The organism is Thermococcus sp., from assembly GCF_026991495.1.
Classification (GTDB): Archaea; Methanobacteriota_B; Thermococci; order Thermococcales; family Thermococcaceae; genus Thermococcus.
The window spans coordinates 1-54263 of sequence record NZ_JALXBJ010000035.1 but is presented as its reverse complement, the minus strand read 5'-3'; the positions used below and the strand labels follow the sequence as shown (position 1 = coordinate 54263).

Sequence of the window (54263 nt, the reverse complement as noted above, 5' to 3'; positions counted from 1 at the left end):
CGAGGAGGTTGGTGACCGGGGAGAGGGAGACGACGTCTATCCTCGAACTTGAGGGAGCGGCTCCAGTCAGGGGACCGGTCATCATTACGAGGGCATTTTCGGGGTCGAAGGCGTCTGCCTCGGCTGGTATGAGGTCGTAGGCTATCTTTGTCGCTATCCCCCTCCCGCCGAGAAAGTCCGCGGCGTACTTCTCCGTGGGTTCTGTTCTAACGACCCGGGAGGTCAGGTCTATAAAGAGTATTTTCCCGGCGTAGCCGAACATTTTAATCGGCCTCCCCGTAGAGAACCCTAACTCCCCTCTTCCTCGCCTCGGGAACTTTCTCATCCTGCACGACTTCTATAACGTTCATCGGGCAGTACTTGGCGCACTGGGGGTCGCCGCCGCAGAGGTCGCACCTTATCATCTTGTTGTTGATGTAGTCGTAGAGAACGCCCCCAACCGGGCAGACGAGTGTGCACATCTTGCACCTTATGCACTTCTCGTCGTCCACCATCCTCACGCCGTTCTGCATGTGGATTGCTTCCATCGGGCAGACGAGCTCACAGGGGGCGTCCTCGCACTGGAGGCACATTACCGGGAACTTCTCGCCCTTGTAGCCTAAGACGTGGATTCTTGAGAGGTCTGGGTTTATTACCCCTTCATGGCTCAGGGAGCAGACCATTTCGCAGGTGTGGCAGCCTATACATCCCTCCTCGTGGACTATCAGGTAGGGCATTACGACTCACCTAATTTTATGAAAATTTTTCCATATAAAAGGTTTTCACAAACCAAAGGTTGTGGACAGAAATGGGAACTCATTAAAGCTCAAACTCCTCCCTGAGGGGCCTGATCACGCTCTCCGTTAAAATTATTCCCCCAATTAAGAGCAAACCTGCCAAAAGAAAGGTCTCCCTGAGGCCGAGCCACCTTATAAAGACCGCACCTAAGATGGGCGCGTAGAGGCCCCTTATCCCGCAGGTCGTCAGGTGGAGGGCCGATAAGTCCTCAGTCCTGTAATCGGGAACGCCCATCGAGAAGGCCTGCCAGCCTATTGAAACGGCGGAACCGCCGAGGCCGCAGAGAACCCCCGCGAGGTAGATATAGAGGGCTGAACTGCTGAGGTAGTAGGTGAGTGCCATAAGGAAGAGCGCCGTAAAGCCCGCCTGAAAGACCCTGACCACGTGTGATGGTCTCTTTATGAGTCTGCTCCACAGCTCTGAGAAGAGCACGTAGGAGAGGCTGTTGATTGCTATAGCGATGCCTATGACCCCGTTGGAGAGGCCCAAGGCCCTAACCTCAAGGATTGGAATTGCTGGGAGCATCATCAGCATGCCGGTTCCAGCTACCATGAACATCGCGACCATCCTGAGGATTAGCTTGTCCCTGTAGGGTGGCTCGACCTTTTCCTCGGCGTCGCTCTTAACGTCCGGGAAGGGAAGTCGAGAGAGCGCCGCGAGGAGGAGAAGAAGTGAGGCGGCGAAGAAAGCTATTCTATGGCCCCACGAGTCCATCACGTAGCCCGCTATCCCAGCGGCAACGGTGTAGGCTATCGTGTAGGCCACCTCAGCGTGCCCGAGGGCCTCAAGGTAGCCGTAGACCCTCTCGACTATCAAAGGGTAGAGGACTTCCCTGACGCCGTAGGCGATGTAGTAGAGGAAGACGAAGATCAGGAAGGGAACCGCGCTTTCGGTGAAGGCGCTCATGAGAAGAAACAGCGAGGCGAGGATTAAAGAGCCCATAACGAGCTTCTTTGCCCCGGTCTTTCGCGAACCTTTCGCCCAGATGGGTGAGAAGAGGTTCGAGACGTAGGCTGAACTACCGAGAAGGCCCAGCATGAAGGCTGAAGCGCCCATCCTTGTCATAATCACGCCGAAGAAGGCCTCGGCAAGCCCTTCAGCGGCCCCTATGCTCCCCTGACTCAGGAACTCGAACTTCAGGAGCTCCTTAGCTTTCATGCCACTCCCTCAGGAGGAGCGTCCCTGCGAACCTTCCGCGCCAGCTCAGCTCGACCTTTATCCCGAAGGGACTCTTCCATGCGCTCTCGACCTCAAGCTCCTCTAATGGTGTCTCGAACCTCAGCTTTCCAACCCTTTCCCCATCCACGAGGATGAGTACCTTCCCTCCCCTCCTGACGAGTTCTGCCCTTGAGAGGATTTCCCTGACCCTTTCCTGTAGGGCCTCACTGCTAATCCCGGCCCCGTTTTCACCACACCAGACCCGGCGCATCTCGACCACGGTGGCCTTTGGTAGGAAGGGTTAATCAGCTTTTCCATGAAATGGAGAATTAAAAAGCGGAGGGAAAGCTCAGAGCTTCCTCCCGACCTCGTAGCCTTCCCTGACGGCGCTCGCTATGTTCCTCACGGACTTGGCGTCCCCGATTATGTGGTACTCAACGCCGTCTATGACGAAGGGAACATACGGTCTCATGCCGAAGGCCCCAACGATGACGTCGCACTTTATCATCTCCTTCTCCCCGGTCTCGGTGTTCTCGACGATGGCGTAGCCGTCTCCGGCACTGACGAAGCTCCTGCCGGTCAAAATCGGAATCCCCTTCTCCTCAAGCTCCCTCAGGAGGTAGCCGCGGGTTATCCTCTCGACGTTTGGAAGCACCGCGGGACTGCGCTTGATTATCTTCACGCGGTTGTTGAACTGGGCTAAGTAGAGGGCCGTCTCCACTCCCACGAGCCCCCCACCGCCGATGAGGACTTCTTTGCCCTCGACCTTCACCTCTCCCCGGAGGATTCTGTCGAAGGGGATTATTAGACCCCTCTCGCCGGAGCAGGGGAGTATCGGGTTCGCGCCGGTGGCTATTATCACGGCCTCCGGGTTGAGCTTCATGACGCCCTCCTTGGCAGCCTTCCCCTCGTGGAGGTGGACGTTGGGCATCTCCGAGAGGACGTTCCGGTAGTATTCGATGAGCCAGCCTATCTTCTCCTTTCCCGGCGGCACCTTCGCGAGGACGAGCTGGCCGCCGAAGACCTCGTAGAAGAGGTGAACCTCGTGCCCCCTGAGCGCCGCCACCCTCGTTGCTTCTAGTCCTCCTGGGCCTGCACCGATTATCGCCAAAACGCGCTTCCTCGGAGCATTTGGTATATCTTCCTCGTTCCCGACGTTGGCGTTGGCACCGCACCTTATCGGCCCCTTCTCGTCGTGGACTGCCTTGATGCACTCGCTGCAGCCTATGCAGCGCCTTATGAGGTGCTCCTTCCCCTCGGCGACCTTCTTCACCCAGTCCGGGTCCGCTATGAGCGTCCTTCCGAGGACAACGAGATCAGCTTGAGTCTCAAGAACCCTCTCCGCAACTTTTGGCTCCCTTATCATTCCCACCGCCGCCACCGGAACCGGTAGGGGCCTTATCTTTTCCGCTAAATAGGCGCGCCATGCCTGGGGATAGTGCATCGGCTCAAGGCGCTTCTCCTTTGGGCCTAATCCAATATCGGCCTGTATCATGTCGTAGCCCGCTTTGGCAAGCTCCAGGGCTATCTCGCGCCCCATTCTCAGGTTTATTCCACCCTCAAGGAAATCGTCCACCGCGAGCCTTATCGTAACCGGGAAGTCCCGGCCGCATTCCTCCGCTATGCGCTTCCTCACCTCAACCGCGAACCTCGTCGGCTTACCCCACTCGTCGTCGCGGTGGTTGGTCAGAGGCGACAGAAACTGGTTCACGAGGAGACCGTGAGCGCCCTGAATCTCAACCATGTCGAATCCCGCTTCCATAGCCAATCTCGCGGAATAGACAAACTTCTCCACAAGCTCCTCCACCTTCTCGGGTGAGAGGTAGTCGACGCCTATCTTCTTCCACCCTTCGTGGGCGAGCTCGATGGAGAGCTTAACCCCCTCGTGCTTGTGCACCTCAAAAGCTAACCACTCCCAGTCCTTGAGGACGGCCTTTGAGTCTATCCTCGGTTGGAAGGGCATGTGCTTTCCTTCCGGGAAGTCTATGGAAGTGTTCTCGACGATTATCAGGCCGACGCCGCCCCTCGCGCGCCTCTCGTAGTGTTTGACGAACTTCTCCGTCAGTCTGCCGTTCTCCAGGGCGAAGTTCGTCGATATCGGCGGGAATACCGCCCTGTTCATGAGCTGGACCTTTCCGATGTTTATAGGCTCGAACAACTTCGGGTAATCTTCCTTCATTAGGCTCACCTAAAGTCCCCTTCCCCCCGGGTATATAAGCTTTATTTCAATTGAGACGCCTTTTATGCGAAATACATCCCGCGTATTTGTGCGGGCTCGAAGGACTTCCGGTCTCAGGGCCACCTCAACCTTTTTAACTCCTGAAAAGATCTTCATTCCGGTGTGAGGGATGGAGAAGGCCATAGAGGCGGTCAACCTAACAAAGTACTATGGCTCATTCTTGGCCGTTGATGGCGTGAGCTTCTCCGTTAAGTCCGGTGAGGTCTTTGGCTTCCTCGGGCCCAACGGGGCGGGAAAGACCACGACGATAAGGATGGTTACGGGGCTTTTGAGGCCGAACTCAGGCGAGGTAAGGGTTCTCGGTTGCAATATGCTCGACGAGCGCGAGAAGATAAGGGCGAGGGAAAAGACGGGCATAGTCCCCGAGATGGCCAATCCTTACGTCGATTTAACCGCGATGCAGAACCTCAGGCTTATGGGCGAGCTTTACGGCATGTCTAAGGCTGAGATAGAGAAGCGCTCGCTTGAACTCCTCAGGGAGTTTGGCCTCTACGAGAAGCGGAACGTTAAGGTTAGGGGCTTCTCGAAGGGCATGAGGCAGCGTTTAATAATCGCGATGGCGATGGTAGCGGATCCAGAGCTCTACTTCTTAGACGAGCCGACGAGCGGCCTCGATGTCATAAGCGCCCGCCTCATAAAGGACGTTATCAGGGAGGAGAAGAGGGCCGGGAAGACGATCTTCCTCACAACCCACAACATGGACGACGCGAACGAGCTGTGCGAGAGGATTGGCATAATCAGGAGGGGCAAGCTGATAGCCATAGACACGCCCGAGAAGCTGAAGCAGCTCGTTAAAGGACGCGTTTCGGTTGAAGTAAGCTTCGAGCCGATGAAGTTTGACCCTTCTGTCCTCTCCTCGGCGTTGAAAGTTGAACCCATGGGCGACAAGGTGAAAATCTACACCAAGGATCCCGATAAAACCGTTAAGGAACTCGTCCGCTACGCAGAGAGGGAGAAGCTGAGAATAGTCAGCTTAAGAACGCTCTCGCCCTCGCTGGAAGATGTATTCATGGAGCTAGTGGGTGGTAGAAATGATTGACCAGCTGAAGCGCTCCTTCGCGGTAGCAAAGAAGGACATGCTCATCTTCTACCTCAAGGGGCCTGTGGTTATAATGGGCCTTCTCTTTCCCTTTTTCCTCTTCTTGGCTTTCCTCATCGGCAGGAACCTACCGGATGAGCAGCTTTTCGTCGGCCTAACCGCAATGACGGCCTTCTTCACCTCGACAGCCGTCGGCCCCACTATAATCCCCTGGGAGTGCCGCGGAAGAACCTTCGAGAGGCTCATAACCGCTCCAGTATCGCTCACAACCGTTCTCCTCGGCGACTTTCAGGCTTCGCTCTACTTTGGACTGGCGATAACCTTCGCGATAGCGGTTCCCGCGGTGCTCTACTTCTCGCTCGGCTTAGGGTGGGTGATCTTCATTACGGCTACGCTCCTCGCGGTCGGAACCTTCTCAGCTATGACGGTGCTTCTCTCATCATACCCGCCAACCGACGTCCCGGCGGATGTGATGATGCTCACCTCCCTGGCAAAGTTCTCGCTCCTCTTCATAAGCGGAATCTTCGTTCCCCTTGAGAAACTGCCCTCTTATGGAAGGCTCGTCTCCTACATCTCGCCTTTAACCTACTACGTCGACGCGCTCAGGCACTCGCTCGGGAGGGGCTACCTTCCACTGTGGATTGACCTCGGGATGCTGGTTCTCTTCGGAATAGCTTTCTTCTTCGCCGGCGTGGCCGTCCACAAAAGAGTGCTGGAAAAGAGGTTCACTTAGGCCTGACTATCTCGACTTCCCCCTTTATCTTCTCCTTCCCGACGGTGTTGAAGACTGTGCCGTACTTCTCGGCTAATTCCTTGACGCGGAGTATCTTCTTTTCGGGCTCGTCCGTCACAACCCTAACGCGGTAGGTTATCTCCTGGAGCTGGGGCTCCCTGAGGTTTCTCCAGCCCTTAACTTCGACGTTCATCTCCTCGACGTTGAGGCGCATCTTCTTTATGAGCCTTCCCCAGTTGACGGTCAAACAGCCCCCTATGGCGGAGAGGAGGTATTCAGTCGGGTTCGGGCCGGCGTTGCGGCCATCGGTGTTCGTGTCTATTTTGAAGGTGAACTCCCTAACCCTCGCGGTGCTCCCGACGTTGCCGTCCCATTTCAGTTCGGCTACGTACTCAAGCCTCTCCATGGAACCACCGGCTTCACTAACCCCATCGTGAATATTAATCTTCCGACTTCATTGCCCTCGCCAAGAGGACGAAGGACTTCAGAAAGACCACCGTCCACATAGCTAAGAGGGGCCAGAGGAGAAGGAATCCTAAGTGGCTGAGGATCCTCAGGCTGAACACCGCCCCTATGTCTCTCGTCGCGTTGGTGAAGGCACCGAGGGGGAAGATGAAGGCCCACCATGATTCGCTGTAAGGCAGGTGGAGATTCCTTAGATAGTGCAGTGTCATCGCGGTCGCCATGATCAACCACCAGAAGCCGAGGCCCCAGAGGAAGAAGGCGAAGACGAAAAGGGGCTCCTTCGACGGCAGGTTAACCGCCTCTAAGAGTGCGAAGAGGGCACTTACCCCAGCCCCGATGGGGCCCAAGTTCATCCATATCAGGGGCGCCATCTGGGGTGGCATGAGCTCATGCCTGATGAAGCGAAGCGTTACGACGGCGTAGAGTGCTAAGTAGAGGAAGAAGCCGGCACCCCACCCCATGTAGTTCACCACGGTCACCAGCTCCCTCGTGTACCCACTTGTGGAGTTCATAAAGGGGGCGCCGAAGGGGAGGATTATGAGGGCTACCGGGGGAATGTACCAGGCGGGTGAGAGGTGCCTCAAATTGACCTCCGCTGCTATGTAGACCTCGTAGGACATCCAGAACGCGAAGAGAATTGTTAGGGCCGCGCCCCAGAGCCAGAAGTACCACGCTAACTTCTCATCCCCGAGGATGAGGAGAAGCTGGGCCGAGAGCACCACCGTGGCCGCTCCTATCGTCCCGTAAAAATGCCCCTTTGATGGGTGCCTTAGGTCATTCAACGCTTCATCCCTGTTGAGAAGCCATCTGAGGAGCCACGGGATGAGGAGGAGGATGTACAGGGCCAGGTTGAGGTAGGTAAGCCCCCTCCCAACTCCCCCCAGCGGAGACCAGTAGGAGGAGTACTTGTACGTCGCTATGGCAACGGCTCCCGTCCCCATGACGCTTGAGAATAGGGCGGGGTTGAATTCCTTCAGGCCCCTCATGTCTCCCCCCACTTGAGCATGATTAGGATAGTTTAAAAATTTTCGCCTTCCTTTACTCATGTTGAGTTGCTCTAAAAGGCTTTGAAAGGCGTTCGAGAAGATGGTGGACCGGGCGGGATTTGAACCCGCGGCCTCCGCCTTGCGAGGGCGGCGCTCGTACCAGGCTGAGCTACCGGCCCATCCGGTAGTAGTGAAGGGGAGAGAGGTTTAAAAAGTTTTGGTATGGGAGTGTTCATCGTTGGACAGATTTGAGTTTATTTTCCGGTGGAAACAGTGAGATTTTAACGGAAAAATGGCAATTAACTGATGCCCGAGAGTGCTCTCAGCAGCCATTTCCAGAGCGGAACCGCATCTATACTCTTTCCTCCGGCTTCAATTTTGCCCGAGTAGCCCCATGTTATCAGCGTCCCGCTTCTCAGGTGGAAGAGCTCCATAGCCCTGAACAGCCCTTTAACTTCTCTCTCAGCTATTTCGTCCCTTCCGGAGGCGTAGGTAACCTGAATAAGCCCTATCCTCTCCCCCTCCTTTACAACGAAATCTATCTCGCTTTTGCCGTCCCTGTAGTGATAAATTTCAACGCTTGGCTTCCTGTAGTGCCTGAGCCTGAGGAGCTCAAGGAAAACGGCGTTTTCCATCAGCCTGTCGATGTTTTCGAAGGTTTTTGGAACGATTGTGTCCACCATGCCGGTATCAACGGCGTATACCTTTCTATCTCCCCTCAGGACTTCCTTTGGTTTGAACGAGAACTTCGGGAGCTCGAAGACGAGGTATGCGGACTCAAGGTACTCAACGTAGTTCTTGACGGTCTCAACGTTCCCAATTCCGATGACGTTCTTAATCTTGCTGTATGTGATCCGCCCCGCAAAATTCGAGAAGAGGTAGAAGGCAACCTCCTTGAGCTCGCGGACGTTCCTGATGCCGTAGCGGACTACAACGTCTCTGTTGATGATGTCGTTGTAGAGGTTCACCAGATACTCCCTGCCAAAGCGCAGGGCCTCGGGAAAGCCCCCGCGCCTGATGTACTCAAGCAGGGCCCTCTTTATCCTCGCCTCGTCCTTGGTAGTGGTCACCTCTGGCTTTGTCCTCTTATACGCTAAGAACTCCCGGAAGGAGAAGGGGAGGAGAGCATAGCTTAGGTATCTGCCGGTTAAATACGTCGAGAACTCACGCGAGAGCAGGCGGGCGTTGCTCCCCGTCACCACCGTCGGATAACTTTCCCTAAGGGCCGAGACAATCCTTTCCCAGCCCTCAACTTCCTGGACTTCATCAAGAACGATGTAGTCGAACTCCCCAAAAAGCTCGTATCCGGCTTGGAGCAACTTTTTGTAGTCGGTGATTGAAAAGCCAGCCATCGCAGGATCCTCAAAGTTCACGTAGAAGGCCTTACCGGGGAGGGTTGCCGAGAGAACGGACTTACCGGAACGCCTTGGTCCCGTTATTATGTGGGCGGTCGGCTTAAAGTTCCTAACTATTCTCTCCCTCAGTTCCCTCTCCACTATCCGTTCCCTTTCGAGTTTCTCGCTCAGAACCTCATGCTGATCCGCCAACACCCTCTTGAGTTCCTCAACGTTCATGCTCTAAACTGGGAGGAAGTTCTTAATAAAGTTTACCAGCATACTGGTAAATTTTCCCAGGAAAATTCACCACCATACTGGAAAAGTTTCCGAGAGGAAAATGGAAAGGAAAGCTCAGCCCTTCAGGATCTCGACTATCTGCTCCGCCACCTGAACGCCGGCCCTCATCTGGGCCTCGACGGTGGAAGCTCCGATATGCGGCGTCAGAACAACGTTGTCGAGCTTCGTGAGCGGGTGGTTCTTTGGCAGGGGTTCTTCCTCGTAGACGTCCAGCCCGGCTCCAGCGATCCAGCCCTCTTGCAGAGCCTTGACGAGGGCGTTGGTATCTACAACAGCTCCCCTCGCCGCGTTGATGAGTATCGCCGTTTTCTTCATCAGCTTAAGCCTCTCCTCGTTTATCATGTGGTAGGTTGCCTCGACGAGTGGGACATGCAGGGTAACGACGTCGCTCTCCCTAAGAAGGGTCTCGAGGTCGACGAACTTTCCGCCAACCTCCTTTGCGCGCTCCTCGTTTGGATACGGGTCGTAGAGAAGAACCTTCATCCCGAGGGCCTTAGCGATCTTTGCTATCTGGTAGCCTATCCTGCCAAAGCCGACGATGCCAAGAGTTTTTCCTTCGAGCTCGATTCCCACGCACTGCTTTTTGGCCCAGATGCCTTCCCTCATCTTCCTGTCGGCGAAGGCTATCTTTCTGGCGACGTTGAAGATCAGGGCTGTGGCGAGCTCAGCGACGCTCCTGTTCGATGCGGCCGGGCTGTTGACGACTTTAATACCCCTCTCCTTCGCGGCGTCGAGGTCTATGTTGTCGAGTCCAACTCCCGCTCTCGCTATGACCTTCAGCTTCGGTGCGCTCTCGATGACCCTTCTTGTCACTTTCGGCTTGCTCCTCACTATTATCGCGTCCACATCTTTTACGAGCTCTACCAGCGTCTCCTCGTCCGGGTACTCCTCGTAAACCACCTCAAAGCCGGCTTTCTTCAAAACCTCTATCGCCCTCTCATGGAGTGGCGCGGCAACGAGAACCTTCATCTTCATCCCCTCCTCTTAACTGACATCAGGAGAACCTGATCAGAGGCATCTTCCGCGCGGTCGGCTATGTCGCCGATCTTGGTGAGGATCTGATTCCAGATCAACTTCGCGTATGTGGTGACATCTTCGCTGTCGAAAACAGCCTTTTTGAGCCTGTACTCAACCTCGTCGGCCCGTTCCTCCGCGTCTTCCGTCTCCTTGGCGAGCTTCATCGCCATGTCAACGTCGGTGTTCAGGGCCTCCACAGACTTCCTCAGCTTTTTGTAGGTTTCCATCGTGGAGTCCACGAGGGTGAGCACGTCCTTCCCCATGTCAGCCGGGATCTTGGGCTTTGCAAGGATTATCGTGTGGGCGGCGCTCTCGGCGGCGTCTGCGACCTGGTCTATGAGTTCGCTCAGCCTCGCGTAGTCTCCCCTGTTCGCGGGCAGGAAGGCACCCTCGTAGAGCATCATCTCTATGCTCCTTCTCAGTCCGTCCGCCTTTGTTTCGAGGTCTCCGACGAGCTCCTCGTACTTCTTGGCCTCCTCCAAGTTCCCGTCTATGTACGTCGCCACGAGCTCCCTGAAGGCCTTTATCGTCTCCTCAACGACCTTCAGGTGCTCCTCAATCGCATCGAAGACATCGCTCTCCTTTCCCCCAAAGAGTGCCATCTTCATCCCCCGCTCAGGTATTGCCCGAACCCCTATTTAGCTTTTCCTTCGCCTTTACGAGAACCCAGAGGAGCTCGTTCCTCGGGGCCTCCAAACCGACCGAGGAAGCGTATTCAACTATCTTGCCGTTTATGTAGTCAACCTCACTCTTTTTCCCGCGCATTATGTCCTGGAGAGTTGAGTTGTAGTTCTCCCAGGTTCTCTCTATGGTATCCCAGAGGAGCTCAAGGGGATGAACCTCAAACTCCACTCCAAGTTGCTGGGCAACGATACAGCCCTCCCGAGCGACCTCAACAGCTATGCCCTCCAGCTCCGGGATTTCGCGGAGGAGGCCGTTTTTAACTTCTAAAACTGTTCCAAGACCGTTTATGACGGAGTTGACTATGACCTTTGCCCACTTCCATCCGAGGGAGTTCTCGGTAAGCTTTGTCTCCAGTCCGGCGTTTCTGAAGGCATCGGCAACTTTTTCAACGAACTTGTGCTTCCCCTTCGGATACTTCCCTATCACCGTTATCCCCTTCCCAGTCCACCTGACCTTCCCCCACTCGGTGAGCATGGCCCCGTTCGTCGTTATCCCGCCGATAACCTTGTCGGTAATCTTAAGCGCAAGCTCCTCGTTCCCAAGGCCGTTCTGTAAACTGAGTATCCAAGTGTTCTCGCCTATGCAGTGCCTGGCGCATTCCAGAGCCCTCTTAGTCGAGTAGGACTTGACTGTGAGGAGGAGCAAATCGGGCGGTTCCTCAGGGGCGTAGACCTCAGCCTTGGGGTAGACCGTGAACTCCTCAACGCCGGTTATCGTAAGTCCTTTCTCCCTTACGGCCTTTACGTGCTCTTCTCTGCCGATCAGAGTCACGTCGTGACCCGCTCTGGCGAGAAGAGCACCGAAGATGGAACCTATCGAGCCGGCCCCGAGCACGTAGACCTTCACGCTATCACCTCAGCAACTTCCTAAGGTGGTGGAGGGAGTAGAGCATCAGCAGGGCCGATGCGGTGAAGAATACGTCGGGGTTCATACCGTTCAAATTGGCCGCCGGAATGGCTAAGAGAACCGCTGAACCCGCTAAGATCCCACCGCTTGAGATGCCCCTGTTGCCGGAGAGCGTGGAGAGGGCCGCGATGACCCCCGCGATTTTGAACCCTGTTTTGGCCAACATCAGGGACGCATAGGTCAGGGTTCCAGCCACTGCGGCGTTTAAGAGCCTCTCCCACATCTTCACCGGCTGCTTCTCCATCCTGAAGGGCACCGCTGAGACCGCCGCTCCAATCCCCGCGATCGCGAGGTAGCCGCCGCTCGAGAGCCACTCAAACAGCAAACCGCTTGCCACCGCTGCCGCCCCGTAGGGAAGCGCCCTCTCTTTAAGCGCCGCCAGAGCGAGCAGGCAGTAGAGCAGTACAGGGGGTAGGCTGTCGCTCGGAAGTCCTGCCGTCAGGTAGACCGTTAGCAGCAGTGCAACGGCGAGCGGAATCAGCTCTAATCTCCTGCCCATCTCCCACCGGAAACCCTTTAACACTTCCCCTTAAATCCTTTCACGTCACCGATGCCGGGAGCGGGCTCAAGGGGGATGGTGATGTTAGGCGTCGAGAGGTTTCAGGTTGGGAGGAGGGTTCTCTGGATAGGTGTCATCTCCGCGGGCAGGGTTCAGGGGATCGCCTTTGCCTTCGACAGAAGAACCCTCTTAGGGAGGATCAAGCGGGTTGCGGCTTTCCTCGGGAGGAGGGGAGTGAAGGTTTCCCTCGATGTGGAGCCCAGTGAGTACCCTGAGATGGTCTACCGCGTCTTAATCGGAGGGCTTGACAACCGTGAGCTCCTCGGGGAGCTTTCCTTTGAAGGTCTTACGCCCTTCGAAAGGAGGGTTTACGAATGGCTCACGAAAAACGTTAAAAGAGGTTCCGTCATAACATATGGTGCGCTTGCAAGGGCCCTCGGAACCTCCCCGCGGGCCGTGGGCGGTGCGATGAGGAGGAATCCCTACCCGATAGTGGTGCCCTGCCACAGGGTTGTCTCGAAGGGGGGCATCGGCTACTACAGCTCGGGAGTCGATGAAAAGGCCTTCCTGCTCGAAATCGAGGGGGTGGAGTTATGAACAAACTAAAGGCGTACATCATCGGTCTGATCATTGTTCTGCTCGCCATAGCGGCCGGCATAGTGTGGTACGGTGGCTGGAGGCTCCTTCTCCAGGTCGTCCTCGGGATAGGTTTCATAACCCTGACGCTCGGCCTTCTGTTCTTCACGGCTCTAACTCTCTACGCCGAGAGCTGGAAGTACGGGGCCATGCTCTCAGTCCTGAGCGCAGTAAGCGCCTACGGCACGTACCTCGTGATAATCTGGCGGCACCTCTGGGTTGTCTGGGCGATCGTGGCGTTTTTCGTCCTCTTCCTTGCCTTTGGGGTCTGGTACGTCAGCGAGCCAGACCTCGGTCTCGTTGACCGCTTCCGCTCTGCCCAGACGCTGGAGCGGATGGGCAAGTACAGACAGGCTGCTAAAAAGTACGAGAAGGCCGGGAACTACATGAAGGCCGCTGAGATGTACGAGAAGCTCGGCTGGATGGAGAGCGCCGCATGGGCCTACGAAAAGGCCGAGAAGTACGAGAAAGCTGCTGAAATCTACGAGCAACTGTACGAGAAGGAGAAGGACACCTACTACCTCAAGGAGGCCCACGAGTACTGGAAGAAAGCCGGAAACATGGAGAAGGCAGCTAAAGCCCTTGAGCGCTACGCCGAGGAGGAGCCCTGGTTCTGGGAGGACGTTGCAAAGCTCTATGAAGAGTTGGGAAACGAGGAGAAAGCTAAAGAAGCCTGGGAGAAAGCGTTAGAGTACTACAAAAAGGAAGCCGAGGAGGAGGGCGTGTTTTACGAGGACGTCGGCAACATCGCTCGTAAGCTCGGCATGGAAGAGCTCGCGAGGGAAGCTTACGGGAAGTTCCTCGAATACTGCCTGAAGGAAGCTCAAGAAGACCCGATGTGGTGGAAGCACGTTGCTGAGGCCTACGAGTACCTCGGCGAGAAGGAGAAGGCAGAAGAGGCGAGGAAGAAGTACGAGGAGTACAGACAGAGGATCATGAAGTCTAACGAGGAGACCTCGAACTTCCCCGAGGAGAAAGGGGAGTGAGCTAATTTATTTCACTTGTGGCTCTTTAAAAAGGAGCTCTTCGGTTTCTTCTTCAACTATCCTGTCCATCTCCTCGGCGGTTAGGTTCTCGCCCTTGAAGATGCCCCAGTACTTTTCTATCTTCTTCCTTACTGGAACGAGAACTATCTCTCCGTTTCTCTCCTCGATGTAGAATTCCCTGGAGCGAAGCTTCTTTCTGATGCTGGCGGGGAGGTAGAGCCTGCCGTTATCGTCGAGTCTTGCAACTTCAACCGTCATGGCAGTTTATTGGAAAATATATTTTTTGGTACTTTGATTCCTCAATATAAACCCCCTCTTTCCTCCTCTTCTTTAAGCTCTTCCTCCAGCTCCCGCTCCTTTCTTTCGGCCTCCCTTCCTATGTAACTTGAGATGCCCCACAGGAGCAGCGCCAGGGCTATGAGGGCTCCCAGCCCTTCAAGAAAGCGCCAAGTGGTTGGAGTACTGACTCCCCCGGGTGCCGGTACCGGGATCGGCATTTTCCACCCCATGGGAAATCTGGTGCTCTCCTTAAAAGGTTTTAAACATCGAGGAAATTAACTATACGGAGGTGGTGTCTTGCCCGCCGGTGAGGAGGAGAAGCCCAAGCTCAACATCGCCAAGCTCTCGAAGATGCCTCTGAGGCTTGTGATGGACGAGAAGTTCCTCAAGCTCTCCCCGGACGACAGGATAGAAGACCTGATAAAGGGAATTGAGCACAGAACCTGTGCGGTCGTTGCTGACGAGGCCGGAAGGTTGCTCGGCTTCATATCCGTGGACGAGATAATAAACCTCATCGTTCCGCCAACGGATTACGTCCTCGTCGGGATAGACGCCCTCAAGGAAGCGCACTTCGACTGGAACAGGCCTGTGAGGGAGATAATGAACCCGAAGCCGATAACCCTCTCCCCCAACGATCCCCTCGGCTACGCCTTAGGGATGATGCTCGAAACTGGCGTGAGGCAGTTCCCGGTCGTGGAGGGGAAGAAGGTCGTTGGAACCTTCTCCGCCCAAAGCGTCATAAGGCTCCTGAGGGTCTTCGCGCGGTGATGGCAGTGGAGCCCGAGCTGATCCTTTACATAGCCGCCATGCTTACGGTTGCGGAGGTCTTCGGCTGGGTGTTCGCGAGGATAAACCAGCCGGTCGTCTTAGGTCAGATAGTAGGTGGTATCCTCCTCGGCCTGGCGATGCCGCCCACGGAAGAAGTTAAGGACATCTCCATGATAGGGGTTCTCCTCCTCCTCTTCATGGCCGGCCTTGAGAGCAGCGTTGAGGAGCTCAGGGAAGCGGGTAAGGCGGGCGTGTCCGTGGCCGGGGTGGGAGTTCTCGTCGCTTTTCTGATGGGCTTCGGCATCGCCTACCCCTTCAAGGGCTTCCAGGAGGCGCTCCTCTACGGCGCCCTGACGACGCCAACCAGCGTCAGCCTAACTGTCAGGGTGCTGATGGAGCTCGACGCTCTCAAAACCGTTGAGGGGAACACCATACTGACGGCGGCCATAGTCGACGATATCCTCGGCATAATCGTGCTCACTATAGTCATCTCCTCCCTCGGCTCTGGAGGGGTTAGTATCCTCAGCGTATCCCTCATCCTGCTCCTCGTGGGGGTTTTCCTCGCGGTCATGGTCTACGCGGTTCCCCCCCTCATGGACTACTTCCTCAGGCGGGTCGTGAGGCTCGGCTTCGCTGACTCCACGGTAACGCTTTCGATGGCGGCCCTCTTTGCCTTCGCCTACCTCGCGGAGCACATGAACCTCGCCTCCATCCTCGGCTCCTACCTCTTCGGCCTTGCCCTCAGCGAGACGGAGTTCAGGAAGCCCATATTTGACCACACGAGGGTTATAGCCCATTCCCTCTTCGTGCCGCTCTTCTTCGTGGACGTGGGGATGAACATCCCCCTCAGGGGCCTCTCCTCAGCGGGCGTCTTCGCGCTGCTCTTCAGTTTGGTGGCTATCCTCAGCAAGGTGATAGGCTGCTCCCTCGGTGCCCTCTTGGGCGGTCTCGGGAGGGGGGCATCACTCAGGATAGGCGTCGGGATGATACCGAGGATGGGAGTTGAGTTGGCAATGCTCGCGATAGCCCTCAAAGAGGGCATAGTGGGCCCAGACGCCTACCTGGTCGTGGTGACGATGATATTCCTGAGCACGCTCGTCACGCCCACCCTCCTGAAAGCTGCCTTCAGAAGCGGACGGTCTCAACATTTTTAAAACCTGAGGAGAACCACCTCCGGTGGCAGGCGATGATGGGGATGAACCCGAGGCAGATGAAGAAGCTCATGCGTCAGATGGGCATAAAGATGGAGGAGCTTGAGGGCGTGAGCGAGGTGGTAATCAGGCTCCCTGACAGGGAAGTGATAATTCGGGATCCTACCGTAACAATAATGACAGTCCAGGGGGAGAAGACCTATCAGATCGTTCCGGGCTCGGAGGAAGTTAAGCCCATCCTGAGGATCTCGGAGGAGGATGTGGAGCTCGTCATGGAGCAGGCAGGGGTCGATAGGGAAACTGCGAAAAAAGCCCTGGAGGAGTCAGGAGGCGACCTCGCAGAGGCCATACTGAAGCTCACGGAGGGCTGAAACTACAGCCCCCCGTGCTCCTCCTCGAAGGCGTTTATGGCCTTGACGAGGGGTATGAGATGCATCAGAGCCGGTCCCCCGGCCATTAAGACCGCGACGAGGCCCGCCTCCACGAGCTCCGGGGGCTTTGCGCCCGCCTCAAGGGCCTTCCTCGTGTGGAGGTAGATGCACCATTCACAGCCCGCCGCTATCCCAAGGGCGAGTGCAATGAGCTCCTTCTCCCTCGTCGTGAGCGCTTTGTTGTCGAGGGTCTCGCGCAGGAACCTTGAGAAGGCCGCTATCTCCTTTGGGTGCTCCTTCCCGAGCTTTTCGAGGAGCTCCTCTATCTCCCTAAGCTTGACCTCAACTCCTTCCGAATCCACACGCATCACCGTCTAATGATGAGATGGCGGGTTTAAAGGCCTTTTTTGAACCAAAGTATGGCAACCATAGGTTCAGGCGGTTGATTTCATCTGGATTATCCCTGATATCGCGTCTATGAGGGCCGCGATTATGTTGTCGTGCTTTCCGCCTTCCACCCCGTAGATTCCTTTAAGGACTTCCTCAAGGCCCTTTAATGTCTCGACGTCCATCTCAAGCAGTCTCTCCGCCTCCCTCGCGAGGTACCTCAGGGTTACGCCCCTCGTTGAGGGCTCCTCCAAGAGGTCTTTCACCACGAGCATTATCGCCTTTGAGAACTCCGGTGTCGGCATGCGCTTCCAGAGGGAGCTTATAAGCTCAAGGGCCCCCTCCGCGTCCCTCTTCTTCTTCGACTTAAGGAGCACGTCCAAGAGGGACGTGAAGAACTGGGATGTCCCCGGGTAGAGTGTGTATATATCCGCCATGGTCTCAGCTGCTGTTTTCTGCATCCAGGGATTGTTGCTCTTCAGGAACTCCCCTAAGGCCGGGAGAACACTGTAGGCATCGGAGGGGGTCAGGTGGGTCGTGAGCCTCGACACCACCCAGAGGGCGTCCGCCCTCCTCATCGGATCCTCTGAGCTGAGCATGTCGAGGATCTTTGAAAGAACCACCTGGTCTATCTTGGCGAGCTCTACTACAACTTCCGTCTTCCCTGCATCGAGAAGTCTTTCAACGTCCTCTGGCCCGTATTCGCTTATTTCAAGCTTTTTCTTCAGTTCTTCCTTTGTAATGACTTCCTCCCCTGTTTCCTCTACCTTTTCCAGCTTCTCCCTGATGAGGTTTGCCATAGCGGCGAGCTTAACGTCCCCGGAGACGCTCTGGCTCTTTTTGAGTACTTTAATGCGGCTCCTCTTCGTCAGGAGGTGGGCCTTCGAGAGCAGCCTGTCAATGGACATAAGCGCCCTTTCCCTGATGTACGGGTCCGGGTGTTCTATCAAATCGGCCATCTTGTCGGCGATCTCGTTGAAAAGGGCCCTGTCCTCGGTTTGATAAGCCATCTCCGTTAGAGTCGCTATCGCGGCACTCTGGACTTCCCTGTCCTTTGAGGAGCGGACAATGTTGAAGAGCCACCCTATGATCCTCCTCGCGATCTTAACCGCAACGGAGCCAAGCTTTCCAAGTCCCTCCGCCGCATATTCGCTCAGTATCGGCATGCCCCTCTTAACGACGTCCATCAGGGCCTGCGTTACCATCTCGTACTCATCGTCGCTCAGCTCGCCTCGCGCGAGGAGCTCGTTCAGAACCTCTATGGCCTTCAGCGCGACCTTTTCCTCATCCCCGGTCAGCTCTATAACCCTTTTCAGGACTTGGCCAACCCTCTCCGGCGGCAGGTTGCCGGCCTTTATTAGGTCTTTTATGACCTGAAGTGCGTTGGCCCTGACCTGGGGGTCCTTGTCCTCCAAGAGCTCCACAACGACATGGAACGCATCGTCATACAATGCTGCGAGCTTTGTGACTTCCTTTACCTTCCATTTCAGAAGGTCTTCCCTGATACCCTCCTTCTCCACGACTATCTCCCCGACGCCCATGGCTCTCCCCGGGATCTTTATTCCGCGTTCCCCGATTTAAACGTTGGGTTTGTAAACCTCTTCCAGTGTCCTCCCATCGAACACCGGGCCGTCTCGGCAGACCAGGTACCTTCCGAGGGCGCAACTCCCGCAGATGCCTATCCCGCACTTCATATAGCGCTCCATGGAAGCCTGAACGTTTCTGTACCTCATTATCTTGAGAACCTCGATTATCATCCCCTCGGGGCCGCACGTGTAGACCTGGTCAAAGTCGGCCGCCGTCTCCCTGAGGACGTCGGTGGGGTAGCCCATCCTTCCGGCGGAGCCGTCCTCCGTCGTGAGTATCACCTCTCCGACGTAGTCCCCGATGTCCCACAGGGCCAGCTCTTCCCTCCTCCTCGCCCCGTATATAAGCGTTACCTCCTCGAACTTCCTCCCCCAGAGTCTGGCGAGCGCACGGAGTGGAGGTATCCCGATGCCGCCGGCCACGAGGGCCACCCTCTTCCCTTTAGCCCTAAAGCCTTTCCCATAGGGCCCCCTAATCCATACCCTGTCGCCCTCCCCGAGCTCAAAAAGCCTCGACGTGAAGGGCCCCCTCCTCTTCACCATAAGCGCGTCCTCCCCAGCTAAGCTGAAGGGCTTCTCACCGACCCCGGGAATCCAGAGCATCAGGAACTGGCCCGGCGTGAAATCGAGCCTCTCCGCTAGTCTGAAGACCCGGACGTTGTCCGCGACGTCAAAGGTCTCCCTTATGTCCACCGCCCTCAACATCGAGCCTCACCCCCACGGCTTTCGATACGATCTCATCGTCCTCCATAACGACCTCCCCCCGGATGACCGTCCTACTTACCTTTCCCCTGAGCCTCCTGCCTTCCCATGGGCTCCAGCGGGCCTTTGAGTAGAAGTCCTCGGGCTTCACAACCCACTCCCTCCCAATGTCCACGACCGTGAAGTCCGCCCACGCCCCTGGTCTCAGACCCACCCCAGCTATCCCGAAGAACCTCACGGGGTTTGAGTGCATCTTCTCAACTATGTCTCCAAGTTCCATCAGGCCCCTGTTGACGGCGTCCAGGAGCAGTGCCACCTCGGTCTCAAGCCCCGGTATGCCGGCGGCCCCAGCGGCCTTGTCTTCGATCGTGTGCGGGGCGTGGTCGCTCGCTATTATAGGTATCCTCGGTAGGTTTTTCCATAGGACCCTTCTATCAGCCTCTGGCCGAAGGGGAGGGTAGACCTTGAGCATGGGGTTTCTCCTGTAGTCTTTCTTCGTAAGGAGGAGGTGGTGGGGTGTGACCTCGAAGCTCAGCCGTGGTAATCTTGAGTTCACGAGCTCCCTCAGCGCCTCCCCGGTTGAGATGTGGCAGATGTTAATTGGCTTTTTCAGCCTCCGGGCGGCGTTTAAAGCCCTCCTAACGGCCTTGACCTCGGCCTCGGGCGGCCTCGTTGGGTCGGCCTTTAAGATGTCGGCGTCCTCGGCGTGCACGCTTACCGCTCCAGGGGAGCAGGAGTAGTCCTCCTCAAAGTTCTCCGAGTACAGACCGCCCGTTGATGGTGCCATGAAGATTTTGTAAAAATCCGCTCCAGCTTTCATGGCCTCGCTGCAGTTGCCTGCTACTAAAAACCCGAGGGCGTAGTTCGAGTAGGCCCTTCCGGTGAAGGAGCGGAGCCTCTTCCTGAATGTTTTCCCATCGTCTACCGGCGGCCTGGTGTTGGGCATGTCGAAAACTGCCGTTAAGCCGCCGTGAACTGCCGCCATAGTGCCGCTTTCCACGGTCTCTTTTTTCCGCTCTTCGAAGTCCCTGAGGTGGACGTGGGTATCTATGAGGCCCGGCAGAAGGATTTCCTTCCTTCTGAGCCTGACGGTTCTCTCCCCTTTAAGCGAACCCGTCGATATGGCGCTTATTTTCTTTTCATCAACGGCAATGCCCCCCTTGATGAGCTTTCCAAAGTAGAAAAACCGCCCTTCAATCACGAGCTCGTGCATGGGTGCCCGCCCGGTGTTGACATCGATTCATTTTAAGACTTTTGCTTGGCGTTTTAAATAGTAAGCCTTAAATATGGCTCGTGTGTATAGATTCATGCCATTATACGGTGTATGTGGCAACGTTGCCAAAACCTGAAGGAGGCAGTAAGGTATGAATCGGAAAGCCCTAAGCCTGTTCGTCATGGGCTTGATGTTGTTTAGTGTATTTTTTGTTGCAAAGCCAGCCAGTGCTGCAGAAGTGCCTGGGAACACCCTTAAGATCGTTCAGCTCGCCGCCCAGGGCAGCCTCTTCATGGGTGTCTTCAATCCGTCACCAAGTGGGATGACGGACGTTTATACCCTCCGCGTTTGGTACTTCCTCAATGATCCAGCGGTGACAATGGGACCCGACGCCCAGTACCACAACTACCGCTGCCAGCTCGTTGGCATAAAGTACAACGTCCAGGTTCCTGACGATGCCATAATCTGGAACGGAACCCAGAAGAAGTGGATAGCCCCCGATGCGGGCAAGACCGCCAAGAGCGCCGTCACCTGGAAGTGCGGCCTTGGAACCTGGGTCGACGGCCAGCCGATAACCCTCGCCGACTACCTCTTCGACTACGCCATGACCTGGGAGTGGAGCTACCAGGACGGCAAGAACGACAAGTACTACAGCACTACCTACGCCAACAACTACCAGGGCACCCTCCAGCTCGTCATGGGCCTCAAGGTGGACAAGGTCACAAACGACTACATTGAGTACACCATCTACCAGGACTTCGTCGTCCCCTACGACATGTGGAGCACCGCCATCGGCAACTTAATGGAGAAGCCGTCCTTCCCGTGGGAGCTCTACAACGTTATGAGCGAGATGGTCGCAAAAGGCGTTAACGGTAAGGCCTTCTCCTGGAGTACCACCCCGCAGAACGGCTACCAGCTTAACATGATCGACCCGGAGCAGGCCCAGTACTTCAAGGCGGAGGCCCAGGCGCTTATGAACAACCCGATTCCGGTCTGGCTCAGCAGCAACCTCGGAGAATGGCTCCAGAAGTGGGGCGTAAGTGAGTCCCAGGCTGGAATAACCACCGACCTCGCCAAGGCCGGCTACCAGGGCATTATCAACTGGGTTGACAAATACAAGAACGTCCTCATCGGCGACGGCCCGTACTACGTCGCCAGCTACGACCCGAAGGCAATGAAGGTCATAATGAAGCTCGCCAACAACAAGAGGATAGGCTTCGCCACCGACAAGATCAACGGCAAGCCCCTTCCGTGGAACCCGTACTGGAAGGAGATCGACCTCTACGGCACCCTCAACAAGGACACCGCGATCCTCGCGGTTGCCAAGGGCGAGTACGACTTCTACTGGTACGCTACACCATACAGCGACATAGCGAAGGTTCTGCAGCAGTACGGCAGTAGTCTCAACCCGCTCAAGACCATTGCCGTCTGGTGGTCAGTTGACCTCAACCTCGTCGGCGACCCGACAACGGGTCTCGTCAACTCCTCAGGAGCCATCAAGTTCAACCCGATGGCCCTCAGGGGCGTGAGGTACGCCATGAACTGGCTCATCAACAGGCAGTACATCGTCAGCCAGATCCTCCAGGGTGGAGGCGCCCCGATGTTCGGGCCAGAGGTCAGCGGGCAGATCGACGCGTACACGAGGATAATGACGGTTGCAAACGCCCTCGGCTTCACACCGCAGGGTGACGAGCAGTACGCTATCAAGCTCATAGACAACGCCATGAACAGCGCCGCCCAGGCCCTCGCGGCCAAGGGCCACACCCTGAAGAAGGTGAACGGCGTCTGGAACTACGACGGTAAGCCCGTTACCATCAACCTCATCGCCCGTGTGGAGGACAGGAGGCTTGATGAAGGGCAGTACCTGGCCAGAGTTCTCCAGAAGGCCGGCTTCCAGGTCAACCTCCTCCAGAGGCAGAGGAGCCAGGCCAACAAAATCGTTTACGGTGATGATCCACACACACTCCAGTGGCACGTCTACACTGAGGGCTGGGTTGTCAGCGGAGTCCAGACCGTCGCGAGCATGGCGTGGGACTTCTGGTTCTTCGACTACTACGTCGACCCGAACTGGGCCACCAACTACCACAACCCGATGACCGTCAACGACCTCGTCCAGACCATCTCTAACGGCGACCTCAACAAGTTTATAAGCACCCTCAAACTCAAGTACTACAACACCCCGGACAAGCTTGCGAAGCTCCTCAAGTGGACTGGCTATGACCTCGCAATGGTTCTCGCCTACAACAGCTGGAAGGGACCAGGCAACACCACCGTCAGCATAGAGAACCTCAATCAGTTCTGGGACCTCTACAAGCTCGCCTACGGAACCCACATACTCAACTCACCACGTGTCTACACCGCCGAGACCTGGAACTTCTTCCTGACCAACAAGAAGATAACAGTAGGCATGCCCGACCCGATCAGCGGCCTTGGAAGCTTCCTCGCGGCCAGGTCTGTCTACCCAAGCGGCACCAGCACGGGCAGCTCAAGCTCCTCAAGCTCTTCGAGTAGCAGTACCTCTTCCTCGTCGAGCAGTACCACCTCATCCTCAAGCAGTTCGAGCTCTTCAAGCAGTAGCACTACTTCAACTTCCTCGTCTAGCAGTACTACGTCAACTTCTTCAACTTCGAGTTCTTCGAGCACGGTTTCGAGCAGTACTCCTTCGAGCAGTTCGAGCAGTAGTTCAACCCCATCAACCACTCCCTCGAGCAGTAGCAGTAAGAAGAAGAAGGGCATTTGCGGGCCGGCCGCAATAATAGGCCTCGCAGCACTCCCACTCCTCCTCAGAAGGAAGAAGTGAATCCTTTTCCCTTTTGTCTTTTCTCTTATGTACCTCTTAGCCCGGATGTATTCATTTGTACGCATGTGCTCCTTTGGGAAAACTATTTAAACTTTAACTTTCACGTAAAACTTGACCCTTGACGAGCATAGCTGGCAACGTCTGGAGGGGTTAAAATGGCAATGGGCTTCGGAAAATACGTGGCTTACAGGATTGTAAATGCTGTAATTATTTTGTTCCTCGCAGTGTTGCTGATGTCGGCCCTCTTCACCAAACTGGCCACGATTCAGTACACTGCGCAGGTTGATTCGGATGTTCAAATGTGGGTTCAAAGCTATTTCAAGGCCCACCACAGGGCCCCGACCCAGGAGCAGATCCTGAGCTACAAGGCGCAGCTGATGCACCAATATGGACTCGACAAATCCTACTGGGGAAGAACCTGGATGTACACGGTGGACACGCTACTCTTCAGATGGGGCAATTCCATCCCGCCGGTTTTTGGAACCCATAGCGTGGTTAAACAGATAGAGGGTGCGCTCGCGCGAACCATACTGCTATTCACAACTGCACAGGTGATCATAATCCTCATAGGCCTTGCCCTCGGGGTTAAAAGCGCCCAGATACCGGGGAGTCTCTTAGACAGAACGATCTCCATACTGGCAATGCTCACAACAAGCCTTCCGATGTGGTGGCTGGGAATGCTCATGATACTGCTCTTCGTAGTCTACCTCGGCTGGCTGCCAATAACCCTGTACTCGCAGGTGGCGGTTTCGGGATGGGTCAACATACTCAAGAAAATGAGCCTCCCAGTGCTGACCATAGTCACGGTCTCCTTCGGGGGCTGGTCTTGGATCATCAGGAACATAATGATAGGCACGATGCAGGAGGACTTCATAATGGTCGCCAGGGCAAAGGGTGTCCCCGAGAGGAAGGTCATCTACGGGCACGCACTCAAGGCGGCGGCTCCTCCAATAGTCACAATGATCATCTTCGCAATGTTGGGCTCAATGAACGGTGCAATAATCACGGAGATAGTTTTCAACTGGCCGGGGATGGGGCGTCTGTACTGGGAAGCACTTGGGCTTAACGCAGTGAGGACTATGATGGCGCTCAACTACATGTTCGCCTTCCTGTTCGTGTTCTCAATGGTGCTGGCAGACATACTCTACGGCTACCTTGACCCGCGCGTCAGGGTCGGTGCCGCAGCGAGGTCGTGAGGTGGTTTGAATGAGGTGGGTTGACTTCAAGGACAGCGTCAAGAGGTTCTGGAGCGAGTACAAGCACCAGACGTCGGGTATGGTGGGGCTGGCTTTGCTGATTATCCTCGTTGTCCTGGCCTTCGCGGCCCCAGTCCTCACGAGCCCAAACATCCCCAAGGAATGGCAACCTGGAGGGCATGCGTGGATTACCAACCCGAAGAACGCCCCCCCCTCATGGGAGAACTACTTCAGCAGCGTTAAGAAGGCTCCTCAAAAGGTCTTCAAGCTCGGGGATATGCAGGTGAAGCACCAGGTAAACGGCAGCCAGAATGTCTACACCATCACCTTCAATTATGATATGAGGTACAACGTTCCACCAAAAGACATAGCTATCATGGGTATCTCATCCAACGCATCCACCCCGAAGGACAACCCCAAGGTCTCCATCATGGTTCAGAGGCCGAAGGAGAAGGGGGTTAAGTACGAGAACATACTGCTTCTCCAGGACTCACCCTTTCCCAACGGCGGTTCAATACAGCTCAGCTACACCCCACAGGTCAAGACCCTGCTGTTCTACTGGCTCTACGAGAACGGCGTCTTCCACCTCCTGATGCCGCTGCAGCCCCAGCTACCACTCAACATAAGGCTACTGCAGCTCAACCAGCAGCTCCAGATGAACAACACCCTCTACGGCTACTTCCAGAGCGCTGATCCGATGAAGATACTCTTCGGCCAGATAACCGATGGCAAGGGTCACCTGCTTCCCCTTAGAAGGATCATTTACAACACGACAGGGCTAATGGGGAATTACAAGTTTACATTGCTCATAAGCGCTCCGAAGGGTGTGAGTGTTAATCTCAACAACCTTGAGGTTGTAATGGTCGGAAGAACGTATGGGCTCCTCGGGACAGATCAGTACGGAAGGCCTATAGCCATTGGACTCCTGTGGGGCATTAGAATAGCCATGGCCATAGGCCTTTCAGTTGCCATAAGCACTGTCTTAATAGGTATCCTCTACGGTGTTACGAGCGCCTACGTAGGCGGCTGGGTGGATGAGTTTCTCCAGAGGTTCAATGAGTTCATGATGACTCTCCCAGTGCTTCCGATGCTCATCCTGCTCTCGCTCTACTTCGGCGGCAAGATCTCCCTTGCCCAGCTCGTTGGGATCCTCGTCCTCTTCGGCTGGATGGGGACGGCCAAAGTAGCCAGAAGTATGGCACTGCAGATCAAGGAGCAGACCTACATTGAAGCCGCCAGATCCCTCGGTGCTGGGACAGGTAGGATAGTCTTCAAGCACATCGTCCCGCAGCTCCTCCCGTACGCCTTCGCCAACATAGCCCTCAGCGTTCCCGGGGCAATACTCAGCGAAGCTGGACTGAGCTTCCTCGGCCTCACCAACCCGAACATGATAAGCTGGGGCAGGATGCTGAACGATGCCCATGCGAACGGTGCAACAATAAACGGCTACTGGTGGCAGGTTATCCCGCCCGGACTCGCAATAGCCACAGTCGGACTCATATTCGTCCTGATAGGTGTGTCCCTCGACACAGTCCTGAACCCGAGGCTCAAGCGTGCGTGAGGTGGTTTGAATGGCCAAGACAGTACTCGAGGTTAAGAACCTCAAGATGTATTACTTCACCAGCAAGGGCGTCGTCAAGGCAGTGGACGACGTCTCCTTCGACCTCAAGAAGGGAGAGGTCATGGGGCTTGCCGGCGAGAGCGGCTGCGGTAAGTCCTCCCTCGGCTTTACCCTTTTGGGCATGCCAACTCCCCCCGGCAAGATAGTGGACGGTAGCATCAAGGTGGACGGGAGGGAGATAGTCGGCCTCCCCGAGGACGTTCTCAGGAAGGAGGTAAGGTGGGAAAAGATCTCCATGATCTTTCAGGGTGCGATGAACGCCCTCAACCCTGTCTTCACAGTCGGCTACCAGATGACGGAGCCCCTCATCTACCACAAGGGCATGAAGCAGGAAGAAGCCCTCGACAGGGCGCAGAAGTACCTCGAGCTCGTGGGCCTCGACCCGGAGGTGGTCTACCGCTACCCGCATGAGCTCAGCGGGGGTATGAAGCAGCGCGTCATCATAGCAATGGCCCTCCTCATGGAGCCGAGCGTCGTCATAGCGGACGAGCCCACGACCGCCTTGGACGTTGTCGTCCAGGCCCAGATAATCAACCTCATGAAGCGTCTTAAGAAGGAGCTCGGCCTCTCAATGATATTCATCACCCATGACCTCAGCATACTCGCGGAGATAAGCGACAAGGTGGCCATAATGTACGCCGGAAAGATCGTCGAGATCGGCGACAGCGAGAAGATCTACTACGAGCCGGCACACCCGTACACTCAGAAGCTCCTCGCGGCAATACCGAGACTGCACGAGGACGTTGAGAAGCTTGAGTTCATCCCGGGACAGCCGCCTAACCTCATCAACCCGCCAAAGGGGTGCCGCTTCCATCCAAGGTGCCCCTATGCCATGGACGTCTGCAGGGAGCAGGAGCCCGAGCTTAAGGAGATTGATAAGGATCACTACGCCGCATGCTGGCTGCTGTGAGGTGTGAACGATGGCGGAGCCGATACTCAAGGTTGAAAACCTCAAGAAGTACTTCCCGCTCAAGAGGGGCCTCTTAGCGAGCCTCCGCGGCGAGCCGGAGCGCTTTGTTCACGCCGTTGATGGGGTCAACTTCGAGATATACAAGCAGCAGGTCTTCGCCCTCGTCGGCGAGAGCGGCTGTGGAAAGTCAACCACGGGCAGGCTCATAGTAAAGCTCCTTGAGCCCACGGACGGTAAGATATACCTCGAAGGACAGGACGTTACGGAGGTCAGGACAAAGGAGGAGGTGCTCGCCTACAGGAGAAAGGTTCAGATGATCTTCCAGGATCCCTTTGCTTCCCTCAACCCGCGCTTCAGAATATTCGACGTCCTCGAAGAGCCGCTCCTCATCCACGGCATCGGTGAGACCAGGGCGGAGCGCGAGGAGCTCATCTACAAGGCCCTCGAAATGGTCAAGGTCACCCCACCCGAGGACTACGTCAGCAGGTTCCCGCACATGCTCTCCGGCGGTCAGAGGCAGCGCGTTGCGATAGCGAGGGCCCTCATCCTGAACCCGACCTTCATAGTTGCCGACGAGCCTGTTTCGATGCTCGACGTCTCGATCCGTGCCGAGATCCTCGAACTCATGAAGGACCTCAAGGACAGGATGGGCGTTACCTACCTCTACATCACCCACGACCTCTCAACGGCCAGGTACTTCGCGGACTGGATAGCCGTGATGTACCTTGGAAGGATAGTGGAGATGGGCCCGGCCAAGAGGATCATCGACAACCCGCTCCATCCCTACACGAGGGCGCTCTTGGCGGCCGTTCCGGAGCCGAAGCCAGAGAGGAGGAACGTCATCAAGGAGCTTCCGATCAGGGGTGAGGTTCCGAGCGCCGTTGAGATCCCGCCCGGCTGCCGCTTCCACCCGAGGTGCATCTACGCCCAGAAGGGGCTCTGCGACGTTGAGCAGCCAAAGCTCGTTGAGTACGAGCACAACCACTGGGCCGAGTGCCACCTCGTCGGAAAATTCTGAGCGGTGGCCCCCAATGGTTTCTTTTTCCACCGTTTTTCGGTCGAGGGTTTTCCTCCTCGGCTTCTCCTTCATCCTGCTGGCCCTCCTGATGTCCGCCGTTGCCGTGTTTCACTTCACCCCGCTTGAGTACTCAAAGACCGGAACCATGAGGAGCGGCCAGTACCTGCTCGGCAACTCGACGCTCGAAGGGGCCACGGTAACCAACAGGACGCTCAAACTGAGCTCAAAAAACGCCAGCGTAGAAGTAGTCGTGAACGGACACTACACCGCCTACAACATAACGGGCAACCTTACCCTCCATCCCAATGGAAGGCCCTACGTTGACGTGCTGAGCGGATGCGTTACCTACACCTACAGGGTTAGCGCCCTTGACTACCCCTACTCCTCACTGGCTATCCCGGCTTTCGTTCTCGCGATAGTCGGCACCATATTAGCTTGGCTTGGACTTGAAAAAGCCCTGAGGGGGTGATACTTTGAGGACCCTCAACTATGGGGAAGCCTTAGAGAAGATAACGGGTTTTATCTCGCGGAAGGTTGAAGAGGCCGGCGCGGAAGGCGTTGTCGTGGGGATAAGCGGTGGAATAGACAGCGCGACGACGGCTTACTTAGCGGTGAGGGCGCTCGGGAAGGGCCGCGTCCTCGGCCTCATAATGCCTTACTACGCGAACGGAGACGTTGAAGATGCCAAGCTCGTCTGCGAGAGCCTTGGGATAGAGTGCAGGCTGATAAGCATAAAACCCATCGTCAACGCATTCGTGGAGAGCCTCGGCTTCCAGCTTGATAAAAAGGCTTTGGGCAACGTAATGGTCAGGACGAGGATGGTCCTCCTCTACGCCCACGCCAACCAGATGAACCGATTGGTTTTGGGAACGAGCAACAGGAGCGAACTGCTCACGGGCTACTTCACGAAGTGGGGCGATGGTGCGAGCGATTACGCGCCGCTTATAAACCTGTACAAAACCGAGGTCTGGGAGATGGCGAAGCTACTCGGCGTTCCGGGGAGGATAATTGAGAAGAAGCCCACTGCTGGCCTCTGGGAGGGGCAGACTGATGAGGACGAGCTCGGAATAAGCTACCGCCTGCTTGATGAGATCCTCTGGCGCCTCGTTGACCTCAAGATGCCAAGGGATAAGATCGCGGAAGAACTCGGCATAGGCGCTGAAACCGTCGAGCACGTCGAGAGGCTCGTAAAGGAAAGCGAGCACAAGAGAAGGCTTCCCCTCGGCCCCTCCTTCTGAGGTGAACCCATGAAACGCGGCTACCTTTTGGTTTTTCTCGCTGCGAGCATGTGGGGAACCCTTGGAATATTCGCCACCTACATCTACCGCTACGGCGTTGACTCCTTCACGATGGTCTTCTGGAGGGTTCTCTTCGCCCTCATGATCCTCGGCTCTTATATAGCCCTGTTCCTCCGCGAGAATCCCTTCACAAGGAGGAGGATCTCCTTCTACGCTGTCTACGGCCTCATTGGGGTCTTCGCCTTCTACACGCTCTACTTCTACACGGTCAAGATATCCTCGGTGGGCTTCGCCGTTCTCCTCGTCTACACCGCTCCAGCCTTCTCTGTGGTTCTCGGCCGGCTTGTATTTGGGGAGCCGGTGACCCTTGAGAAAGCCATCGCCCTTCTCATGGTTCTGCTCGGGGTCGTCCTCGTCGCCGGGGACGTTGACTTCAACGTCGGACTGCTCCCCCTTGCCACTGGAATAAGTACCGGCTTCGTCTACTCACTGTACGGTATCATGGCGAAGTTCGGGGTCAGGGACGAGAGACCGGAGAGGGTTCTCTTCATGACGCTGTTCTTTGGGCTGCTCTACCTGGCCCCCTTCTCGAAGTTCTCCATCCCCTCCGGCGCGGTTCCCTACCTCCTCGGGCTGGCCTTCTTCCCGACCTTTCTCGGCTACGTCCTCTACAACCACGCCCTCAGGGAAGTTGAGGTTAGCAGGGCGAGCATAGTGGCAACCGTTGAGCCAGTCGTTGCCATAGCGCTGGCTTACGTCCTCTTCGGTGAAGAGCTGACCATCCCCCAGATCCTTGGGGCGGTTCTAATAATAGGCGGCTCGGTTGTCGTGCACGTTAAGAAGGGGGAGAAACCGGAGGAAGCCTCCTTGGAGGAGGTTCATTAAACGTAAAAGTACCTCTCCAGCTCCCACTCCGTGACCTTCTTGGTGTCCGGCGGCAGTCCCCTATCAGCAATATAGCAGCTGTACTCCTCCCACTCCCTTTCCTTGTGGGCCGCGAAGTTGTGATAGGCCTTTCCGAGGCTCTCCCTCACGACCCTGTCCGCCTTGAGCTCCTCCAGGGCTTCCTCAAGGCTCCCGGGAAGCGTCTCGATGCCGAGCCTCTCCCTCTCGCCTTCGCTCATCTCGTAGACGTTGGTCTCAACGTATGCGTCAGGTTCGAGCTTCCTCTTTATGCCGTCCAAGCCGGCCATTAGGATCCCGGCGAAGGCCAGGTACGGGTTCGCGCTCGGGTCAGGACAGCGGTATTCTATCCTCGCGCCGTTGCCCCAGAAGGCCGGAACGCGTATCAGCGCGCTCCTGTTGCGGTAGCCCCAGCTGACGTAGACCGGTGCCTCGTAACCCGGGACGAGGCGCTTGTAGCTGTTGACGGTGGGGTTCGTGAGGGCCGCCAAGGCCCGCGCGTGCTTCAGGATGCCCCCTATAAAGTGGAGGGCTGTCTCGCTGATCCCGTCCTCACCCATGAAGGCGTTTTCTCCGTCCTTCCAGAGGCTTATGTGGAGGTGCATGCCGTTTCCCGGGAAGCCGTATATTGGCTTGGGCAGGAAGGTTCCGTAGAGGCCGTGCAGCTCCGCGACCGCTTTGACAACGTACTTGAAGCTGACTATGTTGTCGGCAGTTCTGAGGGCCTCGTCGTAGCGGAAGTCGATCTCGTGCTGGGCCCTTCCGACCTCGTGGTGGAGGACCTCTGGTGTTAGACCGAGGTGGGGCATGTAGAGTGCTATCTCCCTCCTTATCTCCCTTGCCCTGTCGAGTGTTACGAGGTCGAAGTAACCCCCGCTGTCCGGTATCTGGAGTTCCCAGGTACCATCTTTTTTGAACAGGTAAAACTCAGGTTCCGGCCCGATATAGGCTTTAAAGCCTTCCTTTGCCAGGGTTTCTATGGCTTTCTTCAGGACGCCCCTCGGGTCCGCGTGATACGGCTTGTCGTCCTTGTAGATATATCCGTAAACCCTCGCTATCCCCTCCCACGGAACCTCGGCGTAGGTGGATGGATCGGCCTTGAATATGAGGTCGCTGTCCTCTATGCCCTGGAAACCGGGTATGGAGGAGCCGTCGAAGGAGATGCCGTCCTCCACTGCCTCTTCGTACCGTGAGATTGGAAGCTCCATCCCCTTTGCGGCCCCGTTTATGTCCACGAAGAGCAGCTGAATAAAACGCGGTTTTCCCATCTCCTCTGCTCCCCCAATCTTCTTAATATCGTTCATCTCTTTCATCACCTATTGAACTTTTATGCAGTTAATTCGCATATTGCTGAATAAATTTATAATTTAACCTTTATGTTCTGAACTTCGTCACTCTGACGGGCGGTGAAAGCGCACCTTGGATTTTTAACATAATTTTGGTTATTTAATGGCGATTATCTTGGGTATTTTAACATAGACATGCAAACCAACGTTTTTCAACCCGAGCTCGAACTGTCTATATGACATCCGTGGACAGGATAATTCAGCACGAGATAGGGCGGATAAACATTCACCTGCCTAAGAGGAGGATTCCCCTAAGTTCTCTCCTCAATCAGCGGGAGCCGGGCGTCGTGCTCAGGGACGGCGAGGTTCACGGTTTTAAGCGGAGTGAGCTTGAGTTCATAGCCTCACTCGTTGACGAGGAGGAGATGGACTCCCTGCTGCTCCCGATAATACTCGAGATAGGGCCCCTCGACAAGGCCCACTTCAGAGTTAGGGGCAGGGTTGCTGTTAAGGTCGTGGACAAAATCCTCAACACCTACGATCCCCTCGACGAGAGAGTTGAGAAGCTCTACCCAAGGTACCTGCTCCCCAAGCTCCGGAGGGCCCTCCCCACTACAACAACTTACGCATTCATCCCGGAGTGAGGCCTATGAAAGAGGGGAAGGTGCTCCTGAAGTACTACGCCTTTACCGTGCCCAACATCTCCATACTGGCCGGCTCCATACTCGGCGTCCTCTTCGTGCTTGGTGTAAAGGTGGAACTTGCCCTCAGCCTTTTCGCGCTCCTCTACGGCATCATGCTCCTCATAATTCACGTCATCGTTTACCCCCAGTTCCGGCGAGAACTTCTCTACAGGCTTGGTCTCTTGGGCTCCACGCTCCTCACTGGAATCGGGGCCTTTCTCCTCCTGAAGACTCTCCGCGGGTTTTTCTAATCTCGAAACTTTTTTAAGCTCCTGGACTCAAAGAGAGCCGTTAAGACTCTTGGGTGGTAGTATGAGGCTGAGGGGCTCCCTGATAACGCTTCTGCTCTTTCTCACCATCTTAGCCCCCGGAACCAGTGCTTTACAGTCGTCGGGCCTCTATACTGGTGAGCGCCTTGTGCTGGTGCCGGGAGAGCTTCTATCCGGCAACATGACCGTCGTGAACAGCGCAGGCCTGAACCTCTCCGTGGTCGTTTACACGGGTTATTCCGTCAACGGCTCCCTGAACCTCTCGCTCTCCTTGGGCTACACGATCTTCAACAACTGGAAGGCCGGGGAGTCCCAGGTTGTTCCCTACCGGATACGGGTTCCAGCTGACGCCTCGCCCGGTCGTTACTCCCTCAGTCTCAGATTCCGGGCGATGGCAGAGAACGGCTCAATACTCAGCCTCGTCCTCACCGTTCCAGTAGTGGTGAAGAAAAACCCCGTGGAGCTCAGAAAGCTCAGCGGCTACGTTCTCCAGAGACCGGATTCTAAAAACCCCTTTAACGGCGAGACCCTCCTTCTAACCGCCGAGGTCGTGAACCTCAACGCGTATCCGGAGGGGATATCCTACAGCCTCTCCGTAATTAAGAACGGCTCATCGGTTCTCTCCTTCGGGGGCTCTAAGGTTATCGAACCCGGCTTGCACACGCTCTCGTTTAGGATCCCAGTGGGCTGGAACTGGAGCCCAGGCACATATAGGGCGGTTCTTAATGTGAGCTCCCTCAGGGGCTCTGAGGTTAAAGTGTTCCCCTTCTACGTTTCTAAGGGTGTTGGCATCGTCAACTTCAGCCTGAGCTCGAAAACCGTCCTCCTTGGAGCCGGGCTCAAGGGCTACCTGACCCTGGGGGCTGAGAGAGACATTGACCTCAACGTCACGTACTCGGTGACCGCTGGTAGCGTGGTTTTCAGGCGGTCTTTCAAAGTGAGCGTCTCCCCGGGCACCGAGATCCTTGAGATCACCCTGCCAACGAACGTTTCTGGAAACGCGCTGGTTGAGGTGTCCTTGGCGTACGGTGGGGTCACCATAGCGACCGCGTCCGCCTCTTATACGGTCATGAGCTACCCATCCATAGCAAACGTTTCATTCTCCTTCGGGGGAGAGAGGGTGAGGATGGACGTGTCCCTTATGAACCCCAACCCCGTTCCTTTCCCGGTGTCCCTCTACTACGCTGTAACCTCCGGCAACGTGACACTTGTATCCGATTCAAGGGCTCTGACTCTCCAGCCGGGGCTCAGCTTGGAGTCATTCTCCTTCGTCCTCCCCAAGAACAAGACCTACGGTGTCTCGGTCTACCTCTCTGGCAGGGAAGGGGTCTTCGACACCTGGAACGGCTCCCTGTTCATACCACCGGCCAACGTTCCGGTAACCTCAACATCCCCCACGAGCCCAGCGAACACAACAGGGGGGGTGAGCGGGGGAAGGAGTAGCCTGGCCTTAATAGCTGGGGCCCTAATAGCCATCGCAGTGGCGATTGGTATCTTCCTTTTCTCGGGGGGCAAGGAAGAGCCACTCAATCCGTGGGAGCGTGCGAGGAAGCCGCGCTCAAGACCCAAACCTAAGCGCCGCTCTCCCCTCGGGAGGTTCAAGAGGCCCAAGCTCCCTAAATTCGTGGAGAACAGGGAGCTCCCCAAGAGGAGGAAGTGAGCAAGCTTTTTATTCCCTCCCTCAAACATCACTTGGCGAGGGGGCCGGGGGCTCCCGGGGTACTCCCGAGGAAGTTCCGCCCACCTCACCGGGGCCGCGGTGCCGCAAGGCACCGGCCGAGAGGCCGGGCAACGGCGCAGAAACGACACGGCCCCCGGGGGATGTGGATGACGCGTGCGAAGGGCCCGGCGACGGCGCCCGAGCTAACCCGCAGACTATCCCGGGGGATGCGGTGAAACGGCCGTCCCGCGGGGTGCAAGGCCGAGGGAGGGGCGATGAGTTCCCGGTGCGAGCCCCGTGGTAGGCCGCTCAGTCGAATGCCCCCTCCATACAGAAGGCGGGCTACGGCCCCCTCACCTCACCTTCTCAGAACGTCTAAAGCGGAAGCTAAGAGTATCAGCGCCCCTCCGATTAGGGTTCTAACCCGAGCTGGAGGAGCGTTAAAAGCTTTCCATCAACTTCCCTGAGGGAGCGGCCGAAGTTCGGGATCAGCGCATAGAAGAGCGCCGCTGTGAAGGCCAAGATTACCCCAACGAAGTCCCTGTCGTTGAGGCTTAACCTCTGGCCGCTTACTATCAGCGCCAATCCAAGAAAGGCCAGCCCTATGAGCGCCCACCTTCTCCCGGAGATTCTCTCCCCAAGGAAGCGCCACGAGAGGAGCGTTGCCAGTATCGGGGCGGTGTAGTAGACGAGGATCGCGTTCGCTATGCTCGTGTAGTTGAAGGCGGTGAATAGGAAGGCCCAGTTGAAGGCCAGCGCGGCGCCGAGGCCGAGAAGGGGCCTCCATCTCTCCCCTAACGTTTTTGGGATTTCACTGAGATTCTCCCCTTCAAACAGGCGTATTATAAGGGCGAGAAGGAGGAACCCGAGGGAAACCCTGGCGAAGGCCACGCCCGCCCCCGACAGCTCAGAGAACCGCCCGAATATGCCCACGCTCCCCCAGATGAGCATCGAGATGGCTATTTCAGCTTTTCCGTTCATTGGCCGTGCTCCTCAAGCCACTCCTTATACGCCTCCCCGACCTCCTTCCTCCTGAACCTTGGAACGGCGTCCCTGAACGGGTTGAACCTCTCGAGTTTGCCCTCATCGCTCCCAATGTGGGTTGTTACAAAGCCGGCCTTGGAGTGGAGGCTTGAGGGCAGTCTGAGTATCCTCTTCACGTCTATCGTGACCTTTCCATCGAAGTAGGCCTTTGAGAAAGTGCTTGATAGGGCGAAGAGCCTCAGGAGACTTTTATAGCCGATTCCACTTGGAAAAGCCGTCAGGAGCGCTTTTTTGACAAAACCCTCGTATATTTCCTCCCGGTTCTCAATTATCCTGCGCACCTGTCCCCTGTTTAACCCCAGGTTCTGGAGGTGGTTCGCGTTTATCCTCCTTATGAAGTAGCCGAAGCGCAGTCTGAACACCCTGTAGTAGCCGCTCGACAGCATTATCCTCCTGCTTTCGATGTCGTCGTAGGTTACCTCCTCGGATGCCGTGACGTAGGCCAGCACCTTCTCCCTGGCCTTGGAGTCGAGATCCACGGCCCAGTCGTCGAGCACCCTTATGTGGTAGCCCCTCCCGGAGTAGACCACGTGGACGTCCTCAAAGCCGAAGTCCTCCCTCAGAATCACCAGCGTGTCCCTTGCGAGTTCCTTAGCATCCTCGATGCAGAGGGGACAGACCTGGCCCGAGGGATGAATCTCAAGGCACCTCCTGAGGGGAAGATCCTTTGCGTCGATGTCAAAGACCAGCTCCGCCCCGAGCCACCCCCTCATCTCACGCGGTTCTTCGTAGAGGGCCACGGACGAGTAGATGGCGTAGGGAGAGACCGCCCGGATGTAGTCCGCGAGATCTCTAACGTCCTCGAACTGGTTCTTCCGGTCGCTCGGGCCGTCGCCGTTGTGATCGAAGCCGAACTCCCTCTTATCAAGGGTCTCGATTATGAAGTCCGGTATCTTCTTCTCGCTCCATTCCCTGCTGTAGAAGAGCTTCCTCTCCTCCGGGCTTATCTCCCTGAAGAGCTCAGCCACCCTCTCCCCCTCCCTTCCTCTCCAAGTACAGCCTCCTCAGGTAATACGTCAGGGGGTTCTTTATTCCCCTGCAGTACCTGTCCGGTCTGCAGAGCTCCGGAGCGTTGGCCCTTATCTTATCGCAGTTGGGGGGGAAGTACCATGTGGAGTTTCCGCTGTCTTCAAGGGACGGTCTCTCGGTGAAGCCAAAGCCCAAGTGGTACCAGATGTTCTTTATCTCGTTTGGCTGGTCCTCGAAGAGGGGCGGCTTGCAGCGGTTCCCGGCCTCGATTATAACGGGCAGCACCTCCTTCTCCAGGATCGAGATGTCCTTTATGCAGTCCTTTACCCTGATGTTCTTGGATGGGGGGGTGGGGCAGATCCTCGCGTAGCTCAGGAAGCTCGTCAGGAGGACGGTTATGGCGTAGTTTCTCATGCCGCTACCGACGCCTTCGAGGGCTTTCTTCACGCAGGGCGGGAACAGGTCAAACCTCAGCGGGCCGGCGCTCACGCCCCCGAGCTTGAACCTCTCCTTGAACTTCTCCTCCGCAACGCTCTTTATGCGGGAGTACAGTTCGTCATAAAACTCGGGCAGCTCGTCCCTTATGTCGTAGAGGATCGTCACGGCCCTCTCAAAACTCCTCTCGTAGGCCTTTTTCCAGACCTCGATCACCTCCTCGCGCCGGAGGTAGGCCCAGCTGTTGCGGATGTAGATCTCCCTAAGGCTTCCATCCCAGAGGGGAAGGAAGTGCCTGAGCCACATCTTGTAGCCTATCCTGAGCTTCTCCCTCTCATCGTCCCCTATCTCCCTGTACCTGAGCTTTTCGAGTATGAGCCTGTCCTTCTCCGGTATCTCCCCCTCTTTAATCCGCCTGACGTTTATTGAGAGTCCCTCAAAGGATCCCTTTGAGAGCCTTTTGACGTATATCACCAAGTTCTTATCCCTGACGAGCTCCATCTCCAGTCCGTAGGGGGAGTGGGAGAGGGCACCTAACAGCGCGTAGAAGGACATGAGGTCCCTGATGTCGTCCAGCTCAACGACCTCCTCTGGAGGCTCGTCCTCCCAGGTTATTCTCTCTAAGGCCTCCTCTACGGTTGTGTACATGGGTATTTTCATCAAAAAGTCCTCGATTCCACCGAACTCCCCTATTATCTCCCTGGCCCGCGCCCCGAAGGGATCCATCATCCTGAGTGCACCGGCCTTATTGGGGGCAACCTGAATAAAACGCTTTCGTTGGGCAGAAAAGCTTAAATATCCACTCCTACTCATTTTTGTGTAAGAGGTGGACAAAGATGATGCTAATACTTGACTATTATTTCAAGAACTACCCCGCGAGAAGGAAGGTGGCCGAGTTCCTCTTTGAGAACGGCCTTAGGGTTAAGAACGGCAGGATCTATCTGAAGGACGTTGAGGTTCCGATAAGCGAGCTGGCCAGGGTCATAGGCGTGAACAGGAAGATAATCTACCACACGATAGAATACATAGAGAAGACCTACCCCCTCAGGCTCATCTTCGCGAGCCTCAACCCCCTCCCCGGGCTGATCGACGTGGCCCCTATAATGGGATGGGAGGTGCTTGAGATAGAGCTCGACAAGGGGCGCTACTCCAGCTCGCTCGCCCAGGTCTTCGACCTCCTAAACAGGCACAGGGTCCCAATAGTGGAGGTCTTCAGCAGAAACCTCAGGGAAGAGCCCAGCAGGCTTTACGTTGTGGTGGACGGCACCCTCCCGGTTGAGGTTTTTGTAAAGATAAAGGAGATAGAGGGCTTCAAGAAGCTCATAATCCGCACCCCGGAGAGGGATAAGGAGAAGTACGTCTGCAACTACTGCGAGGTCAAGTACTGTCCCAAGAGGATCCTCCTTGAGAAGCTGGCTAACCAGTGACCCTGAAGCCGTAGATCCCCTCCGGTTCCTCCCATCTGATCTCGACCCTCGTGACCCTTGCCATCGGGGGCCCCTGGTGGGCCCAGCCGATGAGGGCCTCAACCCTCTCCGGCTCCCCCTCCACCACAGCCTCTACTGTTCCATCAGGGAGGTTCCTCACCCATCCGTGGACTCCGAGCTTCTTAGCCTCCCTCTGCATGCTCCACCTGAACCCAACCCCCTGAACCCTTCCGTATATTTTTAGATGGGCTCTGATCCTTCCCTCTCCCATATCACGTCCCATATATGTTTTTCCGTTACTAATTTAAGCTTTCCCGCGGTTATATGTTGGGGGATGCCGATGGAGATGGTGTTCGTTTACACAACCTTCCCGGATATGGAGACCGCCAAGGGCATCGTCAGGGAGCTTCTGCACAGGAAGCTCATAGCCTGCGCCAACCTGCGCGAGCACGAGTCCATCTACACCTGGAAGGGGGAGATCAGGGAGGAGAGGGAGGTTGGAGCGATACTCAAAACCGCGGTTGAGAAGTGGAAGGCGCTGAAGGAGTCCCTGAGGGAGTTGCACCCCTACGAAGTCCCCCTGATACTCCGCATAGACGTCGACCGCGTAAACAGTGAGTACGCCAAGTGGCTGGAGGAAGTCCTCTCATGATAAGGAAGGTCAAGAGGGAGATACGGGTCATAGGCTTTGACGACGGGACCTTTTCTTTCTCCGACAAGCTCGGGGGCGGGAGGACGCTCTTAGTGGGCGTTGTGATGAAGGGCGCGCTTGAGGTGGTCGGCGTCCTCTCAAGGTGGATAAGCGTGGACGGCTGGGACGCAACCGAGGCCATGGTGGACGCCATTCTGAACTCGCGGTTTAAGGATCTGAGGGTGATAATGCTCAAGGGCGTGACCTACGCCGGATTCAACATCGTGGATCTCGGGAGGCTCCATAGGGAGACGGGCCTTCCCGTTGTGGTCGTTGTGAGGAAGAGACCGAACCTGAGGGCCATGGAAGAGGCCCTGAGAAAGCACTTCCCTGACTCCGAGAGGAGAATAAAACTCCTCAGGAGCGCTCCTCCGCTCTCCGAGCTTATCCCCGGTAAGCTCTACGTCCAATCCGTTGGCGTTGACCTGGAAACCGCGGCGGAGATAGTCCGCGTTACCACCGCCAACGGCCTGATTCCCGAGCCTCTGAGGCTTGCCCATATAATAGCCTCGGCTGTGATGACCGGTGAGAGCAAGAGGGAGTAGGTTTATTAAGCCCCCTCCAAAATTGAGGACGGACCGATGATGCCAACAGGGTAGCTACCGATCGGTGAGGAAGCCGTTCCAGTCTGAGGTCTTATCCGCAGGGTACCAGCAGAACCGGGATCCTTGCATCCCGCATGACCCTCTCCGCCGTTGAGCCAAGGATCAGATCCTTTAGGAAGCTTCTGCCTTTCTTTCCTATCACTACAAGGCTGGCCTTTCGGGCTATCGCGGTTCCTAAGATTGCCGAGCTCGCAGTCCCGACGAAGACCCCCGCTTCCCCCTTCACTTTAAAAGCCTTCAACGTCTTTTCCAGGTTCCTCTTGGCTATCTCGATGTTGTTCTCTATGTCCTTCACCCTCCCGTAGTCCACCGAATGAAGGAGTAAAAGCTCATCTATGAGCTCCTCGAACCCTTTCACTGCCTGCACTACTCTAAGAGAGCATTTTGAAAAGTCTATGGCAACCAGGGGCTTTTTGAAGATTTCCCCACACTCTCCAAAAGTGGGCCTGTAGTTCCCCCCTTCCCCCACGTATTTGAGTATCAGGACGGGTTTTTTCGCCGCCCTCGCGAGGTTTGAGGCAGTGCTCCCCATGAACATTCTCCTCCAGATGTTCTCACCGACGCTCGGGATCACTATCAGGTCGATCTTCTTCTCCTGGGCGTACTCGGCTATCTCCGTGAATGGTATCCCAACCCTGACCTCCGTCTCTACGGTCAGTCCATCGCCGCCGAGTTCCTCCCCGAGTTCTTCTATCCTCTGCTTGTAAACCTCCTCAAGCTCAAAGGCCTCGAAGTCAACCACGGTTATGTCGATGACGTGGAGCAGGTGAAGCTCTCCAGCCCCAAGTCTCGCGAGCTCGACGACGCACTCCCTGAGGGCCTGAAGCGAAACATCCGAGAAATCAGTTGGGTAGAGGATCCTCCGGAACATCCTTCCCACCGTAATACTTTTCTCCCTCAATGTATTTAGGGCTTCCGGGCAAAGGGTTAAGAAGTCCAAAGGGAAGTGGAACACATGAGGACTGTCCTGAAGGCCCTCGGCATCTACAAGAGCTACCCGATGGGAAAGGGAATCACGGTTCCTGCATTGAGAGGTGCCAACATTGAGATTGGCAGGGGCGAGTTCGTGGGCATCATCGGGCCGAGCGGCAGCGGAAAGACAACGCTCCTCAACATACTGGGCCTCCTCGACACGCCCGACTCGGGCGAGCTCTACGTCGAGGGGCGCAATGTGGTTGGGTTAAGCGACGACGAGCTTTCGGAAATAAGGCTGAGGAAGATCGGCTTCGTGTTCCAGCACTACAATCTGATCCCCATACTAACTGCACTTGAGAACGTTGAGCTCCCCATGATACTCGCGGGAAAGCCACCAGATGTTAGGATCAAGCGCGCTGAGGAGTTGTTGGGGATGGTGGGTATAGCTGACATTGCATCCCACAAGCCCTCCGAGATGAGCGGCGGTCAGCAGCAGCGCGTAGCGATAGCGAGGGCCCTCGCGAACGAGCCGAGCATAGTGCTGGCTGACGAGCCGACGGGCAACCTCGATACGAAGGCATCGGGGGAGATAGTGAAGCTGATGAAGAACCTCAACCGCAAGAAGAAGACGACGTTCGTTGTGGTCACCCATGACGTCGAGGTGGCCAGGGAGGCAGATAGAGTTTTGAGGATAAGGGACGGTAAGCTGTATGAGGTGAAGGAAATTTGAGGAGATCTCTGCTGGTAATTACGATCGCTGTGCTCCTCACGTCCCCCCTTCCACTTCACCTGGTGAGCTCAAGCGGCGGGGGTTACATCGAGGTGTTCCACGGGGCCATCAGTATGGGAGAATCGCTCTTGCTCGGGAACTACACCCTAACAATGCTCAGCGCCGTTTACAGCGGGGCGGAGCCAGTGGTGCTCTTCAGGCTCGTTGACAACCGGAACCTCACCTCCACTGACTTCTCGCTCTCCCCGGGTCAGTCCTACACCTACCCTGACCTTAAGGTTAAACTCATCTACGTTGAGAACTCTTCCACCGGTCCCGAGGCTTTTTTGGCCCTCTACTCGGCCCCGGTTTCTGTCTTCTACGGCGAAATCCACGCCAACACCACGATAGCCCACGGAAGAACCCTCATCTCGATCCTGAACGTGAGCGATGGGAGGGTTTTCCTCAGGTACTACAGCAACGGAACCACCGATTACTCCCGCATGGGGCCCGGAACCCACTTCTGGCACGATATGGAGCTCATAATCTACAACGTGACCGACTCAAAAGCCTACATGAAGGTTCTCTTCCCGAAGTACTTTACCCACCTGCTCCTCCAGGGGCCTGTTGTGATCCTCGCCAACGTCAGTTTCAGCCCTGTGGAGGTCGGCGCTCCCTTCCGTCTAAAGGTTGCCCTCCGCAACATAGGGGATGATGCCGCCAAGTACGTTAAGGTCTACCTGTACTCAAGCCCGGTCCTCCGCCTTCAGGAGACCGTTAGGAAGTCCCTCCTGCCCACTATAGTAATTCCCTCCTTCCAGAGCGATCTTCCATTCGCCTCCTACCTCCAGGGCCCCGTTGGCTATACAGGGGAGCTCTTCCCGGGTCATTCCGCGGAGCTGAGCTTCAGCCTCGTGGCCTCGAAGACATTGAAGCCGGACGTGTATCCGCTCTACATCCAGATCGAGTACGCTGGCGAGGGCGGTGCCATCAGGAGGGATGAGTTCCAGGTTGGAATTCCCGTGAACGACTTTACCCGTCCGAAGGTTTCGATCGAGGGCTTCACAACCCTCCCAAGTCCGGCTGAGCCGGGTTCGAACTTCACCGTGGTTCTCAGGGTCAAGAACACCGGAAACGCACCGGCCTATCACGTTCGCGTTGAGCTGCTCCCAACCAAGCCCAATGAGGAGCAGCAGGCTTACTCTCTCCTGCCGAGCTCCCAAAGCGGTGAGCAGCCCTCCATATATCCCGTGGGAAGACAGAGCTCCCTCTACTTCGGGAACCTTTCCGTAAACCGCTCGGTGGAGGGCAGGCTTTTCTTTGCAGTCAAGGATGTTTCAGCTGGTGTTTATCCGCTCTACGCTGTGATAACCTACGAGGACGGAAACGGGGTTTCCTACAAGGAGCAGGCTACCTTCGGTGTCCAAGTTGAGGGCCGGCCGAAGCTCAAGGCCTACGTCGGAAACGTCTGGGTGAGCGACGGGAGGTACAGCTTCGAGGTTGACGTCGCCAACGACGGAAAGGCCCCGGCGCGCGGGGTTACGGTCTCTGTGAGCTCACCATACCTGAGTCTCTTTCCCCTCGGGGAGCGCTACATAGGCAGCGTTGAGTCGATGGACTACGACAGCACAAACTTCATGGTGCTGAACAGAACGATTAGGGCGGGTTGGTATCCCATAACAGTCAGGATAACCTACCTGACAATAAACGGCAGCTTCAAAAGCCTCAACCAGACCGTCTACCTCCAGATACCGAACGGCATCTCGGGTGGCAGGGAGAACCTCTACTACTACGCCGGCGGGGCGCTTCTTTTCCTGCTCGCACTCATCGCATGGAGGCTGAGGCGTGGATAGGGAGCTCCTCAAGATAGCCCTCAGGAACCTTCACAGGAGAAAGGTGAGGACTTTCTTCACGATGTTGGGCATAATCATAGCCATAGCCTCGATAACCGCCCTCGTCTCGATAGCCGAGGGCTTCCAGATCTCCATCTCCAAGACGCTCCAGAGCACCAGCAACGTTATCATCGTTCTCCCGGGCATGGGTGCCTCTATATGGACCATAGGGACGAGCACCTTCAACCAGAGCGTTGTGGCCGATCTCGGGAAGCTCGGTCACGTTGAGGCGGTGAATCCGGTTCTCGTTAAGTTCACCGTGATGGAGTACAGGGGCTGGCAGATACCCGTTACGGTTATGGGGGTGATCCCGCGGGACGCCCAGAGGTTCTATGCCCTGACGGGTCCCCCACTTCAGAGGGGTCAGTTCATGCCACAGGGCTCCCTCTTCAAGGCAATACTCGGCTACTCCCTCGCGAACGGAAGGATACAGAAGGAAGGCGGGGGCTATCTAAACTGGGCCATTCTCCCGGGCCAGACAATAAAACTGTACGGTGAAAACGGTCGCCCCTGGGAGTTTAAAGTCTCGGGGAGCTTTCAGGAAAGCGGTCAGAGCGTCATAGGCGGTTTTATTGACACGAGCGTCTTCGTTCCACTCCAGGCCCTTCAGGCCATGTACAACGAGCCCGGGAGGATAAGCTTCATCGAGCTCTGGGTGGACGACGTTTCCTTCGTCGAGCAGGTCAAGCATGACGTTCAGAAGCGCCTGCCCTCCTCAACGGTAATAACAGAGAGCCAGGGCGTCAAGACGGTTTTCAGGATAGAGAAGATGCTCAACAACCTTCTCATTGGCATAGGAAGCATAGCCCTCTTCGTCGGCGCCTTGGGTGTGATAAACACACTCCTCACATCGGTTATGGAGAGGACGAGGGAGATAGGGACCTACAGGGCCCTTGGAGCTAAGAAGAGGTTCGTCCTTGAGATGATACTCCTTGAGGGCATGATGATGACCCTTATTGGAGGGATCATAGGCTTCGGCTTCGGGATCCTGATGGCGGAGATAGTCGTTGGGCTTTTAAGGGCTAAGACCCCCGGCCTTCCGGGCCCGGTCGTTGACCTCAGGGTCGTTGCCGTTGCCTTTGGAGTGACCCTGATAATAGGTCTCCTCGCGAGCATCTATCCGGCCAAGAAGGCGGCTGAACTGAACCCGGCAGAGGCCATAAGGTACATCGAGTGAAAAGGTTATAACGACCGCGTTCAAGTTCCAACGGTGATCGCTGTGGTCAAGAGGGTTCACATCTTCGACTGGCATGAGGAGAACGCGAAGAAGGTTGAGGAGTTCGCCGGCTGGGAGATGCCCATCTGGTATTCGAGCATAAAGGAGGAGCATATGGCAGTAAGAAACGGCGTCGGAATCTTCGACGTCTCCCACATGGGGGAAATCTTCTTCCGCGGTAAAGACGCTTTAGAGTTCCTCCAGTACGTAACAACCAACGACATAAGAAGGCCTCCAGCAATAAGCGGAACCTACACCCTCGTCCTCAACGAGAGGGGCGCAGTTAAGGACGAGACGCTCGTCTTCAACCTCGGGAACGACACCTACATGATGGTCTGCGATTCAGATGCCTTCGAGAAGCTTGAGGCCTGGTTCAACGCGATAAAGCGCGGGATAGAGAAGTTCGGCGAGATAGACCTTGAGATAGAGAACAAGACCTACGACATGGCCATGTTCTCGATACAGGGGCCTAAAGCCAGGAACCTTGCCAGAGACCTCTTCGGAATCGACATCAACGACCTCTGGTGGTTCCAGGCGAAGGAGGTCGAGCTCGACGGGATAAAGATGCTCCTCTCAAGGAGTGGCTACACCGGCGAGAACGGCTGGGAGGTCTACTTTGAGGACGCCAACCCGTACCACCCGGATCCGTCAAAGAGGGGTGAACCCGAGAAGGCCCTCCACGTCTGGAAAACGATTCTTGAGGCAGGGGAGCAGTACGGCATAAGACCGGCGGGACTTGGAGCGAGGGACACTCTCCGCCTTGAGGCTGGCTACACCCTCTACGGAAACGAGACAAAAGAAAAGCAACTCCTAAGCACCGACATCGATGAAGTCACTCCGCTCCAGGCCAACCTTGAGTTCGCAATCTTCTGGGACAAGGAGTTCATAGGGAAGGAAGCCCTGCTGAAGCAGAGGGAGCGCGGTTTACCCAGCAAGATGGTGCACTTCAAGATGGTTGACAAGGGCATCCCAAGGGAGGGCTACGAGGTCTACGCCAACGGCGAGCTCATAGGCGAGGTCACCAGCGGAACCCTCTCACCGCTCCTCGGCATAGGGATTGGAATAGCCTTCGTGAAGCCTGAATACGCGAAACCGGGCGTTGAAATCGAGGTCGAGATAAGGGGCAAGCACAAGAAAGCTGTAACGGTTTCACCGCCCTTCTACGACCCCAAGAAATACGGGGCGTTTAGAGAGGAGTGATTTTATCCCTTCTCTCATGTTTTCTCACACGCCCAAAGGCTTATAGGTAATGGGGGCGTTACCTGGTAATGGGGGCGTTACCTATGCTGTTCGATCCGAGGCCTAAGAGAAGCATTGATGAGTTATTTGACAGAAGGGAGGAGTTTGAGGCACTCTTTTCAGCTGATGAGCCCTTAACACTCCTCCTCGGGATAAGGAGGGTTGGTAAAAGCTCCCTCCTAAGGGCAACGCTCAACGAGATTGAGGGCGGCGTTTACATAGACGCCAGGAAAATGTACTTCGATTCAGGTGGCTGGATAACGGCAGACTCCCTGCGGAGGGAACTTGAGAGGGCCCTCAACTCCCTGCGCAAGGACTTTAGGAGCATTCTTATTGAGGCCATGAAGACAATTAATGGCGTGAAAGTAAAGGGAATTGAGCTCAGGTTCGAGAAATCCATTCAAATTTCCGACGTCCTTGAGGCCCTTAATGAGGTCGGGGCTGTTATAGGTGTGGACGAGGCCCAATACCTCCGCTTCTACGGTTCCCGCGGGGGACGGGAGTTTTTAGCACTCCTTGCCTATGCCTACGATAACCTTGAGAACCTCAGGTTCATCCTGACGGGTTCGGAGGTCGGTCTCCTCCACGACTTCCTCGGCCTTGGCGAGTACGAGAGCCCCCTCTACGGAAGGAGCTATGGGGAAGTAAGACTGATGCCCTTTTCGAGAAGTCTCTCCATTGAGTTCCTGAAACGTGGCTTCGCGGAGGCGGGTGTTGAAGTTCCGATGATGGACATTGAAAGGGCAGTTGACGTCCTTGACGGGATTCCTGGCTGGCTTGTGGACTTTGGGAGGGCCTATATGAAGGAGGGGAACCTTAAATCCGCGATTGAGAGCGTCTTAAAAAAGGCCGAAGGCTTCCTCAGGGGAGAGCTCAAGGAACTCGAAAGGAGAAGTCCGCGTTATATCCTGATCCTTGAGGGCATTGCAAAAGGCTACAACCGCTGGGAGCTCCTCAGGGAGTATTTAGCCGTAAAGGGGCAGGAAGTCCCAAAGTCGAGGCTTTCAAAACTCCTGGACAGCCTGGAAAAGATGAGCTGGATAATCCGGGAATCCGTGGATGGCAGGAGGAAGTACCGCATAGTTGACCCGGTCATTGAGCGGGTTCTGAAGGAGAGCGGATAGATTTTTATTCCTCCCGCTCCATCTCCAGACATGCCCAAAAGGCACGCTCTCCTCGCGGTGCTCCTCTGGTCAACTGTCGCTTCCGCCTTCAAGCTCTCGCTGAGGTACTTGACACCACTTCAGCTCCTATTCTACGCCTCGCTAACTTCCCTCATAGTCTTCGGAATACTCCACTCCCGCGGGTTCTCTATAAGGAGACAGAACCTCCGCTCGGCTTACCTCGGCCTTTTCCTCGTTCTCTACTACACCTTCCTCTTCTCGGCCTATGACATGCTTCCGGCTCAGGAGGCGCAGGCTTTGAACTACACCTGGCCTCTGATGCTCGTCCTTCTCTCGGTTCCGCTCCTCGGGAAGAGGCCCGGAATAAGGGTAGTTATTGGGCTCTTCATCGGCTTCTTTGGTGCCTTTATCGTGGCCACGAGGGGAAACCTGAGGGGGCTGGACTTCTCGAACCCAGCCGGGGTTGCCTTAGCCCTCGGGAGCGCGGTGGTATGGGCCTCCTACTGGGTGCTGAACCTTAAGGATGAGAGACCTCTGGTTGAGAAGACCTTCTGGAACTTCCTCTTCGGCTCTGCCTACGTTTTTCTAGCTTTGGCTTTCTCGGGCGGGTTCACCCTTCCACCCATCAAGGGTCTTGCCGGGGCGGTCTACGTCGGCCTATTCGAGATGGGCGTTACCTTCCTCATCTGGTACAGAGCTATAAAGGATGAGATGGAGTTCGCCTCGAATTTGGTCTATCTCGTGCCCTTCCTGAGTCTTTTCTTCATCTCGCTGGCGGTGGGAGAGAGGATAGAGCCGTCAACGGTCTTCGGGCTTTGCCTCATCGTGGGAGGGATCCTTTTAGGGAAGAGCTGGTGACAGAGGGGGAAGTCAATTTGATAGAGGTCTTAATTGGAGTGGAGCTATATAAACCTCTTCCATTAGTTTCCATGTTTTAGAGAAACATTTATTTGTTTTCAGCGGTACCTTATCTTGGGGTTGCCCGCCGAGTGAGGTGCTTAACCTCGTGAGGTGAGCTTGGCGAACGCCGTTTCCTGCCCCCGAGTGAAGCCCGGGTCGAGGACGCGATGACGGCCCGGACCTTCGTGAGGGGGCCATCGCCACCAGAGAGCCGGCGGGGTTGGGTTGGGTGGTTTGAGACCCGCCGGATTGATGAAGGAGGCAGAGGCCCCGAGCGGGGGGCCGATGATCTTCTACCTGCTGGAGGTTTGTCCATGAGCCTTTCAGGAGAGATAAAGAGAGCCTTGAAGAGTATTGAGGAGAAGTACGGCGTTAGCTGGCAGAGGTTTTATTACCTCGCCGAGGTGAGCAACAACTGGGAACCCCTCCTTGAGAAGGCCGAAGCTGAGGAAATTCTTGAGGATTTAGCAATGCTCTTCGAGCTCGATGAAGAATACCAAAAACTCACCGGAAAAAGCCTCCTCAAACCCATCGATGAGATGTGGCACAGATAGTCATCAAAAGTCTGCCCAACGAGAAATTCTGTCAAATGGCTCTCAGAAAAGGATCATCAACTTAATCAAACTTCGCGCAAGTGAAGTTTGTGTGGTGCGGTGGCCGGGATTCGAACCCGGGTTACCGGCTTGGGAGGCCGGTGTCCTGGACCAGGCTAGACTACCACCGCAGGCAAAAGTGGTGGGGCGAGGGGGATTTGAACCCCCGACACCCGGATCTTCAGTCCGGCGCTCTCCCAGGCTGAGCTACCGCCCCACGTCAAAAGATAGAAGGCCAGAGCAGATTTATAAAGCTTGCGGTGAAACAACTTAATCCGTTCACCCAGACAGCCAATTCGGAGGTTACTTCCTGAGGAGAACCTTCAGTTCCCTTCTATACATCCCCCAGTTAACTCCTAGGTGGACTATTATTAGCGCGTTCATCACGGGGCCTAGAATGTTCCTGACCTTGAAGAGCTGGGACCTGGTCATTCCAAGGAAAGGATGCCCTATCTTGGTGGTGTAGAGCACGCCGACCGTAACGAACAGGACGCCAATGAACACAACAAGCAGAGTCGTGGAGAGAACGGCCCTTATCTTTACGATGTTCATTTTTCCACCCCCTTATGCTCTTTTAGAGATATATCAGCTCTTATAAAAACGTTTGCATGATAAAAGCAGCTGGAATTGGGAAAACAAAAGAATGTGGTTCAAATCTTCGGCTCGACCGCGTAAACAGTCCTGTCCTCGCCTATGCCCTCAATAAGGCCACGGTGCCTCCTCACACAGCTCTCGCACTCGCCGCAGTGTATCGGCTTCCCGTCCTCGGTGAAGCCCTTGGGCATGTAGCAGGAGTTGGAGTACTCGTACTTCGCGTTTAACTCCTTCAAGAGCTTCGCTATCCCCTTCTTGTCGAGGTTGATGAGGGGAGCGACCACTTTTACTTCTCTCAGCGTCCCGTAGCGGAGCATCTCGTTCATCTTTTCGACGAACTCCGGTGTGTTGTCCGGGAAAGTTGCTCCTTCCTCGGCGTTGAAGCCGACTATTATGTCCCCGCCCCCGAGGGCATCCAAAAGCGAAGCGGCGACCGCTATTAAAACTACGTTGCGCGCTGGAACCCAGACGCTTTTGGCAGTTTCTCGGGCAAACTCCATGTCTTCGAGTTCTTTCCCAGTAACCCTCGGCGTCTCCCCACCAACGAGCGTGGTGCCCCTCAGTTTGGAGAACTCCTCAAGGAAGTCCAGCTTTACGATCTTAAGCGGAACGTCCAGCTCTTTCGAGAAGAACTCCGTAACCCTGTTAGTAACGCGCTCCTCGTTGCTTCCGTAGTTGACGGTGAGCATTATCACTTCATCGTAGTTCCTCTTGGCCCAGTAGAGGCAGGCCGTGCTGTCCAACCCGCCGGAGAACAAAACCACCGCGCGCTTCATTCAACCACCTCCGGGAGCAGTTTAATGCCAAGTTTCCCGGCACGGTTTCTAAGCTTTTTGTCGTAGGTCGCGAGGGTTCCAACTTCCTTGGCTATCGCGAGGATCATGGAGTCGTTGTAGTGTTTTAAGCTGAGGTTTCCGAAGAGGTCAAAGGCCGGAAGTAGGTACCTTCTGTCATCGGCGAGACTAACCTTCTCGTTTAGGAGAATCCTTGTCATAGTTTTCTCGGCTTCCTTAGGTGAAACCCCAGCCGCTGCCAAGTTCCAGATGAACTCGTAAACAACGATTGCAGGCAACACTATCTTATCAAGGGAGCCTATCAGTTCCCTTGCCTCTGCGTATCTCTCTGAGCTGCGGTTGATAGAATAAAGGAGGATGTTTGTATCAACGACCGCTACTCTTCCCATTTAGATACCTCCACGAGGGCTTTTCTGGAGTTCTCCTCGATTTCTTCGGGCGTGAAGTCCCTTCCAAGGTCAAGGCTCGGCCACTTCATCTCGGCTTTTTTGATGACTATCTCGTCTCCTCTAAGCTCCACACTTAGGTATTCGCCCTCCCTTATGCCGAGGGCCTTTCTTATCTCGGCTGGAATGGTTATCTGATAGTTCCGGGTGACCTTCGTGAGCGGCATAGTAGTTCACCGCAGTATAGTAGATTTTCCTACTAAATAACCCTTTCTCTCACTCAAGGGCGAGGCCGATGATGTCTTTAACGCTCGAAAAGCCCTCGCTTTCAAGGTACTTCTCGATCCCCTCGCTTATCTCCCTGAAGACCTTCCAGCCCCGGAGGGAAACGGCGGTTCCTATCTGCAAAGCTGAGGCCCCAGCGAGGAGGAACTCGACCGCGTCTTCCCATGTGGTTATGCCCCCTATACCTATCACCGGGATGTCGAGAGCTTTTGCAAGGTCGTAGACCGCCCTTAACGCGACTGGCTTAACACCTGGCCCGGAGTAGCCACCGACTTTATTGCTCAGGATTGGCCTTCTCGCGTAGACGTCAATCGCTATGGCCTTCAGGGTGTTTATGGCCGAAACTCCATCGGCTCCCGCTTTCTCAGCAGATAGACCGAGCTTCGTTACCTCGTCGGTGTTGGGTGTGAGCTTCGCTATAACCGGCTTATCGGCGGTGTCTTTGACGGCTTTAACGACCTCATAGACGTTCTCCGGTTTCTGGCCGATCTCCATACCGTAGCCCTTTGCGTGGGGGCAGCTGAGGTTCAGCTCGAAAGCATCGGCAACTTCACTCAGCTTCTCCGCCAAAAAAGCGAACTCCTCGGCTGTGCCGCCGAAGATGGACACTATCACCGGGAAGTCGAAGGTGTAGCCCTCGACCATCTCAAGAAAGCCCTTCCAGCCGGGATTTGGCAGTCCCATCGCGTTTATCAGGCCGTAGGGGAGCTCAACTATGGTCGGGTTGTCGTAACCCTCCCTCGGCTCGATCCCGATGGATTTTGTCACGACTCCCCCCGCCCCTTCTTCATGCGCCCGAATCCACTGTTCCGGGGTCTTGTCGTTTATTCCCGATGCGAGGATTAGCGGGTTTTCAAACCGTACTCCAAAAAGCTCGACCTCAAGGCCAACCATCTCAACACCCCAAAGGCAAAAAACGTAGGGAACCTTAAGGCTTTTGCATGAGCCCCAGCATCTCCTCGCCGTAGTGGAAAAGCCCTGGAAAACCACCCGTGTGGAGGAAGAGGATTCTCTCACCGAGTTCTCCGGCCTTGGCCAGCTCCATCAGGCCGTAGAAGGCCTTGCCGGTGTAGACTGGATCAAGGAGAATGCCCTCCTTTGTCCCGACCCATTTTATGAGCTCCGCGACTTCCTTGACTATCTTCCCGTAGGCGCCGAAGCTGTAGTCGTATATTCTCGGCCTTTCCAGCTTTACACTGACTTCAAGGAGTTTTCCGGCATCTTCAGCCAGCTTGAGAACCTTCTCCTCCATGTCTCCACCGAATATTCCGACCCCAATTCCTACGGGTTTAGCTTTGGAACCTATGAGGCCCAGACCGAGGGTCAGTCCGGCGAGGGTTCCGCCGCTTCCGACCGCATCGACCACAGTATCGAATTCCAGGCCGAGCTCCGTTGACTGGGACGTTATCTCCCCAACGGCCCTCACGTATCCGAGGGTTCCGACCGGGGAGGCTCCGCCTATCGGTATCAGGTAGGGCCTTTTTCCTTCGGCCCTCAGCTCCCCCGCAACTTCCTCCGCGATTGGGATCAGGTCGGGGGTCTTCTCGACGTCAAAGACCCTTGTCTCGATTCCCATCAGCCTGTCTAAGAGGTAGTTGCCCTTGGGTTCCTCCTTTCCGCGGAGGATGAGAACGGGCTCCAGTCCGAGTTTTTTTGCCGCTAATGCAGTTACGAAGGCGTGGTTCGAGTGGACGGCCCCCATCGTTATTACAGTGTCGTAGCCTTTCGATAAGGCGTCGCCGAGAAGGAACTCAAGCTTCCTTATTTTGTTGCCTCCGATTCCAAAACCCGTCAGATCCTCTCTCTTGACGTAGACGTCAGCCCCAACGGTTTCACTCACCTTTGGTAGGTAATGAACCGGCGTCTCCCATGGAACGAGTTCCACCCGTGGAAACGGCGAGAGAAGGGAACCTATCTTTGGGTGCATTGGAACCACCGTTAAAACTTGGATAGAAACGATAAAAGCTTAGTGGCGGCGGGCGCGCCCGGGGGTGGGAACCCTCCACCGTGCCCTTCCACCGGGGCTCGCTCACCCCCGCTACCCCGGGAGCGCCGCACGTCCCGCCTACCGCTGCTCCCTTCCGGGCCTGGCGGGGTTCGGCGGGCAAAGGGCGTTAGTTCGGCCCTCCAGCCGAACCTCGCCCACCGCCGGCCCCCCGGGACGAGGGCTCATCGTTACACCCCGGCTTCCGGGCGCGGTTTCAGGAACCGCCCCCCGGGCTTCGGCCCCGGCATATCGACGGTTTCCGGTTACAGGGGACGCCGAACCCCCCGGCCTAGCCCGCCGCCGGGGTTAGTTATCCTGGCGGGATATATAAAGGTTTGGTAGGCTGGTTAACCAAAGGTTGTCCACCTTTGGATTGAAAAATTTTCATAAGTTCAGCCCCCGACGGATTCTCAGGTGACGCTCAATGCGCCTCAAGGAACATCCTATCCTCCACTTCAAGCGTGGCAGGGAGCTGACCATCTACTTCGAGGGGAAGCCGATAAAGGCCTACGAGGGTGAAACCATCGCGATGGCCCTTCATGCAGCCGGCATAAGGGTTCTCAACCACTCCCCCAACAAAAATCGCCCGAGGGGCCTTTTCTGTGCCATAGGTAAATGTTCCTCCTGCGTTATGGTAGTCAACGGCGTGCCAAACGTTAGAACCTGCATAACCCTTGTGGAGGATGGCATGAAAATCGAGCGCCAGAGCGGGAGGGCAAGGCTCCCCATCAAAGCTAACCCACCCGAGTTTAGAGATGCCAAGGTGGTGAAGGCGGAGGTAGTGGTCGTCGGTGGCGGGCCCGCCGGCTTAATGGCTGCAATAAACGCCTCCGACGCCGGGGCGAGGGTTGCCCTCCTCGACGAGAGCCCGAGGCTCGGCGGGCAACTCGTCAAGCAGACCCACAAGTTCTTCGGGAAGAGGGAACAGTTTGCCGGAGTAAGGGGGGGTGGAAATAGCGAAGATCCTGGAGGGAGAAGTGAAAAGAAGGGAGAACATCGTGGTGTCCCTCGAAACCTCCGCCGTTGGTATCTTTCACAATGGAAACGAGAAGCTCGTCCTTGGGGTAAGGAAGAACCGCGAACCGGTCGAGTTCCGCGGGAGAGCGGTCATCGTTGCCACCGGCGCGATGGAGAAGATGATACCCTTCGAGAACAACGACTTGCCAGGAATCTACGGGGCTGGAGCGATTCAGACGCTGATGAACACCTACGGGGTAAAACCGGGGGAGAGGGTTTTGATAGTGGGCGCCGGAAACGTCGGGCTTATCTTAGCCTATCAGCTCGTACAGGCAGGCGTTGAGGTTGAAGCGATAGTTGAGGCCATGCCCAAAATTGGGGGCTACTTCGTGCATGCAGCCAAGGTGAGGCGCCTTGGAGTTCCAATCCTCACGAGACACACGATCCTCCGAGCTGAGGGGGGAGAGACTGTTGAGAGGGCGGTAGTTGCGGAGCTCGACGATAACTGGAAGCCGATTCCGGGAACGGAGAAGGTCTTCAATGTCGATGTGATAGCCCTCGCCGTTGGGCTGAGGCCGAGCATAGAGCTCCTCCAGCAGGCGGGGTGCCAGATAAAGTTCATCAGGGAGCTCGGGGGCCACGTCGCGGTTCGCGATGGGTGGATGGAAACAACGGTCAGGGGAATCTTCGTCGCCGGCGATTCTGCAGGAATAGAGGAGGCAACGACAGCGATGCTCGAAGGCAAGATAGCGGGGATTGCAGCGGCTCTAAGGCTTGGCATAGCTGATGAGAGCTGGGTGAAGGAGATAGAGAATGCCCAGCGCGACCTTGAGGAGTTCCGCTCCGGCCCCTTCGGGAGGCGCGTTGCCGAGGGAATAAGAAAGCTTCTTGAGGGTGCTGGAAATGCCTGAGGTTCCGCCTTACCTTCGGAGGGGCTACATAATCCCTGACGAGCTCTTTTCAATAATCCCGAAGCCGAGTGAAGAGAGGCTCCGCCAGAGGCCCGTTGCAGTCCCCGAGTGTCCGCAGGAGATCCCCTGTGCACCCTGCAGGGAGGTATGTCCAACAAAAGCGATAAGGATGCCAACGCCAAACGATATACCCGTAGTGGATTACGAGAGGTGCATCGGCTGCTCACTCTGCGTTCAGGTCTGTCCGGGGCTGGCCTTCTTTATGATTCAGTACGTCGGCGACAAGGCGAGGATAACGATGCCCTACGAGCTCCTTCCTCTCCCGGAAAGGGGAGAGGAAGTCCTTCTCCTCAACCGCGTTGGACAGCCCGTCGGGAGGGGAAGGATCATTGCGGTCGTTCCGAGGGAGAAGACGAAGGGGGACACGCCGATAATCACCGTTGAGGTTCCGATAGAGCTCGCCTGGGAAGTAAGGGCTGTGAGGGTGGAGAGGTGATCGAAATGTCCGGAAAGGTAATCGTCTGCCGCTGTAACGACGTCACCGCTGAGGAGATCGAAGAACTCATAGATTCTGGCGTTACCGACATTGAGGAGATCAAGAGGCTCCTCCGCGTGGGAATGGGGCCCTGCCAGGGGAGGACATGCATGCCGATCGTCATCTCGATCCTCGCGAGGAAGACCGGGAGGAAACCGGAGGATATTCCTCTTCCCAGGGCGAGGGTTCCGGTAAGACCGGTTCGTGCCGGCGTATTGGCTGGTGGTGATGATGAGTAAGGTCGCGGTGATCGGT

The 54263-nt window shown here is 56.0% G+C and carries 60 protein-coding genes, 3 tRNA genes, 2 other RNA genes and 1 pseudogene (1 of these 66 running past the window's edge); 32 read left to right on the top strand and 34 right to left on the bottom strand.

All coding sequences use genetic code 11. The annotated features are described in order from the left end of the window. The 5 genes from MVB78_RS04745 to MVB78_RS04725 form a co-directional block, all read right to left on the bottom strand. A protein-coding gene (locus MVB78_RS04745) for an aldehyde ferredoxin oxidoreductase family protein (protein ID WP_297488510.1) crosses the window boundary here: on the bottom strand, positions 1-262 show its 5' end (the start). 1544 nt of this gene lie to the left of the window's left edge; only the first 262 of its 1806 coding nucleotides appear in the window; its start codon is at positions 260-262; its stop codon lies beyond the left edge, outside the window. 1 nt (position 263) lies between these two features. Further along, positions 264-716 carry a 4Fe-4S dicluster domain-containing protein gene (locus tag MVB78_RS04740; protein ID WP_297488508.1) on the bottom strand — a complete coding sequence of 151 codons (453 nt, stop codon included), beginning with the start codon at positions 714-716 and terminating at the stop codon, positions 264-266. Positions 717-798: 82 nt separating this feature from the next. Further along, positions 799-1935 carry an MFS transporter gene (locus MVB78_RS04735; RefSeq protein WP_297488506.1) on the bottom strand — a complete coding sequence of 379 codons (1137 nt, stop codon included), beginning with the start codon at positions 1933-1935 and terminating at the stop codon, positions 799-801. After that, entirely contained in the window at positions 1925-2215 is a 291-nt protein-coding gene (locus MVB78_RS04730) for a hypothetical protein (RefSeq protein ID WP_297488504.1), read from the bottom strand. Before MVB78_RS04730 ends, MVB78_RS04735 begins: the two co-directional genes overlap by 11 nt. 69 nt (positions 2216-2284) lie before the next feature. Then, positions 2285-4114: an FAD-dependent oxidoreductase gene (locus MVB78_RS04725; protein WP_297488585.1), complete on the bottom strand. Its 1830-nt coding sequence runs from the start codon at positions 4112-4114 to the stop codon at positions 2285-2287. Between the two features lie 169 nt (positions 4115-4283). On the opposite strand from MVB78_RS04725, the gene MVB78_RS04720 reads away from it, so the two are divergent. Further along, positions 4284-5213: an ATP-binding cassette domain-containing protein gene (locus tag MVB78_RS04720; RefSeq protein ID WP_297488502.1), complete on the top strand. Its 930-nt coding sequence runs from the start codon at positions 4284-4286 to the stop codon at positions 5211-5213. Then, positions 5206-5946, top strand: coding sequence for an ABC transporter permease (locus MVB78_RS04715; RefSeq protein WP_297488500.1), 741 nt, complete (start codon positions 5206-5208; stop codon positions 5944-5946). Before MVB78_RS04720 ends, MVB78_RS04715 begins: the two co-directional genes overlap by 8 nt. Here MVB78_RS04715 and MVB78_RS04710 read toward each other — a convergent pair. The 8 genes from MVB78_RS04710 to MVB78_RS04675 all read right to left on the bottom strand — a co-directional run bounded on the left by MVB78_RS04710 (position 5939) and on the right by MVB78_RS04675 (position 12137). Then, positions 5939-6352, bottom strand: a complete 414-nt coding sequence (locus MVB78_RS04710; RefSeq protein WP_297488498.1) for an OsmC family protein — start codon at positions 6350-6352, stop codon at positions 5939-5941. The genes MVB78_RS04715 and MVB78_RS04710 overlap by 8 nt on opposite strands. Before the next feature lie 34 nt (positions 6353-6386). Continuing rightward, positions 6387-7409 carry a tellurite-resistance/dicarboxylate transporter gene (tdt, locus tag MVB78_RS04705; RefSeq protein ID WP_366940174.1) on the bottom strand — a complete coding sequence of 341 codons (1023 nt, stop codon included), beginning with the start codon at positions 7407-7409 and terminating at the stop codon, positions 6387-6389. 89 nt (positions 7410-7498) lie between these two features. After that, positions 7499-7576 (bottom strand) — tRNA-Ala (locus MVB78_RS04700). A 120-nt stretch (positions 7577-7696) separates the two neighbouring features. Beyond that, complete coding sequence (locus MVB78_RS04695; protein WP_297488496.1) at positions 7697-8971, bottom strand: ATP-binding protein; 1275 nt, start codon at positions 8969-8971, stop codon at positions 7697-7699. Between the two features lie 114 nt (positions 8972-9085). Then, positions 9086-10000: a hydroxyacid dehydrogenase gene (locus MVB78_RS04690; protein ID WP_297488579.1), complete on the bottom strand. Its 915-nt coding sequence runs from the start codon at positions 9998-10000 to the stop codon at positions 9086-9088. Positions 10001-10002: 2 nt separating this feature from the next. After that, on the bottom strand, positions 10003-10650 hold the full coding sequence (locus MVB78_RS04685; protein WP_297488577.1) for a TIGR00153 family protein: 648 nt from the start codon (positions 10648-10650) through the stop codon (positions 10003-10005). Positions 10651-10663: 13 nt separating this feature from the next. After that, positions 10664-11578 (bottom strand): 2-dehydropantoate 2-reductase, encoded by a 915-nt coding sequence (locus MVB78_RS04680; RefSeq protein ID WP_297488494.1) that lies wholly within the window; start codon positions 11576-11578, stop codon positions 10664-10666. A 4-nt stretch (positions 11579-11582) separates the two neighbouring features. Next, positions 11583-12137, bottom strand: a complete 555-nt coding sequence (locus MVB78_RS04675) for a hypothetical protein (RefSeq protein ID WP_297488492.1) — start codon at positions 12135-12137, stop codon at positions 11583-11585. Between the two features lie 81 nt (positions 12138-12218). Here MVB78_RS04675 and otg point away from each other — a divergent pair, with 81 nt between their 5' ends. Together otg and MVB78_RS04665 are read left to right on the top strand one after the other, a co-directional pair. After that, on the top strand, positions 12219-12734 hold the full coding sequence (gene otg / locus MVB78_RS04670; protein ID WP_297488574.1) for a methylated-DNA--protein-cysteine methyltransferase: 516 nt from the start codon (positions 12219-12221) through the stop codon (positions 12732-12734). Next, a complete protein-coding gene (locus MVB78_RS04665; protein ID WP_297488490.1) occupies positions 12731-13759 on the top strand; it encodes a tetratricopeptide repeat protein in 1029 nt (342 codons plus the stop codon). Before otg ends, MVB78_RS04665 begins: the two co-directional genes overlap by 4 nt. 6 nt (positions 13760-13765) lie before the next feature. Here the strand turns inward: MVB78_RS04665 and MVB78_RS04660 are convergent, their stop codons facing one another. Next, complete coding sequence (locus MVB78_RS04660; RefSeq protein ID WP_297488488.1) at positions 13766-14017, bottom strand: AbrB/MazE/SpoVT family DNA-binding domain-containing protein; 252 nt, start codon at positions 14015-14017, stop codon at positions 13766-13768. A gap of 41 nt (positions 14018-14058) precedes the next feature. Next, positions 14059-14268, bottom strand: a complete 210-nt coding sequence (locus MVB78_RS04655; RefSeq protein ID WP_297488486.1) for a hypothetical protein — start codon at positions 14266-14268, stop codon at positions 14059-14061. A 67-nt stretch (positions 14269-14335) separates the two neighbouring features. Here MVB78_RS04655 and MVB78_RS04650 point away from each other — a divergent pair, with 67 nt between their 5' ends. The 3 genes from MVB78_RS04650 to MVB78_RS04640 are packed head-to-tail and all read left to right on the top strand — an operon-like array spanning position 14336 to position 16328. Further along, a complete protein-coding gene (locus MVB78_RS04650; protein ID WP_297488484.1) occupies positions 14336-14806 on the top strand; it encodes a cyclic nucleotide-binding/CBS domain-containing protein in 471 nt (156 codons plus the stop codon). Continuing rightward, positions 14806-15960 carry a cation:proton antiporter gene (locus tag MVB78_RS04645; RefSeq protein ID WP_297488571.1) on the top strand — a complete coding sequence of 385 codons (1155 nt, stop codon included), beginning with the start codon at positions 14806-14808 and terminating at the stop codon, positions 15958-15960. The genes MVB78_RS04650 and MVB78_RS04645 overlap by 1 nt, the downstream gene beginning before the upstream one ends. 32 nt (positions 15961-15992) lie before the next feature. Further along, entirely contained in the window at positions 15993-16328 is a 336-nt protein-coding gene (locus MVB78_RS04640; RefSeq protein ID WP_297488482.1) for a nascent polypeptide-associated complex protein, read from the top strand. Between the two features lie 2 nt (positions 16329-16330). Here MVB78_RS04640 and MVB78_RS04635 read toward each other — a convergent pair whose 3' ends face one another. The 4 genes from MVB78_RS04635 to MVB78_RS04620 all read right to left on the bottom strand — a co-directional run bounded on the left by MVB78_RS04635 (position 16331) and on the right by MVB78_RS04620 (position 20216). Continuing rightward, positions 16331-16696, bottom strand: coding sequence for a carboxymuconolactone decarboxylase family protein (locus MVB78_RS04635; protein ID WP_297488568.1), 366 nt, complete (start codon positions 16694-16696; stop codon positions 16331-16333). A gap of 66 nt (positions 16697-16762) precedes the next feature. Then, the gene (locus tag MVB78_RS04630) at positions 16763-18256 is read right to left on the bottom strand and encodes a hypothetical protein (protein ID WP_297488480.1); all 1494 of its coding nucleotides are present in this window, start codon (positions 18254-18256) and stop codon (positions 16763-16765) included. A gap of 36 nt (positions 18257-18292) precedes the next feature. After that, positions 18293-19006: a dihydroorotate dehydrogenase electron transfer subunit gene (locus MVB78_RS04625; RefSeq protein ID WP_297488478.1), complete on the bottom strand. Its 714-nt coding sequence runs from the start codon at positions 19004-19006 to the stop codon at positions 18293-18295. Continuing rightward, complete coding sequence (locus MVB78_RS04620) at positions 18972-20216, bottom strand: dihydroorotase (RefSeq protein WP_297488474.1); 1245 nt, start codon at positions 20214-20216, stop codon at positions 18972-18974. The genes MVB78_RS04625 and MVB78_RS04620 overlap by 35 nt, the downstream gene beginning before the upstream one ends. A gap of 238 nt (positions 20217-20454) precedes the next feature. Between MVB78_RS04620 and MVB78_RS04615 the strand changes: the two genes are divergently transcribed. From MVB78_RS04615 to MVB78_RS04580, 8 genes are all read left to right on the top strand, one after another. After that, positions 20455-23016 (top strand): ABC transporter substrate-binding protein, encoded by a 2562-nt coding sequence (locus MVB78_RS04615; protein ID WP_297488471.1) that lies wholly within the window; start codon positions 20455-20457, stop codon positions 23014-23016. Positions 23017-23171: 155 nt separating this feature from the next. Beyond that, entirely contained in the window at positions 23172-24212 is a 1041-nt protein-coding gene (locus MVB78_RS04610; protein ID WP_366940182.1) for an ABC transporter permease, read from the top strand. A gap of 10 nt (positions 24213-24222) precedes the next feature. Next, positions 24223-25773: an ABC transporter permease gene (locus tag MVB78_RS04605; protein ID WP_297488468.1), complete on the top strand. Its 1551-nt coding sequence runs from the start codon at positions 24223-24225 to the stop codon at positions 25771-25773. A gap of 10 nt (positions 25774-25783) precedes the next feature. Next, positions 25784-26743 (top strand): ABC transporter ATP-binding protein, encoded by a 960-nt coding sequence (locus MVB78_RS04600; RefSeq protein ID WP_297488465.1) that lies wholly within the window; start codon positions 25784-25786, stop codon positions 26741-26743. 10 nt (positions 26744-26753) lie between these two features. After that, positions 26754-27761, top strand: a complete 1008-nt coding sequence (locus MVB78_RS04595; RefSeq protein ID WP_297488462.1) for an ABC transporter ATP-binding protein — start codon at positions 26754-26756, stop codon at positions 27759-27761. A gap of 13 nt (positions 27762-27774) precedes the next feature. After that, a complete protein-coding gene (locus tag MVB78_RS04590; RefSeq protein ID WP_297488458.1) occupies positions 27775-28230 on the top strand; it encodes a hypothetical protein in 456 nt (151 codons plus the stop codon). 4 nt (positions 28231-28234) lie between these two features. Continuing rightward, positions 28235-28999, top strand: coding sequence for an NAD+ synthase (locus tag MVB78_RS04585; protein WP_297488455.1), 765 nt, complete (start codon positions 28235-28237; stop codon positions 28997-28999). A 9-nt stretch (positions 29000-29008) separates the two neighbouring features. Next, positions 29009-29884: an EamA family transporter gene (locus tag MVB78_RS04580; RefSeq protein WP_297488453.1), complete on the top strand. Its 876-nt coding sequence runs from the start codon at positions 29009-29011 to the stop codon at positions 29882-29884. Here MVB78_RS04580 and glnA read toward each other — a convergent pair. Then, positions 29881-31206 carry a type I glutamate--ammonia ligase gene (glnA, locus tag MVB78_RS04575; RefSeq protein WP_297488563.1) on the bottom strand — a complete coding sequence of 442 codons (1326 nt, stop codon included), beginning with the start codon at positions 31204-31206 and terminating at the stop codon, positions 29881-29883. The genes MVB78_RS04580 and glnA overlap by 4 nt on opposite strands. Positions 31207-31424: 218 nt before the next feature. Here glnA and MVB78_RS04570 point away from each other — a divergent pair, with 218 nt between their 5' ends. From MVB78_RS04570 to rnpB, 4 genes are all read left to right on the top strand, one after another. Further along, positions 31425-31832 (top strand): DUF61 family protein, encoded by a 408-nt coding sequence (locus MVB78_RS04570; RefSeq protein WP_297488450.1) that lies wholly within the window; start codon positions 31425-31427, stop codon positions 31830-31832. A 5-nt stretch (positions 31833-31837) separates the two neighbouring features. Continuing rightward, positions 31838-32122, top strand: coding sequence for a hypothetical protein (locus MVB78_RS04565; protein ID WP_297488447.1), 285 nt, complete (start codon positions 31838-31840; stop codon positions 32120-32122). A gap of 61 nt (positions 32123-32183) precedes the next feature. Beyond that, positions 32184-33800 (top strand): hypothetical protein, encoded by a 1617-nt coding sequence (locus MVB78_RS04560; RefSeq protein ID WP_297488444.1) that lies wholly within the window; start codon positions 32184-32186, stop codon positions 33798-33800. Positions 33801-33835: 35 nt separating this feature from the next. Further along, positions 33836-34157, top strand: an RNA gene (rnpB, locus tag MVB78_RS04555) — RNase P RNA component. A gap of 54 nt (positions 34158-34211) precedes the next feature. On the opposite strand, the gene MVB78_RS04550 is transcribed toward rnpB, so the two are convergent. Genes MVB78_RS04550 through priL form a run of 3 tightly spaced genes read right to left on the bottom strand, consistent with a single transcriptional unit; the run spans position 34212 to position 36977 of the window. Beyond that, positions 34212-34781: a DMT family transporter gene (locus MVB78_RS04550; RefSeq protein ID WP_297488440.1), complete on the bottom strand. Its 570-nt coding sequence runs from the start codon at positions 34779-34781 to the stop codon at positions 34212-34214. Beyond that, positions 34778-35812 carry a DNA primase catalytic subunit PriS gene (priS, locus tag MVB78_RS04545; RefSeq protein WP_297488435.1) on the bottom strand — a complete coding sequence of 345 codons (1035 nt, stop codon included), beginning with the start codon at positions 35810-35812 and terminating at the stop codon, positions 34778-34780. Before priS ends, MVB78_RS04550 begins: the two co-directional genes overlap by 4 nt. Further along, on the bottom strand, positions 35805-36977 hold the full coding sequence (gene priL / locus MVB78_RS04540; protein ID WP_297488432.1) for a DNA primase large subunit PriL: 1173 nt from the start codon (positions 36975-36977) through the stop codon (positions 35805-35807). Before priL ends, priS begins: the two co-directional genes overlap by 8 nt. A gap of 107 nt (positions 36978-37084) precedes the next feature. On the opposite strand from priL, the gene MVB78_RS04535 reads away from it, so the two are divergent. Continuing rightward, on the top strand, positions 37085-37675 hold the full coding sequence (locus MVB78_RS04535; protein WP_297488429.1) for a regulator of amino acid metabolism, contains ACT domain protein: 591 nt from the start codon (positions 37085-37087) through the stop codon (positions 37673-37675). On the opposite strand, the gene MVB78_RS04530 is transcribed toward MVB78_RS04535, so the two are convergent. Beyond that, positions 37665-37958: an acylphosphatase gene (locus MVB78_RS04530; protein WP_297488425.1), complete on the bottom strand. Its 294-nt coding sequence runs from the start codon at positions 37956-37958 to the stop codon at positions 37665-37667. The genes MVB78_RS04535 and MVB78_RS04530 overlap by 11 nt on opposite strands. Positions 37959-38015: 57 nt before the next feature. Between MVB78_RS04530 and cutA the strand changes: the two genes are divergently transcribed. Then, positions 38016-38327, top strand: coding sequence for a divalent-cation tolerance protein CutA (gene cutA / locus MVB78_RS04525; RefSeq protein WP_297488422.1), 312 nt, complete (start codon positions 38016-38018; stop codon positions 38325-38327). After that, positions 38324-38911 carry a DUF99 family protein gene (locus tag MVB78_RS04520; RefSeq protein WP_297488419.1) on the top strand — a complete coding sequence of 196 codons (588 nt, stop codon included), beginning with the start codon at positions 38324-38326 and terminating at the stop codon, positions 38909-38911. The genes cutA and MVB78_RS04520 overlap by 4 nt, the downstream gene beginning before the upstream one ends. A 91-nt stretch (positions 38912-39002) precedes the next feature. Here the strand turns inward: MVB78_RS04520 and MVB78_RS04515 are convergent, their stop codons facing one another. Next, positions 39003-39842, bottom strand: a complete 840-nt coding sequence (locus tag MVB78_RS04515; RefSeq protein ID WP_297488560.1) for a universal stress protein — start codon at positions 39840-39842, stop codon at positions 39003-39005. Between the two features lie 84 nt (positions 39843-39926). Between MVB78_RS04515 and MVB78_RS04510 the strand changes: the two genes are divergently transcribed. The 7 genes from MVB78_RS04510 (at position 39927) to MVB78_RS04480 (ending at position 47520) form a co-directional block, all read left to right on the top strand. Continuing rightward, positions 39927-40616 carry an ABC transporter ATP-binding protein gene (locus MVB78_RS04510; RefSeq protein ID WP_297488416.1) on the top strand — a complete coding sequence of 230 codons (690 nt, stop codon included), beginning with the start codon at positions 39927-39929 and terminating at the stop codon, positions 40614-40616. Further along, a complete protein-coding gene (locus MVB78_RS04505) occupies positions 40613-42448 on the top strand; it encodes a hypothetical protein (RefSeq protein ID WP_297488413.1) in 1836 nt (611 codons plus the stop codon). Before MVB78_RS04510 ends, MVB78_RS04505 begins: the two co-directional genes overlap by 4 nt. After that, a complete protein-coding gene (locus MVB78_RS04500; RefSeq protein WP_297488410.1) occupies positions 42441-43664 on the top strand; it encodes an ABC transporter permease in 1224 nt (407 codons plus the stop codon). The genes MVB78_RS04505 and MVB78_RS04500 overlap by 8 nt, the downstream gene beginning before the upstream one ends. A 42-nt stretch (positions 43665-43706) precedes the next feature. Beyond that, entirely contained in the window at positions 43707-44903 is a 1197-nt protein-coding gene (gene gcvT / locus MVB78_RS04495; RefSeq protein WP_297488555.1) for a glycine cleavage system aminomethyltransferase GcvT, read from the top strand. Positions 44904-44971: 68 nt separating this feature from the next. Next, a complete protein-coding gene (locus MVB78_RS04490) occupies positions 44972-46066 on the top strand; it encodes an ATP-binding protein (protein WP_366940161.1) in 1095 nt (364 codons plus the stop codon). 30 nt (positions 46067-46096) lie between these two features. Next, the gene (locus tag MVB78_RS04485) at positions 46097-46924 is read left to right on the top strand and encodes a DMT family transporter (RefSeq protein ID WP_297488407.1); all 828 of its coding nucleotides are present in this window, start codon (positions 46097-46099) and stop codon (positions 46922-46924) included. A 356-nt stretch (positions 46925-47280) separates the two neighbouring features. Further along, entirely contained in the window at positions 47281-47520 is a 240-nt protein-coding gene (locus MVB78_RS04480; RefSeq protein WP_297488404.1) for a hypothetical protein, read from the top strand. Between the two features lie 92 nt (positions 47521-47612). Here MVB78_RS04480 and MVB78_RS04475 read toward each other — a convergent pair. The 9 genes from MVB78_RS04475 to ffs form a co-directional block, all read right to left on the bottom strand. Then, positions 47613-47690, bottom strand: a tRNA-Gly gene (locus tag MVB78_RS04475). A gap of 9 nt (positions 47691-47699) precedes the next feature. After that, positions 47700-47776 (bottom strand) — tRNA-Phe (locus MVB78_RS04470). Between the two features lie 86 nt (positions 47777-47862). Then, a complete protein-coding gene (locus MVB78_RS04465) occupies positions 47863-48111 on the bottom strand; it encodes a hypothetical protein (protein ID WP_297488402.1) in 249 nt (82 codons plus the stop codon). A gap of 98 nt (positions 48112-48209) precedes the next feature. After that, positions 48210-48929, bottom strand: a complete 720-nt coding sequence (queC, locus tag MVB78_RS04460; RefSeq protein ID WP_297488399.1) for a 7-cyano-7-deazaguanine synthase QueC — start codon at positions 48927-48929, stop codon at positions 48210-48212. Then, the gene (locus MVB78_RS04455; protein WP_297488395.1) at positions 48926-49336 is read right to left on the bottom strand and encodes a PIN domain-containing protein; all 411 of its coding nucleotides are present in this window, start codon (positions 49334-49336) and stop codon (positions 48926-48928) included. The genes queC and MVB78_RS04455 overlap by 4 nt, the downstream gene beginning before the upstream one ends. Then, a complete protein-coding gene (locus tag MVB78_RS04450; protein WP_297488391.1) occupies positions 49324-49560 on the bottom strand; it encodes an AbrB/MazE/SpoVT family DNA-binding domain-containing protein in 237 nt (78 codons plus the stop codon). Before MVB78_RS04450 ends, MVB78_RS04455 begins: the two co-directional genes overlap by 13 nt. Before the next feature lie 49 nt (positions 49561-49609). After that, positions 49610-50512 carry a dihydroorotate dehydrogenase gene (locus MVB78_RS04445; RefSeq protein ID WP_297488388.1) on the bottom strand — a complete coding sequence of 301 codons (903 nt, stop codon included), beginning with the start codon at positions 50510-50512 and terminating at the stop codon, positions 49610-49612. A gap of 34 nt (positions 50513-50546) precedes the next feature. Next, entirely contained in the window at positions 50547-51545 is a 999-nt protein-coding gene (locus tag MVB78_RS04440; protein WP_297488548.1) for a pyridoxal-phosphate dependent enzyme, read from the bottom strand. Between the two features lie 46 nt (positions 51546-51591). Continuing rightward, positions 51592-51905, bottom strand: an RNA gene (ffs, locus tag MVB78_RS04435) — signal recognition particle sRNA. A gap of 124 nt (positions 51906-52029) precedes the next feature. Here ffs and MVB78_RS04430 point away from each other — a divergent pair. From MVB78_RS04430 to MVB78_RS04420, 3 genes and pseudogenes are all read left to right on the top strand, one after another. Next, a pseudogene (locus MVB78_RS04430) lies at positions 52030-53473 on the top strand (FAD-dependent oxidoreductase). Further along, positions 53466-53969, top strand: a complete 504-nt coding sequence (locus tag MVB78_RS04425; RefSeq protein ID WP_297488385.1) for a 4Fe-4S dicluster domain-containing protein — start codon at positions 53466-53468, stop codon at positions 53967-53969. Before MVB78_RS04430 ends, MVB78_RS04425 begins: the two are co-directional and overlap by 8 nt. A 5-nt stretch (positions 53970-53974) precedes the next feature. Continuing rightward, positions 53975-54247: a (2Fe-2S)-binding protein gene (locus MVB78_RS04420; protein ID WP_297488546.1), complete on the top strand. Its 273-nt coding sequence runs from the start codon at positions 53975-53977 to the stop codon at positions 54245-54247. Positions 54248-54263: the final 16 nt, after the last annotated feature.

Excerpts from the sequence above, each read along its gene's own strand:
- MVB78_RS04695 (WP_297488496.1), bottom strand. The coding sequence starts at position 8,971 with ATGAACGTTGAGGAACTCAAGAGGGTGTTGGCGGATCAGCATGAGGTT.
- MVB78_RS04675 (WP_297488492.1), bottom strand. The coding sequence starts at position 12,137 with ATGGGCAGGAGATTAGAGCTGATTCCGCTCGCCGTTGCACTGCTGCTA.
- MVB78_RS04425 (WP_297488385.1), top strand. The coding sequence starts at position 53,466 with ATGCCTGAGGTTCCGCCTTACCTTCGGAGGGGCTACATAATCCCTGAC.
- priL (WP_297488432.1), bottom strand. The coding sequence starts at position 36,977 with ATGATGGATCCCTTCGGGGCGCGGGCCAGGGAGATAATAGGGGAGTTC.
- MVB78_RS04550 (WP_297488440.1), bottom strand. The coding sequence starts at position 34,781 with ATGAACGGAAAAGCTGAAATAGCCATCTCGATGCTCATCTGGGGGAGC.
- MVB78_RS04735 (WP_297488506.1), bottom strand. The coding sequence starts at position 1,935 with ATGAAAGCTAAGGAGCTCCTGAAGTTCGAGTTCCTGAGTCAGGGGAGC.
- MVB78_RS04715 (WP_297488500.1), top strand. The coding sequence starts at position 5,206 with ATGATTGACCAGCTGAAGCGCTCCTTCGCGGTAGCAAAGAAGGACATG.
- MVB78_RS04510 (WP_297488416.1), top strand. The coding sequence starts at position 39,927 with ATGAGGACTGTCCTGAAGGCCCTCGGCATCTACAAGAGCTACCCGATG.
- MVB78_RS04560 (WP_297488444.1), top strand. The coding sequence starts at position 32,184 with ATGAGGCTGAGGGGCTCCCTGATAACGCTTCTGCTCTTTCTCACCATC.
- MVB78_RS04625 (WP_297488478.1), bottom strand. The coding sequence starts at position 19,006 with ATGTTGAGGGCGGTGGACATAAGGGAGACCTTTGACGTCGCGGACAAC.
- MVB78_RS04440 (WP_297488548.1), bottom strand. The coding sequence starts at position 51,545 with ATGCACCCAAAGATAGGTTCCCTTCTCTCGCCGTTTCCACGGGTGGAA.
- MVB78_RS04685 (WP_297488577.1), bottom strand. The coding sequence starts at position 10,650 with ATGGCACTCTTTGGGGGAAAGGAGAGCGATGTCTTCGATGCGATTGAG.
- otg (WP_297488574.1), top strand. The coding sequence starts at position 12,219 with ATGTTAGGCGTCGAGAGGTTTCAGGTTGGGAGGAGGGTTCTCTGGATA.
- MVB78_RS04450 (WP_297488391.1), bottom strand. The coding sequence starts at position 49,560 with ATGCCGCTCACGAAGGTCACCCGGAACTATCAGATAACCATTCCAGCC.
- MVB78_RS04445 (WP_297488388.1), bottom strand. The coding sequence starts at position 50,512 with ATGGTTGGCCTTGAGGTCGAGCTTTTTGGAGTACGGTTTGAAAACCCG.
- MVB78_RS04600 (WP_297488465.1), top strand. The coding sequence starts at position 25,784 with ATGGCCAAGACAGTACTCGAGGTTAAGAACCTCAAGATGTATTACTTC.
- MVB78_RS04485 (WP_297488407.1), top strand. The coding sequence starts at position 46,097 with ATGCCCAAAAGGCACGCTCTCCTCGCGGTGCTCCTCTGGTCAACTGTC.
- MVB78_RS04740 (WP_297488508.1), bottom strand. The coding sequence starts at position 716 with ATGCCCTACCTGATAGTCCACGAGGAGGGATGTATAGGCTGCCACACC.
- MVB78_RS04570 (WP_297488450.1), top strand. The coding sequence starts at position 31,425 with ATGACATCCGTGGACAGGATAATTCAGCACGAGATAGGGCGGATAAAC.
- MVB78_RS04535 (WP_297488429.1), top strand. The coding sequence starts at position 37,085 with ATGATGCTAATACTTGACTATTATTTCAAGAACTACCCCGCGAGAAGG.
- MVB78_RS04640 (WP_297488482.1), top strand. The coding sequence starts at position 15,993 with ATGATGGGGATGAACCCGAGGCAGATGAAGAAGCTCATGCGTCAGATG.
- MVB78_RS04455 (WP_297488395.1), bottom strand. The coding sequence starts at position 49,336 with ATGGGAAGAGTAGCGGTCGTTGATACAAACATCCTCCTTTATTCTATC.
- queC (WP_297488399.1), bottom strand. The coding sequence starts at position 48,929 with ATGAAGCGCGCGGTGGTTTTGTTCTCCGGCGGGTTGGACAGCACGGCC.
- MVB78_RS04710 (WP_297488498.1), bottom strand. The coding sequence starts at position 6,352 with ATGGAGAGGCTTGAGTACGTAGCCGAACTGAAATGGGACGGCAACGTC.
- MVB78_RS04655 (WP_297488486.1), bottom strand. The coding sequence starts at position 14,268 with ATGGGGTGGAAAATGCCGATCCCGGTACCGGCACCCGGGGGAGTCAGT.
- MVB78_RS04725 (WP_297488585.1), bottom strand. The coding sequence starts at position 4,114 with ATGAAGGAAGATTACCCGAAGTTGTTCGAGCCTATAAACATCGGAAAG.
- MVB78_RS04520 (WP_297488419.1), top strand. The coding sequence starts at position 38,324 with ATGATAAGGAAGGTCAAGAGGGAGATACGGGTCATAGGCTTTGACGAC.
- MVB78_RS04645 (WP_297488571.1), top strand. The coding sequence starts at position 14,806 with ATGGCAGTGGAGCCCGAGCTGATCCTTTACATAGCCGCCATGCTTACG.
- MVB78_RS04480 (WP_297488404.1), top strand. The coding sequence starts at position 47,281 with ATGAGCCTTTCAGGAGAGATAAAGAGAGCCTTGAAGAGTATTGAGGAG.
- MVB78_RS04595 (WP_297488462.1), top strand. The coding sequence starts at position 26,754 with ATGGCGGAGCCGATACTCAAGGTTGAAAACCTCAAGAAGTACTTCCCG.
- MVB78_RS04465 (WP_297488402.1), bottom strand. The coding sequence starts at position 48,111 with ATGAACATCGTAAAGATAAGGGCCGTTCTCTCCACGACTCTGCTTGTT.
- MVB78_RS04420 (WP_297488546.1), top strand. The coding sequence starts at position 53,975 with ATGTCCGGAAAGGTAATCGTCTGCCGCTGTAACGACGTCACCGCTGAG.
- MVB78_RS04530 (WP_297488425.1), bottom strand. The coding sequence starts at position 37,958 with ATGGGACGTGATATGGGAGAGGGAAGGATCAGAGCCCATCTAAAAATA.
- MVB78_RS04630 (WP_297488480.1), bottom strand. The coding sequence starts at position 18,256 with ATGGGCGTCGGGGAGATAGTCGTGGAGAAGGAGGGTATCAGGGAAGAC.
- MVB78_RS04610 (WP_366940182.1), top strand. The coding sequence starts at position 23,172 with ATGGCAATGGGCTTCGGAAAATACGTGGCTTACAGGATTGTAAATGCT.
- MVB78_RS04635 (WP_297488568.1), bottom strand. The coding sequence starts at position 16,696 with ATGCGTGTGGATTCGGAAGGAGTTGAGGTCAAGCTTAGGGAGATAGAG.
- MVB78_RS04620 (WP_297488474.1), bottom strand. The coding sequence starts at position 20,216 with ATGCACGAGCTCGTGATTGAAGGGCGGTTTTTCTACTTTGGAAAGCTC.
- MVB78_RS04490 (WP_366940161.1), top strand. The coding sequence starts at position 44,972 with ATGGGGGCGTTACCTATGCTGTTCGATCCGAGGCCTAAGAGAAGCATT.
- MVB78_RS04580 (WP_297488453.1), top strand. The coding sequence starts at position 29,009 with ATGAAACGCGGCTACCTTTTGGTTTTTCTCGCTGCGAGCATGTGGGGA.
- MVB78_RS04720 (WP_297488502.1), top strand. The coding sequence starts at position 4,284 with ATGGAGAAGGCCATAGAGGCGGTCAACCTAACAAAGTACTATGGCTCA.
- glnA (WP_297488563.1), bottom strand. The coding sequence starts at position 31,206 with ATGAACGATATTAAGAAGATTGGGGGAGCAGAGGAGATGGGAAAACCG.
- MVB78_RS04690 (WP_297488579.1), bottom strand. The coding sequence starts at position 10,000 with ATGAAGGTTCTCGTTGCCGCGCCACTCCATGAGAGGGCGATAGAGGTT.
- MVB78_RS04665 (WP_297488490.1), top strand. The coding sequence starts at position 12,731 with ATGAACAAACTAAAGGCGTACATCATCGGTCTGATCATTGTTCTGCTC.
- cutA (WP_297488422.1), top strand. The coding sequence starts at position 38,016 with ATGGAGATGGTGTTCGTTTACACAACCTTCCCGGATATGGAGACCGCC.
- MVB78_RS04565 (WP_297488447.1), top strand. The coding sequence starts at position 31,838 with ATGAAAGAGGGGAAGGTGCTCCTGAAGTACTACGCCTTTACCGTGCCC.
- MVB78_RS04590 (WP_297488458.1), top strand. The coding sequence starts at position 27,775 with ATGGTTTCTTTTTCCACCGTTTTTCGGTCGAGGGTTTTCCTCCTCGGC.
- MVB78_RS04660 (WP_297488488.1), bottom strand. The coding sequence starts at position 14,017 with ATGACGGTTGAAGTTGCAAGACTCGACGATAACGGCAGGCTCTACCTC.
- MVB78_RS04515 (WP_297488560.1), bottom strand. The coding sequence starts at position 39,842 with ATGTTCCGGAGGATCCTCTACCCAACTGATTTCTCGGATGTTTCGCTT.
- MVB78_RS04605 (WP_297488468.1), top strand. The coding sequence starts at position 24,223 with ATGAGGTGGGTTGACTTCAAGGACAGCGTCAAGAGGTTCTGGAGCGAG.